Annotated in this window: 55 protein-coding genes, 2 tRNA genes and 2 pseudogenes (2 of these 59 running past the window's edge); 34 read left to right on the forward strand and 25 right to left on the reverse strand. The window is 62.4% G+C overall.

The features are described 5' to 3' along the window. The 8 genes from typA to MOK15_RS15290 all read left to right on the forward strand — a co-directional run. Positions 1–351: the 3' end of a translational GTPase TypA gene (typA, locus tag MOK15_RS15255; protein ID WP_242932387.1), read on the forward strand. It extends 1,482 nt beyond the left edge of the window; the window shows 351 of its 1,833 coding nt (coding positions 1,483–1,833); the start codon falls outside the window, past its left edge; it ends in the stop codon at positions 349–351. A gap of 374 nt (positions 352–725) precedes the next feature. Continuing rightward, positions 726–1,961, forward strand: a complete 1,236-nt coding sequence (locus MOK15_RS15260; RefSeq protein WP_242932388.1) for an MFS transporter — start codon at positions 726–728, stop codon at positions 1,959–1,961. 93 nt (positions 1,962–2,054) lie between these two features. Continuing rightward, complete coding sequence (locus MOK15_RS15265) at positions 2,055–2,969, forward strand: intradiol ring-cleavage dioxygenase (protein ID WP_242932389.1); 915 nt, start codon at positions 2,055–2,057, stop codon at positions 2,967–2,969. A 30-nt stretch (positions 2,970–2,999) separates the two neighbouring features. Then, entirely contained in the window at positions 3,000–3,785 is a 786-nt protein-coding gene (locus MOK15_RS15270) for a response regulator (RefSeq protein WP_242932390.1), read from the forward strand. Then, on the forward strand, positions 3,782–5,098 hold the full coding sequence (locus MOK15_RS15275; RefSeq protein WP_242932391.1) for an ATP-binding protein: 1,317 nt from the start codon (positions 3,782–3,784) through the stop codon (positions 5,096–5,098). Before MOK15_RS15270 ends, MOK15_RS15275 begins: the two co-directional genes overlap by 4 nt. Positions 5,099–5,200: 102 nt before the next feature. After that, on the forward strand, positions 5,201–6,520 hold the full coding sequence (locus MOK15_RS15280) for a NupC/NupG family nucleoside CNT transporter (protein WP_242932392.1): 1,320 nt from the start codon (positions 5,201–5,203) through the stop codon (positions 6,518–6,520). A gap of 87 nt (positions 6,521–6,607) precedes the next feature. Then, the gene (locus MOK15_RS15285) at positions 6,608–7,633 is read left to right on the forward strand and encodes a DUF1176 domain-containing protein (RefSeq protein WP_242932393.1); all 1,026 of its coding nucleotides are present in this window, start codon (positions 6,608–6,610) and stop codon (positions 7,631–7,633) included. Between the two features lie 116 nt (positions 7,634–7,749). Further along, a complete protein-coding gene (locus tag MOK15_RS15290) occupies positions 7,750–8,457 on the forward strand; it encodes an HAD family phosphatase (RefSeq protein WP_242932394.1) in 708 nt (235 codons plus the stop codon). Positions 8,458–8,522: 65 nt separating this feature from the next. Here MOK15_RS15290 and MOK15_RS15295 read toward each other — a convergent pair whose 3' ends face one another. The 7 genes from MOK15_RS15295 to gluQRS form a co-directional block, all read right to left on the reverse strand. After that, complete coding sequence (locus MOK15_RS15295; RefSeq protein WP_242932221.1) at positions 8,523–9,041, reverse strand: hypothetical protein; 519 nt, start codon at positions 9,039–9,041, stop codon at positions 8,523–8,525. 132 nt (positions 9,042–9,173) lie between these two features. Continuing rightward, positions 9,174–10,133, reverse strand: a complete 960-nt coding sequence (gene egtD, locus MOK15_RS15300; RefSeq protein ID WP_242932395.1) for an L-histidine N(alpha)-methyltransferase — start codon at positions 10,131–10,133, stop codon at positions 9,174–9,176. A gap of 4 nt (positions 10,134–10,137) precedes the next feature. After that, entirely contained in the window at positions 10,138–11,406 is a 1,269-nt protein-coding gene (gene egtB, locus MOK15_RS15305) for an ergothioneine biosynthesis protein EgtB (RefSeq protein ID WP_242932396.1), read from the reverse strand. A gap of 84 nt (positions 11,407–11,490) precedes the next feature. Beyond that, positions 11,491–12,273, reverse strand: a complete 783-nt coding sequence (locus MOK15_RS15310) for a GGDEF domain-containing protein (protein ID WP_242932397.1) — start codon at positions 12,271–12,273, stop codon at positions 11,491–11,493. Between the two features lie 128 nt (positions 12,274–12,401). Then, positions 12,402–12,971, reverse strand: coding sequence for a cob(I)yrinic acid a,c-diamide adenosyltransferase (locus MOK15_RS15315; RefSeq protein WP_242932398.1), 570 nt, complete (start codon positions 12,969–12,971; stop codon positions 12,402–12,404). Positions 12,972–12,977: 6 nt separating this feature from the next. Continuing rightward, a complete protein-coding gene (locus MOK15_RS15320) occupies positions 12,978–13,214 on the reverse strand; it encodes a twin transmembrane helix small protein (RefSeq protein WP_242932399.1) in 237 nt (78 codons plus the stop codon). A 10-nt stretch (positions 13,215–13,224) separates the two neighbouring features. Then, a complete protein-coding gene (gene gluQRS / locus MOK15_RS15325) occupies positions 13,225–14,175 on the reverse strand; it encodes a tRNA glutamyl-Q(34) synthetase GluQRS (RefSeq protein WP_242932400.1) in 951 nt (316 codons plus the stop codon). A 95-nt stretch (positions 14,176–14,270) separates the two neighbouring features. On the opposite strand from gluQRS, the gene MOK15_RS15330 reads away from it, so the two are divergent. The 3 genes from MOK15_RS15330 to MOK15_RS15340 all read left to right on the forward strand — a co-directional run bounded on the left by MOK15_RS15330 (position 14,271) and on the right by MOK15_RS15340 (position 17,717). Beyond that, positions 14,271–14,837, forward strand: coding sequence for an HNH endonuclease (locus MOK15_RS15330; protein WP_242932401.1), 567 nt, complete (start codon positions 14,271–14,273; stop codon positions 14,835–14,837). 77 nt (positions 14,838–14,914) lie between these two features. Then, positions 14,915–16,198, forward strand: a complete 1,284-nt coding sequence (murA, locus tag MOK15_RS15335; RefSeq protein ID WP_242932402.1) for a UDP-N-acetylglucosamine 1-carboxyvinyltransferase — start codon at positions 14,915–14,917, stop codon at positions 16,196–16,198. Beyond that, on the forward strand, positions 16,191–17,717 hold the full coding sequence (locus MOK15_RS15340) for a PAS domain-containing protein (protein WP_242932403.1): 1,527 nt from the start codon (positions 16,191–16,193) through the stop codon (positions 17,715–17,717). Before murA ends, MOK15_RS15340 begins: the two co-directional genes overlap by 8 nt. Here the strand turns inward: MOK15_RS15340 and MOK15_RS15345 are convergent. Both MOK15_RS15345 and MOK15_RS15350 read right to left on the reverse strand, forming a co-directional pair. Then, positions 17,665–18,099 (reverse strand): response regulator, encoded by a 435-nt coding sequence (locus MOK15_RS15345; protein ID WP_242932404.1) that lies wholly within the window; start codon positions 18,097–18,099, stop codon positions 17,665–17,667. The genes MOK15_RS15340 and MOK15_RS15345 overlap by 53 nt on opposite strands. A gap of 97 nt (positions 18,100–18,196) precedes the next feature. Further along, positions 18,197–18,415 carry a DUF2188 domain-containing protein gene (locus MOK15_RS15350; RefSeq protein WP_242932405.1) on the reverse strand — a complete coding sequence of 73 codons (219 nt, stop codon included), beginning with the start codon at positions 18,413–18,415 and terminating at the stop codon, positions 18,197–18,199. Positions 18,416–18,585: 170 nt separating this feature from the next. Between MOK15_RS15350 and MOK15_RS15355 the strand changes: the two genes are divergently transcribed. Further along, positions 18,586–19,512 (forward strand): helix-turn-helix domain-containing GNAT family N-acetyltransferase, encoded by a 927-nt coding sequence (locus tag MOK15_RS15355; protein ID WP_242932406.1) that lies wholly within the window; start codon positions 18,586–18,588, stop codon positions 19,510–19,512. Positions 19,513–19,571: 59 nt separating this feature from the next. Beyond that, positions 19,572–20,129 carry a hypothetical protein gene (locus MOK15_RS15360; protein ID WP_242932407.1) on the forward strand — a complete coding sequence of 186 codons (558 nt, stop codon included), beginning with the start codon at positions 19,572–19,574 and terminating at the stop codon, positions 20,127–20,129. Between the two features lie 21 nt (positions 20,130–20,150). On the opposite strand, the gene MOK15_RS15365 is transcribed toward MOK15_RS15360, so the two are convergent. The 3 genes from MOK15_RS15365 to MOK15_RS15375 are packed head-to-tail and all read right to left on the reverse strand — an operon-like array spanning position 20,151 to position 21,852. Next, positions 20,151–20,498 (reverse strand): hypothetical protein, encoded by a 348-nt coding sequence (locus MOK15_RS15365; protein ID WP_242932408.1) that lies wholly within the window; start codon positions 20,496–20,498, stop codon positions 20,151–20,153. Then, on the reverse strand, positions 20,495–21,166 hold the full coding sequence (locus tag MOK15_RS15370; protein ID WP_242932409.1) for a hypothetical protein: 672 nt from the start codon (positions 21,164–21,166) through the stop codon (positions 20,495–20,497). The genes MOK15_RS15365 and MOK15_RS15370 overlap by 4 nt, the downstream gene beginning before the upstream one ends. Positions 21,167–21,222: 56 nt before the next feature. Then, a complete protein-coding gene (locus tag MOK15_RS15375; RefSeq protein WP_242932410.1) occupies positions 21,223–21,852 on the reverse strand; it encodes a DNA-3-methyladenine glycosylase 2 family protein in 630 nt (209 codons plus the stop codon). A 77-nt stretch (positions 21,853–21,929) separates the two neighbouring features. Between MOK15_RS15375 and MOK15_RS15380 the strand changes: the two genes are divergently transcribed. Further along, positions 21,930–22,247, forward strand: coding sequence for a 2Fe-2S iron-sulfur cluster-binding protein (locus MOK15_RS15380; protein WP_242932411.1), 318 nt, complete (start codon positions 21,930–21,932; stop codon positions 22,245–22,247). Positions 22,248–22,326: 79 nt separating this feature from the next. On the opposite strand, the gene MOK15_RS15385 is transcribed toward MOK15_RS15380, so the two are convergent. Together MOK15_RS15385 and rlmB are read right to left on the reverse strand one after the other, a co-directional pair. Further along, positions 22,327–23,067, reverse strand: coding sequence for a hypothetical protein (locus MOK15_RS15385; protein WP_242932412.1), 741 nt, complete (start codon positions 23,065–23,067; stop codon positions 22,327–22,329). A gap of 26 nt (positions 23,068–23,093) precedes the next feature. Continuing rightward, the gene (rlmB, locus tag MOK15_RS15390) at positions 23,094–23,834 is read right to left on the reverse strand and encodes a 23S rRNA (guanosine(2251)-2'-O)-methyltransferase RlmB (RefSeq protein ID WP_242932413.1); all 741 of its coding nucleotides are present in this window, start codon (positions 23,832–23,834) and stop codon (positions 23,094–23,096) included. Between the two features lie 105 nt (positions 23,835–23,939). Here rlmB and MOK15_RS15395 point away from each other — a divergent pair. The 6 genes from MOK15_RS15395 (at position 23,940) to MOK15_RS15420 (ending at position 30,721) form a co-directional block, all read left to right on the forward strand. Continuing rightward, positions 23,940–24,026 (forward strand) — tRNA-Tyr (locus MOK15_RS15395). Positions 24,027–24,078: 52 nt separating this feature from the next. Further along, positions 24,079–24,154: transfer RNA gene (locus tag MOK15_RS15400), tRNA-Lys, on the forward strand. Positions 24,155–24,247: 93 nt separating this feature from the next. After that, positions 24,248–24,568, forward strand: coding sequence for a multidrug efflux SMR transporter (locus tag MOK15_RS15405; protein ID WP_242932414.1), 321 nt, complete (start codon positions 24,248–24,250; stop codon positions 24,566–24,568). Positions 24,569–24,673: 105 nt separating this feature from the next. Continuing rightward, positions 24,674–26,953, forward strand: a complete 2,280-nt coding sequence (locus tag MOK15_RS15410) for a glycoside hydrolase family 3 N-terminal domain-containing protein (RefSeq protein WP_242932415.1) — start codon at positions 24,674–24,676, stop codon at positions 26,951–26,953. 314 nt (positions 26,954–27,267) lie between these two features. Beyond that, entirely contained in the window at positions 27,268–28,320 is a 1,053-nt protein-coding gene (locus tag MOK15_RS15415) for a PAS domain-containing sensor histidine kinase (RefSeq protein WP_242932416.1), read from the forward strand. A 529-nt stretch (positions 28,321–28,849) separates the two neighbouring features. Further along, on the forward strand, positions 28,850–30,721 hold the full coding sequence (locus MOK15_RS15420; RefSeq protein WP_242932783.1) for an ABC-F family ATP-binding cassette domain-containing protein: 1,872 nt from the start codon (positions 28,850–28,852) through the stop codon (positions 30,719–30,721). A 214-nt stretch (positions 30,722–30,935) separates the two neighbouring features. Here the strand turns inward: MOK15_RS15420 and MOK15_RS15425 are convergent, their stop codons facing one another. Further along, the gene (locus MOK15_RS15425) at positions 30,936–31,562 is read right to left on the reverse strand and encodes a TetR/AcrR family transcriptional regulator (RefSeq protein ID WP_242932417.1); all 627 of its coding nucleotides are present in this window, start codon (positions 31,560–31,562) and stop codon (positions 30,936–30,938) included. 50 nt (positions 31,563–31,612) lie between these two features. On the opposite strand from MOK15_RS15425, the gene MOK15_RS15430 reads away from it, so the two are divergent. Next, positions 31,613–32,452 carry an oxidoreductase gene (locus tag MOK15_RS15430; protein ID WP_242932418.1) on the forward strand — a complete coding sequence of 280 codons (840 nt, stop codon included), beginning with the start codon at positions 31,613–31,615 and terminating at the stop codon, positions 32,450–32,452. Between the two features lie 227 nt (positions 32,453–32,679). Here MOK15_RS15430 and MOK15_RS15435 read toward each other — a convergent pair whose 3' ends face one another. Then, on the reverse strand, positions 32,680–33,807 hold the full coding sequence (locus tag MOK15_RS15435; RefSeq protein WP_347567210.1) for an aldo/keto reductase: 1,128 nt from the start codon (positions 33,805–33,807) through the stop codon (positions 32,680–32,682). Positions 33,808–33,831: 24 nt separating this feature from the next. Here MOK15_RS15435 and MOK15_RS15440 point away from each other — a divergent pair, with 24 nt between their 5' ends. Beyond that, positions 33,832–34,416, forward strand: a complete 585-nt coding sequence (locus MOK15_RS15440) for a TetR/AcrR family transcriptional regulator (protein WP_242932419.1) — start codon at positions 33,832–33,834, stop codon at positions 34,414–34,416. A gap of 312 nt (positions 34,417–34,728) precedes the next feature. Here MOK15_RS15440 and MOK15_RS15445 read toward each other — a convergent pair whose 3' ends face one another. The 3 genes and pseudogenes from MOK15_RS15445 to MOK15_RS15455 all read right to left on the reverse strand — a co-directional run. Continuing rightward, positions 34,729–34,944, reverse strand: coding sequence for an AlpA family transcriptional regulator (locus tag MOK15_RS15445; RefSeq protein ID WP_347567227.1), 216 nt, complete (start codon positions 34,942–34,944; stop codon positions 34,729–34,731). A gap of 133 nt (positions 34,945–35,077) precedes the next feature. Further along, the gene (locus tag MOK15_RS15450; RefSeq protein ID WP_242932420.1) at positions 35,078–35,758 is read right to left on the reverse strand and encodes a MerR family transcriptional regulator; all 681 of its coding nucleotides are present in this window, start codon (positions 35,756–35,758) and stop codon (positions 35,078–35,080) included. Between the two features lie 280 nt (positions 35,759–36,038). Beyond that, positions 36,039–36,362 (reverse strand): annotated as a pseudogene (locus MOK15_RS15455) (recombinase family protein); the annotation flags it as partial. A 429-nt stretch (positions 36,363–36,791) separates the two neighbouring features. Between MOK15_RS15455 and MOK15_RS15460 the strand changes: the two are divergent. After that, positions 36,792–37,988, forward strand: coding sequence for an IS256 family transposase (locus MOK15_RS15460; RefSeq protein ID WP_242932421.1), 1,197 nt, complete (start codon positions 36,792–36,794; stop codon positions 37,986–37,988). A gap of 114 nt (positions 37,989–38,102) precedes the next feature. On the opposite strand, the pseudogene MOK15_RS15465 reads toward MOK15_RS15460, so the two are convergent. The 4 genes and pseudogenes from MOK15_RS15465 to MOK15_RS15480 all read right to left on the reverse strand — a co-directional run. Beyond that, positions 38,103–38,222: pseudogene (locus tag MOK15_RS15465) on the reverse strand (IS630 family transposase); the annotation flags it as partial. 481 nt (positions 38,223–38,703) lie between these two features. After that, the gene (locus MOK15_RS15470) at positions 38,704–38,982 is read right to left on the reverse strand and encodes a hypothetical protein (protein WP_242932422.1); all 279 of its coding nucleotides are present in this window, start codon (positions 38,980–38,982) and stop codon (positions 38,704–38,706) included. Then, positions 38,979–42,347: an RHS repeat-associated core domain-containing protein gene (locus MOK15_RS15475; RefSeq protein WP_242932423.1), complete on the reverse strand. Its 3,369-nt coding sequence runs from the start codon at positions 42,345–42,347 to the stop codon at positions 38,979–38,981. The genes MOK15_RS15470 and MOK15_RS15475 overlap by 4 nt, the downstream gene beginning before the upstream one ends. 851 nt (positions 42,348–43,198) lie before the next feature. Then, positions 43,199–43,729, reverse strand: a complete 531-nt coding sequence (locus tag MOK15_RS15480; RefSeq protein WP_242932424.1) for a hypothetical protein — start codon at positions 43,727–43,729, stop codon at positions 43,199–43,201. A 574-nt stretch (positions 43,730–44,303) separates the two neighbouring features. On the opposite strand from MOK15_RS15480, the gene MOK15_RS15485 reads away from it, so the two are divergent. From MOK15_RS15485 to virB11, 9 genes are all read left to right on the forward strand, one after another. Further along, positions 44,304–44,897, forward strand: a complete 594-nt coding sequence (locus MOK15_RS15485) for a hypothetical protein (protein WP_242932425.1) — start codon at positions 44,304–44,306, stop codon at positions 44,895–44,897. A 93-nt stretch (positions 44,898–44,990) separates the two neighbouring features. Beyond that, positions 44,991–45,323, forward strand: a complete 333-nt coding sequence (locus MOK15_RS15490; protein WP_278254139.1) for a TrbC/VirB2 family protein — start codon at positions 44,991–44,993, stop codon at positions 45,321–45,323. A gap of 3 nt (positions 45,324–45,326) precedes the next feature. Next, positions 45,327–45,611: a type IV secretion system protein VirB3 gene (locus MOK15_RS15495; RefSeq protein ID WP_242932426.1), complete on the forward strand. Its 285-nt coding sequence runs from the start codon at positions 45,327–45,329 to the stop codon at positions 45,609–45,611. Further along, positions 45,584–47,971 (forward strand): VirB4 family type IV secretion/conjugal transfer ATPase, encoded by a 2,388-nt coding sequence (locus tag MOK15_RS15500; protein WP_242932427.1) that lies wholly within the window; start codon positions 45,584–45,586, stop codon positions 47,969–47,971. Before MOK15_RS15495 ends, MOK15_RS15500 begins: the two co-directional genes overlap by 28 nt. Next, positions 47,971–49,206: a type IV secretion system protein gene (locus tag MOK15_RS15505; RefSeq protein ID WP_242931449.1), complete on the forward strand. Its 1,236-nt coding sequence runs from the start codon at positions 47,971–47,973 to the stop codon at positions 49,204–49,206. Before MOK15_RS15500 ends, MOK15_RS15505 begins: the two co-directional genes overlap by 1 nt. After that, entirely contained in the window at positions 49,203–50,000 is a 798-nt protein-coding gene (locus MOK15_RS15510; protein ID WP_242931448.1) for a type IV secretion system protein, read from the forward strand. Before MOK15_RS15505 ends, MOK15_RS15510 begins: the two co-directional genes overlap by 4 nt. Before the next feature lie 5 nt (positions 50,001–50,005). Next, a complete protein-coding gene (locus MOK15_RS15515) occupies positions 50,006–50,686 on the forward strand; it encodes a TrbG/VirB9 family P-type conjugative transfer protein (protein ID WP_242931447.1) in 681 nt (226 codons plus the stop codon). Next, positions 50,683–51,762 (forward strand): TrbI/VirB10 family protein, encoded by a 1,080-nt coding sequence (locus MOK15_RS15520; protein WP_242931446.1) that lies wholly within the window; start codon positions 50,683–50,685, stop codon positions 51,760–51,762. The genes MOK15_RS15515 and MOK15_RS15520 overlap by 4 nt, the downstream gene beginning before the upstream one ends. Further along, positions 51,759–52,760 carry a P-type DNA transfer ATPase VirB11 gene (virB11, locus tag MOK15_RS15525; RefSeq protein WP_242931445.1) on the forward strand — a complete coding sequence of 334 codons (1,002 nt, stop codon included), beginning with the start codon at positions 51,759–51,761 and terminating at the stop codon, positions 52,758–52,760. The genes MOK15_RS15520 and virB11 overlap by 4 nt, the downstream gene beginning before the upstream one ends. 3 nt (positions 52,761–52,763) lie before the next feature. On the opposite strand, the gene MOK15_RS15530 is transcribed toward virB11, so the two are convergent. Next, positions 52,764–53,093 carry a TrbC/VirB2 family protein gene (locus MOK15_RS15530; RefSeq protein ID WP_242931444.1) on the reverse strand — a complete coding sequence of 110 codons (330 nt, stop codon included), beginning with the start codon at positions 53,091–53,093 and terminating at the stop codon, positions 52,764–52,766. Positions 53,094–53,270: 177 nt separating this feature from the next. On the opposite strand from MOK15_RS15530, the gene MOK15_RS15535 reads away from it, so the two are divergent. Beyond that, positions 53,271–53,888 carry a hypothetical protein gene (locus MOK15_RS15535; RefSeq protein ID WP_242931443.1) on the forward strand — a complete coding sequence of 206 codons (618 nt, stop codon included), beginning with the start codon at positions 53,271–53,273 and terminating at the stop codon, positions 53,886–53,888. Between the two features lie 140 nt (positions 53,889–54,028). Here MOK15_RS15535 and MOK15_RS15540 read toward each other — a convergent pair whose 3' ends face one another. Beyond that, positions 54,029–54,445, reverse strand: coding sequence for a hypothetical protein (locus MOK15_RS15540; RefSeq protein ID WP_242931442.1), 417 nt, complete (start codon positions 54,443–54,445; stop codon positions 54,029–54,031). A gap of 1,022 nt (positions 54,446–55,467) precedes the next feature. Between MOK15_RS15540 and MOK15_RS15545 the strand changes: the two genes are divergently transcribed. Then, positions 55,468–56,491, forward strand: the 5' end (the start) of a protein-coding gene (locus MOK15_RS15545) for an RHS repeat-associated core domain-containing protein (RefSeq protein WP_242932428.1). Its footprint extends 3,143 nt past the window's final position; 1,024 of the gene's 4,167 nt are visible here — the first part of the coding sequence; its start codon is at positions 55,468–55,470; its stop codon lies beyond the right edge, outside the window.

A 56,491-nucleotide genomic window follows, 5' to 3' on the forward strand; every position in this document is an offset into this window, starting at 1 on the left:
AACGGCGCGGGCGAAGCCAATGCCTATGCGCTGGGTCCGCTCGAAGAACGCGGCGTGCTGATGGTGGGCGTGGGCGAAGCGCTCTACGAAGGCATGATTATCGGCGAAAACGCCAAGACCGAGGATCTTGAAGTCAATCCGATGAAGTCGAAGGCGCTGACCAACTTCCGCGCGTCGGGCAAGGATGATGCCGTCCGCCTGACCCCGCCGTGGAAGATGACACTGGAGCAGGCTATCGCCTATATCGACGATGACGAACTGGTCGAAGTGACGCCCAAGACCATCCGTCTGCGCAAGCGCTATCTCGACCCGAATGAACGGAAGCGCATGAGCCGCGCCAAGGCGGCCTGATCGCTTCGAACGGACTTGAAAAAGGGACCGCTGTCGCAAGATAGCGGCCCCTTTTTCTTGGCGATTATGGTGCAAGGATGCGAATCCAAGGTGAATCTTCATTCTCTCCTGTAAGGGGAGGGGGACCGGCGCAGCCGGTGGAGGGGTGTCACCCTCTCGATAGGGTGACACCCCTCCGTCTGGCCTTCGGCCAGCCACCTCCCCTTACAGGGGAGGATTTTCTCATGGTTCGCTCCTGTCACCCACGTTTAGGAGACGGGTTCGCAAACGTCACAATCATCTTTTCCTTGCCCCGGCGATATAAGTGAGGCCTTCTCGCTTTTGTTGTCGCCGTCGCTACACTTGCCCGCCGGATCAGGATCGCGGAGGGGCGGATGACACAGGCGGGCATGATGACAGCCGGGGCGGAATGGCGGCGGGCGCCGCTGTTGCCGATCGCGGCGGGGCTGGGCTACGCCACCAGCGTGATCCATATCTACGGCCTGGGTCCCTATATCGAGCCGATCAGTCAGTCCTTCGGCTGGTCGCGCACCCAGACTACGATTGGTCTGACCTTGGCGACCCTGGTGCAGGCGGTCTTTTCGATTCCGATCGGATTGATGGTCGATCGTCTCGGCCCGCGCCTGTTCGGGTTGGTGGGCGTGCTGCTCACCACCGGCGCCTTCGCGCTGCTGGGCCTGGCGACGGGGGACCGGACCCAGTGGATTTTCCTCTGGGCGCTGCTCGCTTTCGCGACCCTGCCGGTGCAGGCGACGGTCTGGACCAGTGCGGTCGCGTCGCGCTTCGCGACTTCGCGCGGGCTGGCCTTCGCGGTGACTTTGTGCGGCGCGTCGCTCGCGGCGGCGCTCTTTCCCCTGCTGGGCAGTTGGCTGATTGCCCGCCATGGCTGGCAGGGCGCCGCGCCGATCCAGGCGGCGATCTGGGTGGTCATCGCCTTCCCGATAATCCTTCTCTTCTTCCGCGGCGCTCATGACCATCGGGGCAAGGCGGCGCCAGCGGATCTGCCCGATCAGCCGGGGGCGACCCTGGGGGAAGGGCTGCGGTCCACCATCTATCACCGGCTGCTGCTGGCCAGCCTGCTCTTCACCTTCACCATCATCGCACTGGTCGTGCATTTCGTACCGATCCTGACCGACCGGGGCGCGGATCGCATGGCGGCGGCCGGGACCGCCGCACTGGTCGGCCTTTTCTCCGTCATCGGCCGTCTCGCGACCGGCCTGTTGCTGGATCGGTTCCGGGGATCGATGGTGGGGGCGGTGGTCTTCCTGCTGCCGGCGATCGGCTGCCTTCTGTTGCTGTCGGGCGGGACCGGCTGGGCCGCGCAGGCCGCCGCCGCCGCGTTGATCGGGCTGACCCTGGGCGCGGAAGTGGACGTCATCGTCTATCTCACCACCCAGCATTTCGGCCTGCGCACCTTCGGCGGCCTCTATGGCGGCCTGTTGATGGCGCTGTCGATCGGCACCGCGACCGGGCCGCTCGGCGCGTCGGCGCTGTTCGATGCCACCGGCGGCTATTCCGTCTTCCTGTGGCTGACCGTCGCGCTGATGCTGGCCAGCAGCCTGACGCTCGTCAGCCTGCCCCGGCCGGTCTATGGTAAGAAAGCAGCCTAGCGCTACAAAGCCGCTACATTGCGCAATCGCGCGGAGACATGGAGTCCATAGATCCCATCCCTGGAGGGTCCGCAAGGACAGAAGGGACTGGGTATGACTGGAACGGCGGACGACGCGCATGACCATGGGTTGATGCACGATCTGGAACAGATGCGCGCGCTGGCGCGGGAGAATATCGGGCGGCGTCGTACCTTGCGGCTGCTCTTTTCGGCGAGCGGCGCGGCGCTGATCAGCGCTTGCGGTGGTGGCGACGACTCTTCCGGCAGCACCGATACGACGGCAACGCCGACTCCCACGCCAACCCCGACTCCCACGCCAACCCCGACTCCCACGCCCACACCGACCTCGTCAGATAGCTGCATTGCTGATCCAGAGGAAACCAACGGCCCCTATCCGGCGGACGGTTCCAACAGCAGCAACGGCAGCGTGGTCAATGTGCTGGACGACACCGGCATCGTGCGCACCGACATCCGCTCCAGCTTCGGTTCGTCCAGCGGCACGGCCGAAGGCGTCACCATGCAGCTCACCCTCACCGTGGTGAACGTCAACAGCGGCTGCGCGGCGCTGGCGGGCTATGCCGTCTATATCTGGCATTGCACTCGCGACGGCCTCTATTCGCTCTACACCGTGCCGGGCGAAAATTATCTGCGCGGCGTGGGCGTGACCGACGCCAATGGCCAGGTGACTTTCACCAGCATCTTCCCCGGCTGCTATGACGGGCGCTATCCGCATATCCATTTCGAAATCTATCCAAGCCTGGCGAGCGCCACCAGCTACGCCAACCGCGTGCTCACGTCTCAACTCGCCATGCCGACGGCGGCCTGCAACACGGTCTACGCCACCAGCGGCTATTCCAGCAGCAAGACCAACTTCGCAAAGATCACGACCAGCAGCGACAATGTGTTCGGCGACAACACATCGGCGCAGATCGCGGCGATGACCCCGACCATGACCGGCGACATCACCAACGGCTTCACCGGCACGGTGACGGTCGGTCTGGCGATCTGACAGGGCGCAATCTTGCAGGATGGGACGTGGATGACTTGGCAGTTGACCCCTTCACCCGATATGCTGGCCGTCACGATGGATGGTTCACGCATATTGGTGGTCGATGACGACGCGGACATCCGCGCGCTTCTGTCCGATTTCCTGGAACAGCACGGCTTTGTCGTGACGGCGGTGGCCGATGGCACGGACATGGATCGCGCCATCGCCATCCAGGATTTTGACATTGCCGTGCTCGACGTGATGATGCCGGGCGAGGATGGGCTGTCGATCCTGCGGCGCCTGTCGGCGCGCGGCGGATTGCCGGTCATCATGCTGTCCGCCATCGGCAGCGATGTCGACCGGATCGTCGGGCTGGAAATGGGGGCGGAGGATTATCTGCCCAAGCCCTGCAACCCGCGCGAACTGCTCGCCCGCATCCGCACCGTATTGCGCCGTCATCGCCGCCAGGCGATGGACGCGCCGGCTGCGGGCGGGCAAAGGCTGCGCTTCGCCGGATGGCAGATCGACATGGGCGCGCGTCTGCTGACCGATCCCGACAATGTCGTGGTGACGCTCACCGACGGCGAATTCCGCCTGCTGCGCGCCTTCATCGAACATCCGCGCCGGGTGCTGAGCCGCGACCAGTTGCTCGATTATTCGGCGGGCAACGAGAATGAAAGCTATGACCGCGCGATCGACGTGCAGGTCAGCCGCCTGCGCCGCAAGCTGGAGCGCGGCGCGAGGGGGGGCAATCCGAAGACAGAGGGCACGGACGAGCTGGTCCGCACCATCCGCAACGAAGGATATATGTTCACGGCCGAGGTGCGCCCGGTGTGATCGCGCGCCGCCTTTCCTTCAATCCGTCCATTCTGGTCCGCATTGTGGCGTTGGTGGTGGCGACCCTGCTGCTGGCGCTGGTCGCAATGATGCTGGTCACTTTTCGCGGGCCGCCGCCCCATGCCCGGCCGATGTTCCTGCCCGAAGCGGCGCAGTTGCTGCGCGGCGGCACGGGGCCGTCCGGCACCGCCTGGAGCATCACCCGCTATCGTTCCGATCGGGCGCCGGTCCCCGACGCCGGGCAGGAGATTGATCCACCCGCCGCCGCGCAGATCGCCACGCTGCTGGGCGTGCCGACCCCAAATATCCGGCTGCTCCGCGAACGCCCGCCCCCCCCGATCCGCGATGCGCCGATGCTCCGGCCGGACTGGGCGCGAAACGCCTTGTTCCGCGCCTTCATCATCGCCCAGCGAACTGGCGATGGCTGGACCGTGATCCAGGCCCGGCAGGGCGCGAACCGGCGCTGGTACGCGATCACCCTGTCCCTGATGGCGGGTATCTTCATCCTGCTGCTGTTGCCTGCTTATTGGGTGGCACGGCATATCGCCCGGCCGATCCGCCGCCTGGCGGAGCGCGCCGCGGCCGAGCGGCCCGAACGCGCCGAACCGATGCCGCTCACCGGCCCGCCGGAGGTGCGCGCGGTCGGGGCGGCATACAACCACATGCGCGCACGCATCGCCGACTATCTCAACGAACGGACCGCCATGCTGGTGGCGATCGCGCACGATCTGCGCACGCCGATGACGCGCCTCTCCTTCCGGCTGGAGCAACTGCCCGAAGGCCCCCGCGCCAAGGCCCAGGCGGATGTCGAGGAGATGCGCGCCATGGTCACGAACCTGCTCGATTTCATGCGCGGGGGATCGGATGGGGCGCAGAAGGTCCGCATCGACCTGTCCGCCATTGTCGAGACGCTGGCCGACGACCTTGCCGACATGGGGCAGGATGTCGCGGTGAAGCAGAGCGCGCGCGCCGTCGTGCGTGGCGACGCGGTCGGCCTGCGCCGTTGTATCGCCAATCTGGTGGAAAATGCCGTCCGCTATGGGGGATCGGCCCGCGTCGCCATGATCGTTGCCGATGGCTGCGTCACCGTGGCGGTCGAGGATGACGGGCCGGGCGTGCCGCCGGAGACGATCGAGCGATTATGCGAGCCATTCTATCGCGGCGATGCCTCCCGCAACCGGGAAACCGGCGGCGTGGGCCTTGGCCTAGCGATTGCGCGGTCGATCGCGGAAAGCCATGACGGAACGATCGGCTTCGCCAACCGGGCGGAAGGCGGCCTGCGCGCCACCCTGATGCTGCCGCTGGATCGGTAAGGCGGTCTCCCTCACCGCCAAGCCTTGGTCCCAAAACACTGGTCATAGCCCTGTGCCGCCCATATAGTCGCGCGGTTTATCATTCTCCCGCGAAAGCGCTTCATGCATCTTCTCATCGGCCTTGCCGGCATTCTCCTGATCCTTGCCATCGCCTTCGCCCTGTCCTCCGACCGTCGCGCCATCCGCCCTAGGGTCGTGGGCGCGGCCTTCCTGTTGCAGGCGGGGATCGCGATGCTGGTTCTCTATGTCCCGGCCGGGCGCGCCATCATCGCCGGCATGTCGCATGGCGTCGCGAATCTGCTCGGCTATGCGCAGGCGGGCACCGACTTCATCTTCGGTCCGCTAGCGAAGCCTGAAATCGGCGGGGCCAGCTTCGCCATCGCGGCGCTGCCGGTCATCATCTTCTTCGCCAGTCTGGTGTCGATCCTCTATTATCTGGGCATCATGCAGTTCATCGTCCGCTGGGTCGGCGGCGCGATCGAGAAGGTGACGGGCGTGTCCAAGGTGGAGAGCCTGTGCGCCGCCGCCAATATCTTCGTGGGGCAGAGCGAAAGCCCGCTCGTCATCCGCCCCTATCTGGCGGGCCTCAACGGACCGCAGCTTTTCGCGGTGATGACCAGCGGCATGGCGGGCGTCGCGGGCACCATCCTCGCCGCCTACGCCTCTATGGGGATCAAGATCGACTATCTGCTGGCGGCCAGCTTCATGTCTGCGCCCGGCGGCCTGCTGATGGCCAAGATCATGATGCCCGACCAGCCGGAATGCGAACCGGAACTGCCGCTGGGCGATCATCCCGACGTTCATCTCCCCGAAACCCGTATCAGCGGCGCCGGCCCCGCTGCGCTGCTGCCCGAAGGGACGCCGGGCGAACCCATGCCGGTCGCCACCCATGATGAGGAAAAGCCGGCCAACCTCATCATGGCCGCAGCCCAGGGCGCGCAGACCGGCGTCAAGCTCGCTGTCGCGGTCGGCGCCATGGTGCTCGCCTTCGTCGCGCTGGTCGCGCTGGCGAACGGCATCCTCGGCGGCATCGGCGCCTGGTTCGGCTATCCCGATCTCAGCTTCCAGATGCTGCTCGGCTATGTCTTCTCGCCGGTCATGTATCTGCTCAACATCCCCTGGAACGAGGCGCAGGTGGCAGGCGGCCTGTTCGGCACCAAGGTCGTGCTCAACGAATTTGTCGCCTATATCAATCTGGGCCAGGTGCAGGGCGCGCTGTCCCCCGCGACCATCGCCGTCATCACCTTTGCATTGTGCGGTTTCGCCAATTTCAGCTCGATCGCGATCCAGATGGCGGTGACAGGCAATCTTGCCCCCAACCAGCGGCCCATGATCGCCCGGCTGGGCCTCAAGGCGCTGGTGGCGGGCAGCCTCGCCAACCTGATGAGCGCGGCGCTCGCCGGGCTGATGTTCAGTCTTTGATCCAAATCGGGACGATATCGTAACGAATCTCTACCGCCCGCAATAGTTATCGGTTATGGTTAACGGATGGGGGCAAAATCTTTTGTCATGGTCGCTGCAGCGGCCCTGAGTTGGTCGGGTATCGGCGCCGCGCAGGCGCCCAAGCCCGGCGCGTTGGAAACTTACAAGGATTGGACGATCGGCTGCGACAATCGCAACCGATGCGAAGCCGTGTCGTTACTGCCCGAAGGCGGCGTGTGGCCCGATAATCCTGTGATGGTCGGTGTGGTGCGCGATGCCGGGCCGGATGCAGCGGCTGAAGTCTGGGTCAGCCGCGACGCCAAGGGCGGCGGAGATGTCAGCTTCCATATCGACGGACGCAAGGTGGCGAGCGCCCCAAGCAAGGATGGCGACGCGACTCTGCGTGGGCCGCTGGCCGCCGCGCTCGCCATCGCCATGGCGCGCGGCGGCGTGCTGGAAGTGCGCGCGGGCAACCGCCTGCTCGGCAAGCCCTCGCTCGCCGGATCGGGCGCAGCGCTCCGCTATATGGACGCGCGGCAGGGGCGGGCGGGCACCAGCACGGCCCTGGTCGCGACCGGAACGCTGGGACCGCTGGCCGTGCGCGCCGCACCGGTTGCGCCGGTGATCCGCCGCGCCGTCGTACCCATCGACCCAGCGCCCGCCGCGCTCTGGCGGGAGGAGTTGACCGCGCTCGGCAAGATGTCCGGCTGCGCTGACGAGATGAAGGATGCCGAGCCGCTCCAACTCCATCGCCTGTCGAAAAATGAAGCGTTGATCCTCGTTCCCTGCGGCAACGGGGCCTATAATTTTTCCTCTGTCCCGGTGATCGCCACCGGCATTCCCGGTCGCCGCACCTTCCATCTGGCGAGCTTCGATTATAAGCCCGGCTGGAGCGAGGAGGGGGGCAGGCCCATGCTGGTCAACGCCGGCTGGGTTGCGGAAAAGTCACTGCTCCAGAGCTTCGCCAAGGGGCGCGGCATCGGTGATTGCGGCGGCAGCGAAACCTATGTCTGGGACGGCGTCCGCTTCCGCCTGACCGAAGCGACCAGCATGGGTGAATGCCGTGGCGCCTGGCACTGGATCACCACCTGGTCGGCGCGGGTGACGGAGTAAAAGCCCATCCACCTCCATTCGTGTCGAGCGAACGGAGACGGATCATTCCGCCCCGTGCAACCAACCCTCCGCGCTTTGCAATGGAAACGGCAACAATGTCCGCCCATATTGCGGCCATGGCTTCATCACCCCGCCAATCCGCCCCTTCGCTTCCCGCCTCGACCCTGCCGGACCCGATCCGCGCCGTCATCTTCGACATGGACGGCACGCTGATCGATACCGAGGCCGCGCATCGCCGCGCCTTTGCCGAAACGGGACTGGCGCTGGGCTGGCCGATGTCGGACGAACTGCTCCTGTCCATGGTCGGCATCCATCGGGACGAGAATCAGCGGATGCTGGCCGTGCATATGGGACCGGATTTTCCGTTGGCGCGCTTCTACGCCGACAGCGACGCCCTGTTCGAAGCCGCCGCTGATGTGGGCATTCCGCTGCGTCCCGGCGCCGAACTGATCCTGGAACATCTGGCGCAGGCTGGCATCCCCATGGCGCTCGCCACCTCGACCGAAGCCCCTTTCGCGCAACAGCGGCTGGAGAAGAGCGGTCTGCTCCCTTATTTCGACGTGATCGTGACCCGCAGCGATGTGGAGCGGCCCAAGCCGCATCCCGAACCCTATCTGCTGGCAGCGCAGCGCCTGGGCGTCGATCCCACACATTGCGTTGCGGTCGAGGACAGCTATGCCGGCGTCCGTTCGGCGACGGCGGCGGGCATCGCGACGGTCATGGTCCCCGACCTGCTGCTGCCGACCGAGGAACTGATCCTCGCCTGCGCCCAAGTGCTGCCCAGCCTCACCGACCTGCGCGACCTGTTGCTGGCGACGGATTAGGGTGGTTTGCGGACTGTCCAATCCTGAGCAAATGGCGACAAAAGCGGACATCGAATCCACAGAACTCAATCTACTACATACGGGGTAGGATTTACGGTGTCCTCGCAAGTTTCCCATTTTCCAGCCTGATTCCGATATCGCCGAACCCTTAGAATGGTTGCCATGCTTTCCAGCCGGCTCTGGATATCGAAAATCGCAATCTGACATATCCCAGATGTAGCCAATTGATTAACGGCGCGACGTAGCGTTTCTAATCCTCCGCCATCGGGAAGGCGCATAGGAAAGAAAGAACCTAAGCTGCCTCGTTCAATACGCTGCGGGTCTGGGTCCATCAGGTATCGGCGGACGTCCTTGACTTCTCGATTGCCGATCATCCAGCGATCTCGCAATCGATCGAATGTAGGCAGCTGTTGCAGCGCAGTGGTCGATGATACGTGCTGCGCTCCTATGGTAAAATCGGCTTCGACAGTCACCAAAGGAGGTCGGATCCAATATGCCACCAACAGGCCATCGACCAGCACTGTCAATCCGAAAATCCCAACTAACACCCTTCTCCTCGGTATCCATTTCAACAATGATATCATGAGGTGACCTTATTGGGGTATTTCACATCTGGCATTCGGCGAGAATCGTGTCTGCTTTCAGGCGGGGACGCAAGAGTAGAAAGGGGCCCAAAATGGTCGCCTTTCCCCTATCACCTCCACGCCAGTTCTATCTTATCTCGCCTCCGCCAGCACCAGCGAGAACAGCCCCTCGGCATCGGTCCATTCCCCGACCGGTTCCCACCCGCCCGCGCGCAGCAGCAGCCGTTCGTCGCGCGCGCCATATTTATGGCTGCTCTCGGTATGGATGGTCTCGCCCGCCGCCATGCGGAAACATTGGCCCGCGACGTGAAAATGGAGCGGCCGCACCGCCTCCAGATGCATCTCGATCCGCGCCTTGTCGTCATTCCAGATCGCGCGATGGGCAAAGCCGTCGATCGGCAGATCGCCCTCCAGCTCGCGATTGATCCGCGCGATCAGGTTGAGGTTGAACGCCGCCGTCACGCCCGCCGCATCGTCATAGGCTGCGACCAGCCGGTCGCGATCCTTGATCCGGTCCATCCCGATCAGCAGCATCGCGTCCCGGCCCAACAGCCGACGCATCGCCCGCAACAGATCGACCGCTGCGCCCGGTTCCATATTGCCGATGGTGGAACCGGGGAAGAAGCCCAGCCGCGGCAGACCATCGACCGCCTTGGGCAGGTCCAGTGGCCCGTTGAAGTCGCCTACCACCGGCACCACCGGCAGGCCGGGAAAGCCGCGCGCCAGCTCCGCGCTGCTCGCCTGCAGAAACGCGCCGCTGATGTCGATCGGCACATAAGCGGCGGGCGCGATCGCGCGCAGCAGGTGCGGCGTCTTGCGCGCGCTGCCCGCGCCGAACTCCACCACCGCGCGTCCTTTCCCCACTGCCGCCGCGAAATCCGCGCCATGGGTCTTGAGCAAAGCCGTCTCGGTGCGGGTCGGATAATATTCGGGCAGGTTGGTGATCGCCTCGAACAATTCCGACCCCCGCTGGTCGTAAAACCAGATGGGCGGCGTCGCCTTGGGGCTGCGGGACAGGCCGTCCAGGATATCGCGGCGGAATGCGGGATCGATGGCGCGCGTCAGGGCCGGCGCTTCGTCGGTCAGCAGCATAGGTCTAAAGATCCTTGGCCAGCCGCAGTCCGGTGAACTGCCAGCGTTGGTGGGGATAGAAGAAATTGCGATAGCTCGCCCGCACATGGCCGCGCGGGGTGGCGCAACTGCCGCCCTTCAGCACGAACTGGCCGGACATGAACTTGCCATTATATTCGCCGACCGTGCCCTGCGCCGCGCGAAAGCCGGGGTGCGGGCGATAGGCGCTGCCGGTCCATTCCCACACATCGCCGAACATCTGCGTCAGGGCGGTGCTTCCCTCCACCGGATGGGCGCGGGGGCAGGCCGCACCGTCCATCTGGTTGCCACGCATCGCCGCGACATTCTGCGCCGCGCTTTCCCATTCCGCCTCCGTCGGCAATCGTGCGCCCGCCCAACTGGCATAGGCGTCCGCTTCGTAGAGGCTGATATGCGTCACCGGCGCGGCGGGGTTGACCGGCTGACGCCCGTCGAGGCCGAAGCGGGTCCAGCCCTGCTTGCCGCGCTTCCAGTAGAGCGGCGCCTCGATCCGCTCCGCCTGTACCCACGCCCAGCCGTCCGACAGCCAGTGCGACGCGGTGCGATAGCCGCCATCCTCGATGAAGGCGATCCATTCGTCATTGCTGATGGGACGGTGCGCCAGCGCATGGGGGTGAAGCAGCGCCTTGTGCCGTGGCCCCTCGCAGTCGAAGGCAAAGCCGGTGCGCCCGTCCTCGCCGATCTCGACCAGCCCCTGACGCCCCTCGATCCAGTGGAGCGGGCCGGGCAGGGCCACCGGCGCGGCGCTTGGCGCGCTGAACAGCGCCGGCTCCAGCGGATTGAGTGAAAAGAGATGGAGCAGATCGGTCAGCAGCAATTCCTGATGTTGCTGCTCATGCTGCAAGCCCAGCGTCACCAGCGCGCGCGCCGCCTGCGGCATCATGCCCAGCGCGCCCAGCAGCGCCGCGTCGACATGGGCGCGATAGGCGCGGATTTCGTCCAGTGTCGGGCGGGTCAACATGCCCCGGAGCGGCCGGGCATGGCGCGCGCCCTCCGCCTCATAATAGCTGTTGAACAGGAAAGCGTAGCGCGGATCGAACGGCCGATATCCATCGACATGATCGCGCAGCACGAAAGTCTCGAAGAACCAGCTCATATGCGCCAGATGCCATTTGGCCGGAGAGGCGTCGGGCATCGACTGCACCGTGGCGTCGGCGTCGGACAGGGGAGCTGCCAGCGCCTCGCTAAGCGCCCGTATCGCGTGGTAGCGCTCCTCCAGATCATCCTGTCGGGCGTCCGTCCAGCTTCTGGCCATGCTTGCTCTTTCCGATACGGTTGCGCCGTTCTCTTGAGGGAAGAAGCGCATGAAAGGGCCGGGGGTTCCGGCCTGTCGGTAAGCTTACATGTCCTGCAACGAGGATTTGGCGCGGTAGATGCGATCGCGGCCCGCCTGCTTCGCTTCGTAGAGCGCCTCGTCCGCGCGGCGCAGCGCGTCTTCCAGTTCGTCGCCCTTCCAGCGGCAAAGGCCGGCGGAAAAGCTGATCGGCCGGCCATTCACCAGGGCGATCGGGTCGCTGCGCATCTGGCTGGCGACCCGCGCCAGCGACCAGCTTACCTCATCCTCGATACAGTCCTGGAAGAAGAGGGCAAACATCTCGCCGCCCCAGCGTGCGACGATGTCGATGCGGCGCAACTGGGCGCACAGCCGCGCGGCGAAGGCGGCCAGCACCCGGTCGCCCTCATCATGACCCAACTGGTCGTTGATCCGCTTGAAATAGTCGATGTCGATCAGCACCACGCAGCCCTTGCGCCGGCCGATCGGCAGCATCGCGACCTGCGCCAGGAAACCGCGCCGGTTGGCGACGCCGGTCAGCCTGTCCTCATGCGTGGCATGGTGCAGTTCGTCGGTTCGCGCCGCCGCTTCCGCCTCGCGGGGATGCGGCGTTTCGGCCAGCGCCTGGACGGGGCCAAGCAGCGCGCCGATGCCGAACAGGGCGATCGCGGCCCCCGCGATCGTCGCCAGCGCCAGCAGGATGCATTCGGCCGGCGCGATCCGACCGGTCGAAAAGCCCCGGAGCAGATAGGTCAGCAGCGGCATATGCGTCGCGAGGATGCAGAGCGCGAAGAGGCGCAGGCGCAGCGCGCGCGGAAAGAGGAAGGATGTGGCGAGGTAGAATTGCACGGCATTCCCCCGTTCGTTGCGACCGCGAACGGCTTTTCCGGGCGCGTGCCTAAATGGGGATGAAGAAACAGGGTTAACCGGAACGGAGGGGCGGATCGGGCGGATCGCGGGGCAATCCATGCGCCGGTTCAGCGTGACGCGCCCGGCACCCATTTGACGTCGGCCGCGCCATTGTCGTTCAGCCGTCGCGCCAGCACGAACAGCAGGTCCGACAGGCGGTTGAGATAAGCGAGGGCCTGTCCATTGAGCGTAACCTCCGCAGCGGCGGCCACGGCGCTGCGTTCGGCCCGGCGGGTGATCGCGCGGGCGAGGTGGACGGCGGCGGCGGCCGACGATCCGCCCGGCAGGACGAAGCTGTCGAGCGGTGCCAGTTCCGCGTTCATCGCGTCGATCTCGTCCTCCAGCCTTTCCACCTGGCTGGCGACGATGCGCAGCGCCCAGGGTTCGTCCCCGCCCGGCGGGATCGGCGTCGCCAGATCCGCGCCCAGGTCGAACAGATCGTTCTGGATCGTGGTCAGCCATCGCGTTTCCGGCCGCGCGCCCATGGCGACGATGGCCAGGCCAATGGCGCTGTTCGCCTCATCCACATCGCCCACTGCCTGCATTCGCGGCGCATATTTGGGCAGGCGCGATCCATCGACCAGCCCGGTCGTGCCCGCGTCGCCGGTGCGGGTGTAGATCTTGTTCAGCTTGACCATGAACGGTCAGCCATGCCCCTTGGCCATGAGCAGTATGGCGACGATGATGATTGCCGCCGCCTGGAACAGGATGCGGTTCATCATCATCCTGTTCTGCTTCAGCCGCGCCGGGCTGGGGCCGCTGCCTTCGGGCGCGTTCAGATCTTCCTTCGTGGTCTGGAGGAAGGCGATGACGCCCCGGACCAGCGCGACCAGCGTCGCCACCATGGCCAGGATCAGGGCGATGACCAGGATCGTTTGCATGGGTCCGATGCTAGGCGCTTGCGATCGCGATGCCAACCGGAAAGCGTCTCGCGCGCAGCGCATCGGTCAGGCGCTGCGGGTCGATCCCCTGCGCGCGCAGGTCGGCCAGCGCGATCGATCCGCTCCGTTTGGCCAGCCGTTTGCCGTCCGCCCCTACCAGCAAGGGATGATGGATATAGGCGGGGGAGGGCAGGTCCAGCAGGGCCTGGAGCAACCGGTGGATATCGGTCGCCCCGCGCAGATCGTCGCCGCGCAGCACATGTGTCACGCCCATCGCCGCATCGTCCAGCGTGCAGGACAGATGGTAGCTGGCCGGCGCATCCTTGCGCGCCAGCACCACGTCGCCATGGGAGAGGGGATGGGCGGATTGCAGCACGCTTCCTTTTACACCGTCATCCCCGCGAAGGCGGGGGTCCATCTCCTGCCCCATCATCTTGACGTGAGGTTGGGAGAGCGCTTCCCATTCCAATTCTCCCACCCGCGCCACTGCCGCACCCATGTCGATCCGCCAGGCATGGGCTTCCCCTGCCGCGATCCGCCGCGTCCGTTCGGTCTCGCTCAGCCCCCGGCACGTCCCCGGATAGGCCGGACCCTCCGGCCCGTGCGGCGCGGTCAGGCTCGCCTGGATGTCGGCGCGGGTGCAGAAACATGGGTAGAGCAGCCCTTGGGTCCGCAGTCGGTCCAACGCCGCGTCATATCGGTCGAGCCGCTGCGACTGGAAGACGATCTCGCCGTCCCATTCCATCCCCAGCCAGCGCAGATCCTCGACGATCCCCGCGACATGTTCGGGCCGGCTGCGCGTGCCGTCGATATCCTCGATCCGCAGGCGGAACTGCCCGCCTGCCGCGCGCGCCATGTCCATCGCCAGCAGCGCCGACCAGGCGTGGCCGATATGCAGTCGCCCGGTGGGGCTTGGCGCAAAGCGGGTCACTATATGCTGTGGTGCGACGGACTGAGTCATACAGGCTCTTGACGGATGATATTCGTTAATGCTGTCATGCTGGTGTCACGTTGCTGGAGGATCAGCAGCGTCGGCTAGGGGGAAGTAAGGTTCCTATGTACCATCCCGACCTCATACGACATCCGGAAAACTGTCCGGCACTTGTTCTGAATGCGGATTATACGCCGCTCAGCTATTATCCCTTGAGCCTTTGGCCCTGGCAAACCGCCATCAAGGCGGTTTTTTTGGATCGGGTGGACATCGTCTCCTCCTATGAGCGGGAGGTGCATAGCCCCAGCCTGCAGATGAAGATCCCCTCGGTCATCGCGCTCAAACAATATGTGAAGCCGTCCGAACATCCCGCCTTCACCCGCTTCAACCTGTTCCTGCGCGACAAGTTCGCCTGCCAATATTGCGGGACGGCCCATGATCTCACCTTCGATCATGTCGTGCCGCGCCGCGCGGGCGGTCGGACGACATGGGAGAATGTCGCCACCGCCTGCTCGCCCTGCAACCTCAAGAAGGGCGGGCGTACGCCGAGGGAGGCGGGGATGAAGCTCCATGTCCAGCCCATCCGGCCGACGAGCTGGCAGTTGCAGGAGCATGGCCGCGCCTTCCCGCCCGGCTATCTGCATGAAAGCTGGCATGACTGGCTCTATTGGGATGTCGAGCTGCTCGCGTGATCGCGTGCGCCGCCGCGCGACAAATCGCGTTCCGGTCGCCTTGCGCGACGCGCATTTGCCGTTATTAAACCTCTCCAATGGACCGCATTGATATTCGCGGCGGCAAAGCGTTGAGCGGCCGCCTTCCCATTTCCGGCGCTAAGAATGCGGCGTTGACGTTGCTACCCTGCGCGTTGCTGACCGATGAGCCGGTGACGCTCCGTAACCTGCCGCGCCTCGCCGACGTCGACAGTTTCGGCCATCTGCTGAACCAGTTGGGCGTGTCGACCATGATCGAGGGCGCCCGGCCGGAGGATTTCGGCCGGGTCATGACCATGCGCGCGGGCCGTGTCACCTCGACCGAGGCGCCCTATGACATCGTGCGCAAGATGCGCGCGTCGATCCTGGTGCTCGGCCCGCTGCTCGCCCGTGCAGGCGAAGCACGGGTGTCGCTGCCGGGCGGCTGCGCCATCGGCAACCGCCCGATCGACCTGCATCTGAAGGCGCTGGAAGCCTTTGGCGCGAAGATCGAGCTAACCGCCGGCTATGTCCGCGCCAGCGCGCCCGACGGCGGCCTGCCGGGCGGCATCTACACGTTCCCGGTGGTGTCGGTCGGCGCGACCGAAAATGCGCTGATGGCCGCCGTGCTCGCCAAGGGCACCTGCACGCTGGAAAATGCCGCACGCGAACCGGAAATCGTCGATCTCTGCAAGCTGCTGGTTGCCATGGGCGCGGACATAGAAGGCATCGGCAGCGACAAGCTGGTGATCCACGGCCGCGACCGGCTGCACGGCGCGACCTACAGCGTCATGCCCGACCGGATCGAGGCGGGCAGCTATGCCTGCGCCGCCGCCATCACCGGCGGCTCGCTCGATCTGATCGGCGCCAATGCCGACGATATGCACGCCATCCTCGCCGCGTTGCGCGACGCTGGTGTCCAGGTCGATGTCCACCGCGACGGTATCCGCGTCTCGTCGGACGGTAAGCTGAGGCCTCTGACCCTGTCGACCGCGCCTTTCCCGGCCTTTCCCACCGACATGCAGGCGCAGTTCATGGCGATGCTGACGCTGGCCGACGGCGCGTCGGTGCTGACCGAAACGATCTTCGAGAACCGCTACATGCATGTTCCCGAACTGGCGCGCATGGGCGCGGACATCGCCGTCAACGGCCGCACTGCGGTCGTGCGCGGCGTATCGGGCCTGGTCGGCGCGCCGGTGATGGCTACCGATCTGCGCGCGTCGATGAGCCTCATCCTCGCGGGCCTCGCGGCCGAAGGCGAAACCCAGGTCAACCGCGTCTATCATCTCGACCGCGGCTATGAACGGCTGGAGGAGAAACTCTCCGCCGTTGGCGCCGACATCGAACGGGTCGGGGATGGCTGAGGGGCGAGGCCTGGCGACAGATCGGGATGCGCTGTTGGCGCTTTACGATCTCGATGCTGGTGGCTTTCGTACCCTGGATGAGATCGCGGCCTTCGCGGCGAAGCTCTGCGATGCGCCGATTGCTCTGGTCAGTATTGTGGAGGATGTGCGTCAGCGCTTCCTCGCCCGTACCGGCCTTGATGCGGAAGAAACCCCGCGTGACGTATCCTTCTGCGCCCTTGCCATGCTGGGCAACGATATTTTCATTGTGCCCGATGCGCCACGCGATTCTCGCTTCATCGATAATGCGCTGGTTACTGGCCCGCCGTATATCCGCTTCTATGCCGGCGCGCCGCTGGTGGGCGCCGATGGCGAGCCGCTGGGCGCGCTCTGCGTCATCGATACGGTTCCACGCGCCGATCTGACGCTGCTCCAGCGCCAGGGCCTCACCCTGCTGGCCCGGCAGGTGATGGTGGAACTGGAAGGCCGTCGTCGCGACCGCGACATGATCGTGCGGCAGCGACTGGATGCGGACGCGGTGGCGTCCAGCGATCGCATGTTCCGCACCCTTGCCGACACCATGCCGCAAATGGTCTGGTCGTCGCTGCCCGATGGCTACAATGATTATTTCAATGCCCGCTGGTATGACTTTACCGGAATGCCGCTGGGGTCGACCGATGGCGACGGCTGGAGCAACATGCTCCATGCCGATGACCAGCCGGCCGCCTGGGAACAGTGGCAGCACAGCCTGGCGACGGGTGCGCCCTATGACATAGAATATCGGCTTCGCCATCGCAGCGGCGATTATCGCTGGACGCTGGGGCGCGCGCTGCCGATCCGCGACGCGGACGGGAACATCACGCGCTGGATCGGCACCTGCACCGACATACACGAACAAAAGCTGATGATGGAAGAGCGCGAGATGATTGCGCATGAACTGTCGCATCGCATCAAGAATATCTTCTCGGTGATCGCGGGCCTCATTGGCCTGTCCGCGCGACAGCATCCCGAAATCGGCGCGGTGGCGGAAGATTTGCGGGACCGGATACTCTCGCTCGGCCGCGCGCATGATTTCGTGCGTCCGCACGGCGCCGATTCTGCCGCGCAGATCGAGGCGGGGCTAGGCCGCCTCCGGGGCATACTCGACCAGATTTTCGCCCCCTATCGGGTCGGGCAGACGACCCGCATCCTGTTGTCGGGGGATGATCCGCGTATCGATGATCGTTCGGCGACGCCGCTGGGGCTGCTGTTCCACGAACTGGCGACCAATGCCGCCAAATATGGCGCACTGTCCGTTGCCGACGGACGGGTCCATCTGCATGTGTCGGTGGAAGGGGAGAATGTCCGTATCGACTGGCGCGAGGAAGGCGGGCCGGCGGTGGCCCTGGCCGATACGGAAGGTTTCGGCAGCCGATTGATGACGCTCAGCGTCGAACGGCAACTGGGTGGACGGATGACGCGCAACTGGCGGGCCGACGGGCTGGAGATCAGCTTCTGGATTCCATCACGCTCCATGAGCCGCGCTGCCGGAACGGTGTGAAGCCCGCAATTTCGGCCTCTTCCAGATCAGGTTCGTCCGCAGCCGCCAATCGCAGCGCGGCGGAAATGCTGTGCGCGCGAAAGGGCTTGGTGATGACGCCCAGCGCCGTCACCGACGCCTCGCCAATCTGCTTGGGGTTGGCGGTCACATAGATGACGCGAATGCCGTAGCGCTCCGCTAGTTCGACGCCGATTTGGGGGCCGGTCGGCCCGTCGCGCAGGTTGAGGTCGACCAGGGCGATGTCGCACGTCGCTGCCGCTGCAAGCGCGGCGACGCGATCAGCGGCGATAGCGCCGACGATGAATCCGGCGTCCTCGACAATCTGTTCGATTTCCAGTGCGACGAAAATCTCGTCTTCGACGATCAGAATCTTTTTGCCCATGTCCCTGCCTGCAACCCTGGAGGAACTAAAATCCGTTGGGGGCCTTGGGTTCCGCGATCATGAAAAAAAGATGACAGGCCATGTCATTTTGATCCGCTCATGCCTCGGCGCTGGTCCAGAGCATTTCGAAATTCGTGCCTTTCATCAGCAGCACGGAGGCGGGATAGCCTGCTTCGGTGGCTTTCTCCGCAGTGCCGGTCGCATTGGCCACCGCTGCGGCCTGGGTCGGGAAAGGGCCGTAATATTTATTGTCCAGATTGATCTTCCAGACGCCTTCATGCTCAAGGATGATGTAGCGGGCGTGGGGCAGGGTCATGTCGAAGGCTCTCGCTGTTGCAGGGAGAATGTAGCGACAGCGCGTCCGGAAAAGAAAGCGCTTTCGGCGAAAGCGGCCTGCTGCGCGCCCGTTATCGCTTGCTTCCGCCATTGTTGATTCCATCATCATCCCATAATGATGATTCAGTCAACATTATGGGATGACCCTGCATGACGGTTCAGCATGAAAAAGACATAGCGGCCCTGCGTGCCTTCAATCGCGTCTATACCAGCCGGTTGGGCCTGCTCGCCGCCCGGCTGGACAAAAGCCCCTTCACGCTCAGCGAGGCGCGGATTCTCTACGAGTTGGCGAACCGGACCGATCCGACCGGCGCGGAGATCGCCCGCGCCTTGCGTCTCGATCCGGCCCAGATCAGCCGGACGCTCAAGCGCTTCGCCGATCGCGGCCTGGTGGAGGCGCGCGAAGACCCGGCCCATGGCCGTTATCAACGCCTGACGCTCACCGATGAGGGCCGGGCCAGGTTCGCGGCGGCGGAGGGCAATACCCGCACCGCGATCGGCGGGCTGCTGGATGGGCTGTCCGCTTTCCAGCGCGCGCGCCTGTTGTCGGCCGCCGAAACCATCACCCGCCTGTTCGAAGAGGAAGGCGCGGCGCGCCAACCCGTGTTGCGCGGCCTGCGGCCGGGCGACCTGGGGCTTGTCATCGCCCGCCAGACGATTGTCTATGTGGAGCAATATGGCTGGAATGGCGACTATGAAGCCTTGGCGGCGGGCATCCTCGCCGATTTTCATCGCACGTTCGATCCCGCGCGAGAGGCGGCGTGGATTGCGGAGATGGACGGGCGGATGGTCGGTTCGGTCTTCCTCGTCAGCACGGATTCGCCGGACGTCGGCAAGCTGCGCCTGCTCTATGTTGAACCCGATGCGCAGGGCGCGGGCGTGGGCAAGATGCTCGTCGCCGCCTGCATCGCACGCGCGCGGGCCGTGGGGTATAAGCGGCTCGATCTCTGGACGAACAGCGTGCTCGCCGCCGCCCGCAGCATCTACGAACGCGCCGGTTTCGTGCTGGTGGACGAAGCGCCGCATCATAGCTTCGGGCATGATCTTGTCGGCCAGACATGGTCCTTGACCCTGTGACGACGGGATGCCGCCACGCCGCTTGATCGGGGAGGGGGCATCGGGCACATCCTGTCGCCATGTCGATTCGCTTCTCCCCCCTGCACCTCCTGTCCAGCGTCCTGCTGGTCGCCTCCACCACAGCCGCTTGGGCGGAAGAGGATGTGCCCCCGTCGGCCTTCTTCGACGCCGCGCTTTGCCAGCCGCCTTATTCGATCGATCATGCGACGGCGCTGTACGAAGCCGCCGAAAAGCTCGCCAAGCCCGACCAGTCTTCGCTGGGCGCGGCCATCTATCATCTGCCCGCGCCGATCGAGCGGGACGGCTTCACCACCCAGGATGTCCTGTTCGGCAACATGACCATCGGCGTGCTGGTGGACGGGGACGTCGCGGGTCGGCTTGCCAAACGTTATGAACTGACGCCCGAAACCAGCCATTTGCTGGGAAGCTCGACCAAGGGATTTGCCCGCCTGCTCCCCGACGCCGAACAGGGATTGAAGGAGATGGGTCTGATTTCCGTCGTCGCGCGCGAAGGCGCGGGCCTTAACGGCAAGACATTGCTGGCCTGCGAATTTGTCGATGAAGCCGATCGCCAGGCGATGGAAGTCATGGAAAAGGAAGCCGCCGAGCAGAAATAGCACGGCTTTCCCGCAGCGCCGCTATTGCCCGGATTCGCAAATGGGTTCGGCGGCGTTCCTCCACTGCTCCCCCAACGCGCCGCCGATATTCCACAATAGTCCCACGGACAGCAGCGCGCAGAGGATGGCAGCGACCAGAAAGCGGCGCCGCCGCCATCGGCGCAGGAATATCGCACTGGCCGCGCCATAGACGATCAGGGCCGGCACCGCGAAGATCAGCACGGAAATCGGGCCATCGCAATCGACGGCGTCGATGCCCATGGCCCGATATTCGTTCGGCGTTCCCGACAGGCCAAGCATGGCGATAGGCGCCATGGCGAGCAGGACGGCATAGCGGAACAGTCTTACAGTGCTCGTCCTTAGGCTCATTGGTGCGGCAGCGCGTCGAGAGCGGCCTGATATTGTGCGATCAACGCAGGATCGGCATCCCCCCGGTGCTTGTCGAGAAATGCTGTCAGGGCATTGCGATATTCCGCGATGAAATCGGGATTGGCCGGGCTGGTCGCAAGCTGGTTGGCGGCTTTCTCCACCGGTCCGCGATCCTCGCCGATCACCTGCCTGATCCCATAGGGCGACAGGTTGCGCATGATGACGAAGTTGCGCGGAAAGCCGGGGATATATTTGATGACGAACCGCTCGCCCTCCGGCGGGATGTAGATGGTATTGGTGATCGGATAGATGCTGGCCGACATGGTGTCGAATTCTGTCACCACATCCTGTCCGTCCGCAGTCTTGAGCGCCGCGCTATAGGCCCAGATATTCTGGTCGTTCAGGGTGGAGTTGGTGACTTCCGAATGGGTGATGACGCCCGTTCCAATGACGCCGAAGGCCTTGAGGAACAGCGCATTGAAGATATGGGCGATGAAGATATTGAGCTGGCCATAGATGAAGAACGCCAGGATCAGGCCATACCAGCCGCCCTTGCCGCTCCACTTCGCCAGCAAATGGCCCAATATCGCACCCAGGATCAGTATCACCGGCCATGACAGGAAAGGATGCTGCGTCAGGAAGAAGGAGATGGCTGACAGGATGACCATGAGAGAGACTGTCCGTTCTGGTAATTGCGATACTGCCAGATATCAAAGCCATAATATCAAGTCTTCAGCATGTCGGTGCCGCTGTTATAATGGTGCCAGGCCATGATCGCGGCGGCGCTGCGATGCGGGCGCCAGGCTTCGGCCAGGTTGCGGGTCAGCTTCTCGCTCGGCCGTTCGGGGAGGCCCAATATGCGGCCGATCTCGATCTGCACGGCCAGGTCGCCGGCCGGCCAGATATCGGGCCGCCCCTCGGCGAAGAGCAGGTATATTTCCGCCGACCAGCGGCCGATCCCCTTGATCCGCACCAGTTCAGCGATGGCTTCCTCGTCATCCTGGGGCAGGGCGAGCAGGTCGAGCGCGCCCGACACCACCAGTTCGGCCAGGCTGCGGGCATAGCCCTGCTTCTGGCGGGACAGGCCACAGGCGCGCAAACTGTCGAAATCGCGCTCCAGCAGCGCTTGCGGCGCGCAGCCAGTGCCCAGCTCCGCTTCCAGCTTGCGCCATACCGCAGCCGCAGCCGCCACGCTCACCTGCTGCCCCACGATGGTGCGCAGCAATGTCTCATAACCCGGTTCGCGCACCCGTGGCGGGGGATAGCCCACCCGTCCGATCGCCGCGACGAAGCCCGGCTCCTGCGCGGCGATGACGTCCAGGCTGGTGCGTAATTGATTTGCGGTCGTGACCATATGTGTTTCCGTCCAGCCCTTGATTTCCCGGCGCCTGTCGGTCAGAGCGGCGGAGAAAATTCGATGGGATGGGATAGATGGCGAAACTGATAGTGGTCAACCGTGCGGGTGAGGAACAGGCTGTCGATGGCGGCAATGGCCTGTCGGTGATGGAAGTCATCCGCGACAATGGTTTCGACGAACTTCTGGCTCTGTGCGGCGGTTGCTGTTCCTGCGCGACCTGCCATGTCTATGTCGATCCCGCCTTCGCCGACATCCTGCCCGCGATGAGCGAGGATGAGAATGACCTGCTCGACAGTTCGGATCATCGCAACGATGCCAGCCGCCTGTCCTGTCAGCTCGTCATCAACGACGCGCTCGACGGCCTGCGCGTCACCATCGCGCCGGAAGATTGAGGGGTTTTTGAAGGGGGGCGGGACCACCTCCCGGCTCGCAATGACGATTCACCGTGACGCCCGCTCTGGCTGAGCCGGATCAGTTCTTCACCCGCAACGTGGCGGCGGGTGCGTCGCTGGTCAGCGGCGTGATGGTCCAGACGATCCGTTTGCCCTGGGGCGTCGACACCGCACCCTCTTCCTGATTCTGGCTGACGATCTCTGCGTCGGTGGTCAGGGTGAAGGTGCCGCTCATCGCCTTCGCCGCCGCATCGCTCGCGCCACCCAGGCCGCCCGTCCCCTGGCTCTTGTCGCTACTGTTGGCGAAGCCCGGCGCTTTCACCCGCACCCGGTCCTCGCCCCGCAATTCCGCCGCGACGAAGGGGATCAGGATCTGCGCGTCGATGTTGAAGGGGAAGAGGAAGGTGTGGTCCAGCGTGCCGCTGATCGCATAGTCGATCTCGAACTTGTGGTTGCCGGCATAGCGGGCGGAGCGGAACCCCTTCTCCTTGGTCAGTGCCGTCGCGATCGCCTGCATCTCCGTGTCGCCGCCGGTCGCATCCTTGTCGCTGAAATCCTCGTCCCGCGCCGCGATCTGCAACATGGTGGGGCCGGCTTCCGGTTCGCCCTCCTTGGGCGTGTCGTCATCCCCGTCGGAGGGAAGGCCGCTCAACGCATCCTTGTTCAGGTCCAGCGCCAATATCTCGCCCTTATAGGCGAAGGTGAAGTGCCGGTCGGCGCGGATGTCCAGGCTGGATTCGAACTTGCCCGGCGTCACCAGGCAGGCGGACAGGGCCAGCAGGCCGGCCAGCGCCCCCAGGCTGCGATACAGGCGATTCATCGGCGAAACTCTCCTTGCCCCGGCCGTCACCGGTTGGTCGCGGCGTAGAGGGCGATGGCCGCGGCGTTGGAGACGTTCAGGCTCTCCATGCGCGGACTGATCGGCAGCTTAGCGATAATGTCGCAATGCGCCATGCTGTTGTGGCGCAATCCCTCGCCTTCGGCCCCCAGGACCAAGGCCACCCGCGATTCGCCGATCGCCTCGCCCAGATGGGTGTCGGCGTCGCCGTCCAGGCCGATGCGCCAATAGCCTGCTTCCGCGATCTCATCGAGCGCACGGGCCAGGTTCACGACCCGCACCCAGGGCATGATTTCCAGCGCGCCCGACGCCGCGCGCGCCAGCACGCCCGATTCGGGTGGCGCGTGCCGGTCCTGCGTCACGATGCACAGCGCGTCGAACGCGGCGGCGGAGCGCAGGATAGCGCCGACATTATGCGGGTCCGTCACCTGGTCCAGCACCAGGATCGGCCGCTTGTCGTCCTGTCCTTCCTCCAGAATCTCGCCCAGCCAGACATCGTCCAGCGGTTCGACTTCGGCGACGATGCCCTGGTGCGGCGCGTCGGACGGGACCATCCGGCCCATGTCCGCCACGTCGGCATAGACGATCGGCAGCACCGGCGGCAGGTCGAGTGCGGCCAGCGCTTCGCGCGTGCCCCATATCTTGCGCACGACGCGGTTGGGGTTGGCGAGCGCCGCGGTGACGGCGTGACGCCCGTAGAAGCGCGGGAAGGCGCCCTTGGGCTTGGCGGAGCGATGACCTTTTTTCATGTTTGCGCTCTTTTCACATCACCCCATTGACAGGCAAGCCTCCTTTCGCCATTGAGCCGCCTCCAACGTGTCGGGGAATGCAAATTTCCCGTCGCGTAGGGCACTGGACAGGTGGCCGAGTGGTTAAAGGCAGCAGACTGTAAATCTGCCGGGGTTTCCCCTACGTTGGTTCGAACCCAACCCTGTCCACCATCGCATCTGGTCCGATGCGCCCTGTCCCGACGGGATAGGCACAGGCCGGTGTGGACGCATAGCTCAGTTGGTAGAGCAGCTGACTCTTAATCAGCGGGTCCTAGGTTCGAGCCCTAGTGCGTCCACCATCGCCCCCCCCTCGACGCGCCGCCTCTTTTCGGGTTTCCGGCTTACGTGTCGTCCCTTTCCGAGCCCGTTGAGAGACGAAAGGGAGCGCTGTCATGGCGTGGCTTATCCTTGGCATTGCCATATTCACTGAAATCTGCTGGGCGTTAAGCCTCAAATGGGCGGCGACCCTGGGTAGCTGGCAGGCGTCGGTTGTGCCGATTGCCCTGAGCTTCCTCAATATGGCTCTGCTGGCGCTGGCGATGCGGGATATTCCAGCGGGCACCGCCTATGCGATCTGGACGGGCCTGGGCGCTGTCGGCGTCATCATCGGCGGCATGATCCTGTTCGGCGACCGGGTGAATCCGGTGCAGGCCGGCTTCATGGCGATGATCGTGATCGGCGTCGCGGGCACGAAGCTGTTTGCGCAGGCCTGACAGGGCAGGGCGCCGGCCGTATCCCGGCGTATCGCAACCAAATGGATGGGCGCGCGTTGACCGGACACGTTCCGTTCACCCCTTCCAGGCTATCCCTTCCCCTGCATGACCCTTGACCGTCGCGACCTCCTGATCCGCACGCTGGGCGGCGTTCTGGCGCTGAACCTGCCGCGCGTCGCGCTGGCGCAGGCCGATGTGGCGCGCGTCGACGCCCTGATCGCGAAGATGACGATCGAGGAGAAGGCCGGGCAGATGACCTGCCTCGCCGACAGTTTCCGTCCCTTCAACCCGCCCAATCCACAGGTCGGCATCCAGGATGAAAAGCGCCTGTCCGACGAAGTGCGCAAGGGCCGGGTCGGCTGCCTGTTCAACGGCATCGGCGTCGCGGGCGGCCGCCGCGCACAGGAAATCGCGGTCAAGGACAGCCGCCTCGGCATCCCGCTCCTCTTCGCCGGAGACGTCATCCACGGCCTCAAGACCATCTTCCCCGTGCCGCTGGGCGAAGCCTCCTGCTTCGATCCCGCCCTGGTGGAGCGCACCGCGCGGGCGCAAGCCATCGAAGCCACCGCCGCCGGCCTGCACCTCACCTTCGCGCCGATGGTCGATGTCGCGCGCGACCAGCGCTGGGGCCGCGTGGTCGAAGGGGCGGGGGAGGATGTCGTCCTCACCAGCCTGCTCTCCGCCGCCCGCGTGCGCGGCTTTCAGGGCCGCGACCTGCGCCGCGACGATGCCCTGCTCGCCTGCCCCAAGCATTTCGCCGCCTATGGCGCGGTCGCCGCGGGCCTCGAATATGGCAATGTCGACATCAGCGAGGAGACGCTGCGCGAAACCCATCTGCCCCCCTTCGGCGCGGCCTTCGCCGCCGGCGCGCTCACCACCATGGCGGCCTTCAACGAGATTAACGGCGTCCCCGCCACCGCCGACCGCGACCTGCTGACCGACCTGCTGCGCGGCGAGATGCATTTTCGCGGCTTCGTCTTTTCCGACTACACCGCCGATGAGGAACTGGTCGCCCACGGCTTTGCCGAGGATGATCGCGACGCCGCCCGCCTCGCCATACTCGCCGGGGTCGACATGTCGATGCAGAGCGGCCTCTATATCCGCTACCTGCCCGATCTGGTGAAGAGTGGCGCGGTGCCGATGGCGACGGTCGACGTCGCGGTTCGCCGCATCCTCTATGTGAAGGCGGCGATCGGCCTGTTCGACAACCCGTACCGTTCCCTCAGCGAGGAAGCGGAAAAGACCCGCATCTTCACCCCCGCCCACCGCGCCCTCGCCCGTGAAGCCGCCACCCGATCGATGGTGCTGCTCAAGAATGACGGCGTCCTGCCGATCGACCCGGCCAAGGGCCAGAAGATCGCCCTCATCGGTCCCTTCGCCGAGGATACGCGCAATCTCTACGGCCCCTGGGCCTTTTACGGCGACCCGGACAAGGGCGTCGACATCGCCACCGGCCTGCGCGCCGCGCTGCCCGACGCGACAAAGCTCAGCATCACGCGCGGCAGCGACATCAGCGGCCCCATCGACGGCGGCATCGCGCAAGCCGTGGCGGCGGCCAGGGCCGCGGATATCGTCCTGCTCGCCATCGGCGAATCGCAGGCCATGTCGGGCGAAGCGCAATCGCGCACCGTCATCGAAATCCCCGCCGCGCAGCAGGCGCTGGCCGACGCCGTGGTCGCCACCGGAAAGCCCGTCGCCGTCCTCCTGCGCCACGGTCGCGCGCTCGCCTTGCATGACGGCGTCGCCAATGCCGGCGCGGTCCTCGCCACCTGGTTCCTGGGGAGCGAGGCGGGCCACGCCATCGCCGACATCGTGCTGGGCCGGGCCGACCCGTCCGGCAAATTGCCCGTCAGCTTCCCCTGGGAAAGCGGGCAGGAGCCTTTCTATTATGACCGCAAGTCGACCGGTCGTCCGGTGCTGGACAGCGGCAGCACCGAATATAAGGCGCGCTACGCCACCACCGACAATAGTGCAAGGTTCCCCTTCGGCCATGGCCTCGGCTACACCGATTTCGCGCTCGACCAGTTGAAATTGTCCGACACCGCCATGCGCTGGGACGCGGCGATCGTGGTGTCGGCGCGCGTCACCAACAAGGGCCGCCGCAGGGGCAGCGAAGTCGTCCAGCTCTACACGCGGGACAGGGTAGCCAGCCGCACCCGCCCGATCCGGGAACTCAAGCGCATGGCGCGCGTCACGCTGGAACCGGGCGAAAGCAAAACCGTCCGCTTCTCCCTGTCGCGCGTGGACCTGGAGTTCGTCGGCTCCCGCAACCAGCGCATCGCCGAACCGGGCTTGTTTGACCTCTGGGTCGGGCAGTCAAGCGTGGGCGGGCTGCACGGGCAGTTCACGCTCTACGCGGAGGTGAAGGCGAAGGGCACGCCCTAAAAGTCCCTCCCCTTCAGGGGAGGGGTTGGGGTGGGGGCTGTCGGGATGCGCCAATTGTCGCCATTTAGCAGTCAGGCAATTGCGTTCGACACCTGACATTCGTTCACCCAGGGGAGCTTGCTCGATCCGTTCCCCTCAGCGGGCGCTCCGAACCGAAATATCCGCCCTTGATCGAATAGACGCCGGGTCTCGGCGTTATCCATGCTACGGAGCGGATGCGAGTCCATGTTCCCGACCGGGGAGCAGTATGTCGCCGCTACCCGGACCGGCTTTCATCCCCGCAAGCTCCCGGCTTCCCCGGAAGGGGGCATATCGTGAACCGAACGAGCCATACCGACATTGCGCACAATCTGGCGCTGGCTATCCTTGCTTCCTCCACCGCGCCCGCGCTGCTGCTTGATGGTGATCTGTCCGTGATCGCCGCCAGCACGTCCTTCTACCGCACTTTCGCCCTCGATCCGCAGAATGTGGCCGGACGGCCGCTATTCCAGCTAAGAGCGCGCGAGTGGGATGTGCCGCAGCTTCGATCCTTGCTCGCGGCAACCCTCTCCGGTCATGCAAAGATCGAAGCCTATGAGATGGAACTCAGGGGCGATGCCGTACCGCGCCGCCTCGTCCTCAACGCACAGAAGCTTGAATATGGCGATGCCGAACAGGTCCGCCTGCTCCTGACCATTTCCGACGTCACCCAGGCACGGATCAGCGAAAAGCTAAAGGATGACCTGCTGCGCGAAAAGGCGATACTGCTCCAGGAAATCCAGCATCGCGTCGCCAACAGCCTGCAAATCATTGCCAGCGTGCTCATGCAGAGCGCGCGGCGGGTGCAATCGGAAGAGACCCGCGGCCATCTCCATGATGCGCACCACCGGGTCATGTCTATCGCCACCCTCCAGCAGCAGCTTGCGGCATCGCGATTGGGCGATGTGGAACTGCGCACCTATTTCACCCAGCTTTGTCAGAGCCTGGGCGCATCGATGATCCGCGATCATGATCAACTGTCGCTTGAAGTGACTGCCGACGACAGTAGCGTGAACGCGGACATTTCGGTCAGTCTGGGACTGATCGTCACCGAGCTTGTGATCAATGCGCTCAAACACGCCTTCCCCGGCGATCGCAGCGGCAAGATCCTGGTCGATTATCATTCGCGCGGGCAGGACTGGAAACTATCGATCAGTGACGATGGCGTTGGCACCCCCAAGTCGCTGGCCGACGCGAAACCGGGTCTGGGCACCAGTATCGTCGAGGCACTGGCCAATCAGATGGATGCTACCGTCGAGACCCAGGGGGGTCATCCCGGCACCATAGTCTCGATAGTCCACACCGCAGCCACGGATACTGGCGGCGTTGACCGGAGGAAGGTGGCATAACGCCTGGCGCCGCTGCTCTCCCCCCTGCGGAAGGCCTTCCGCAGAATCCGTGCCATGTTCCCCGCGTTGCGTACCGACAATTTGCTGCGAAAGTCCGCTTCCTGAAGTTGTAGCTTCAGAAGCAGGCTGGCGGGAAACGGCCATTTTCAGCCATTTTTCTCTCGTCACCCCGGACTTGATCCGGGGTCCAGCTTTTTGCTTGAGAAAGAAGCGGGATGCCGGGTCAAGCCCGGCTTGACGTGGGGGGAATGGCAATAATCGGCCACTCCCCCCTGTCCTACACCCCCACTCCCATGCCATAATCCCCTCGGTTCTTTCCCACCGTCCGCCCTTCGCGTCCCGCGCCATGTCACACCCCGGCGCGCGCCATTTCGCAAAAATTCTCCTATTGCGAAATCCACGCCACCCGTCTGTCCCCACGCTTTTGCGTCGGCCACGACACTGTGTACTTTGCAACGCCGCGCCACGTTTGCAAAACGCTGTCTTGAGCGTCTTCACCACCCCGCGCACCTCTGCTACAGGCGCGCCCATGCTTAACCTGAACGGTATCACCGTGCGCCTGGGCGGCCGCACCATCCTTGATCGCGCCGCTGCCGCGCTGCCGCCGCGCAGCCGTGTGGGCCTTATCGGCCGCAACGGCGCGGGCAAGTCCACGCTGATGAAGGTGATGATCGGCCAGCTCGACCCGGATGAGGGGTCGTGCGACATGCCCCGCGACACGCGCCTGGGCTATATCGCGCAGGAAGCGCCCTCCGGCACCGCGACCCCCTTCGACACCGTGCTCGCCGCCGACAAGGAACGCGCCGAACTCATGGCGGAGGCGGAGCATACCCATGACCCCGATCGCCTCGGCCATATCTATGAGCGGCTGACGACGATCGACGCCTATACCGCCCCGGCCCGCGCCGCCCGCATCCTCGTCGGCCTCGGCTTTGACGAGGAAATGCAGGGCCGCCCGCTCGACAGCTATTCGGGCGGCTGGAAGATGCGCGTGGCGCTCGCCGCGCTGCTCTTTTCCAATCCCGACCTGCTGCTGCTCGACGAACCGTCGAACCATCTCGACCTCGAAGCGACGCTCTGGCTGGAAAATTTCCTGAAAGCCTATCGCGGCACCGTGGTCGTCATCAGCCATGAGCGCGACCTGCTCAACAATGTGGTCGACTATATCCTCCATCTGGAGGGCGGGAAGGTGACGCTCTATCCCGGCGGCTATGACGCGTTCGAGCGGCAGCGCGCCGAACGGCTCGCCCAGCTCGAATCCGCCCGCGCCAAGCAGCAGGCGGAGCGGGAGAAGTTGCAGGACTATGTCGCCCGCAACAGCGCCCGCGCTTCGACCGCGAAGCAGGCCCAGTCCCGTGCCAAGGCGCTGGCCCGGATGCAGCCCATCGCCGCCGCCATCGAAGACCCGACGCTGCATTTCGGCTTCCCCAGTCCGGCCGAACTGCGCCCGCCGCTCATCACCATGGACATGGCGGCGGTCGGCTACACCGACACGCCGATCCTGCGCCGCGTCAATCTGCGCATCGATCCCGACGACCGGCTGGCGCTGCTCGGCCGCAACGGCAATGGCAAGACGACGCTGGCCCGCCTGATCGCCGCGCAACTCGCCCCGATGGAGGGCGCGGTGCAAAGCTCGGCCAAGATGAATGTCGGCTATTTCACCCAATATCAGGTGGAGGAACTGGACGTCACCGACACGCCTCTGGAGCATATGACCCGCGTCATGAAGGGCGCGACCCCCGGCGCGGTGCGCGCCCAGCTCGGCCGTTTCGGCTTCTCCGGCGAGCGCGCCACGCAGAAGGTCGGCTCCATGTCGGGCGGCGAGCGCGCCCGTCTGGCGCTGGCGCTCATCACCCGCGACGCGCCGCACATGTTGATCCTGGACGAACCGACCAACCATCTCGACGTCGACAGCCGCGAGGCGCTGGTCCAGGCGCTCAACGACTATAGCGGCGCGGTGGTGATCGTCTCCCACGACCGCCACATGATCGAACTGGTCGCCGATCGTCTGGTGCTGGTCGACAACGGCACCGCCCAGCCGTTCGACGGCAGCCTGGACGATTATACCGACATCATCCTGCGCAAGGCGGACGGTAACGGCAATGGCGGCGGCGATGCGCCCAAGGTCGACCGCAAGGCCGACAAGCGCGCCGCGGCCGAATGGCGCGAAAAGCAGAAGACGCTCAAGAACGCGCTCAACAAGGCGGAGCGCGAAATGACCGCCCTGTCCACCGAGCGCAGCCGCATCGACAAGGCGCTGTTCGATCCCAAGACCGCGACCGGCGCGGAAGCGAAGATGACGACCAGCGAACTCATGGTGAAGCGCGCCGAGCTGGAGAAGATGCTGGAAACGGCCGAAGAAGTCTGGATGGAAGCCAGCGCCGCGCTGGAGGAAGGGTGAGGAGGCACGGCAGGGATGCCGTCCGTCTGATGTAAGCGATACGTTTTACGTCAGCAGGTAGGGGATGTGAAAATGGCGGGCCGAGAGCGACGAAACGGAGAACTACGTCTACGCTATAGCCCTCCATAACCCTCCTGAATAAAGCTACGAACAAATGGCTCAAACGGAGTCGACACCTGACTGGCAGCAACAGGGTGGATTCCCGAACGGCGGCTTAGGAGGCGGAATCGCAGAATAGCGGCCGTTCAGCAAATCCGAAGAGCAACGTCTTCGCAATCTCTCGCGCATTCGAGGCAAGCGCCTCATCCGGCAGTTCGCCGGCGGTCCAGAACGACAGAACCCCACGAAAGGCAAAGGCGAGCTGTTCCGGCAAACAGCGCAGCGCCTTCTGCCTGCCTGCCGCGATCAAGCCATCGCCGGCTCCCAGGGCCAGCGACCATAAGGTCGTGGAGTGCGTCAGGACCTTTCCGGGGGACGGACCGGCCGTGCCGATCCACCCCATCACGGCTCGGTTTATTTCCGGCTCCTCCAGCATCACCTCGACCGCCGTGTCGATCGCCAACAGCACCCTGCCGGCGGCATCGGCAGGCGGAGACATCTCGGCAAAGCGCTTGGCCATCGTATCGATCCGCCGCCCCGAAAGGGCATGCATGATCGCAGCCTTGCTCCCGAACTGATTGAACGGCGTCGCGAAACTGACCCCGGCTTCGGTGGCAAGGTCGCGCATCGAGAAATCGGCCTTGCCCCGGCGGAGCAGCCGTTCCGCCGCGTCCATCACGCGCTGGCGGAGCGGCTCCCCCCTCGCGGCGGTCGGATCTGCCTGGGTCTTGTTTCGTGTCATGTCTCTATCTATATCATGATATAGTTTTAATCATAGCCCGGAGTTGTACCATGGCTTCCACCCCCAAAACATTCCTCGTCACCGGCGTCAGTTCCGGCCTCGGACGAGCATTTGCCTCAGGCGCGCTCGAAGCGGGCCACCATGTGATCGGCACCGTGCGGCGGGAGGGCGACGCCGAGACCTTCGCCGCGCTCGCTCCCGATCGCGCTCACCCGGTCACGCTGGACGTGACCGATTTCGAAGCGATCCCGGCGGCTATCGCCGAAGCCGAACGGCAGGGCGGTCCGATCGACGTGCTGGTGAATAATGCGGGTTATGGCCATGAGGGCGTGCTGGAGGAATCGTCGATGGACGATCTTCAGCGCCAGTTCGCTGCCAACGTCTTCGGGCCCGTCGCGATGATCAAGGCGGTGCTGCCAGGCATGCGCGAGCGGCGGCGGGGCCATATCGTCAACGTCACGTCCATGGGCGGCTTCATCACCATGCCCGGCATCACCTTCTATTGCGGAAGCAAATTCGCGCTCGAAGGCATCTCCGAAGCGCTCGGCAAGGAAGTGGCGAGCTTTGGAATTCGGGTGACGGCGCTCGCTCCCGGCCAATTCCGCACGGACTGGGCCGGACGCTCGATGAATCGCACACCGCGCAGCATTGCCGACTATGACGCGGTCATGGACCCGATCCGCGCCGCACGACAGGCCAAGAGCGGCAACCAACCAGGCGATCCAGCTAAGGCTGCGCAGGCGTTGCTCGCGCTGGTCGATGCCGAAAATCCGCCGGTGCGGCTGTTCCTGGGCGATGATGCACTTGGACTTGTCGAGCAGAAACTCGACGGGATGCGGGTCGAAATCGGCGCGTGGGAGGAGCTTTCGCGTTCAACCAGCTTCGGATGATGAGCGCTTGAATCTGCGGCAACTTATGAAGGCACTCCGCGCGTCTTCATAAGCCGCAATGGGGTCGGAAGCTGCCGTCGCGGCTCTCGGCTCTCAAGATATATCGGGCTGTAGCGTAGAATCGGCGGCAATGGGATGGATAGCGGAAGGCCGGCTTCAGGCGGTGCAATGCAGAAAGCAGACCAGCACTCGAAGATGGACATGTAGGTGGCCAGAACGAGCGAGGTTCATGTCGCCTTGCTCGGTTCACGGACCGGGAGACGGCTGATGCTGTGTCCTGTGGCTGTTTCAGCCGCGCGACGCAGCATGGCCGGGTCCGACATGCCCTGATGGTCGAGCCGCGGCGTATAGGGTGCCTCCAGCCTTGCTGCCTCCTCGTCGGTAAGGCTGATCGACAGGGAGGCCACAGCGTCGTCAATATGCTCAGCTTTCAGCGCACCCACGATCGGAGCTGCCATTACGGGATTGCGACGCAACCAGGCCAGCGCAATCATTGACCGGCAGACGCCCCGTTCTTCCGCAATGGCTCCCACCGCATCGACAATCAGCTTGTCGCTGTCGGCAGTGGCTGCCCCCAGCTTGTAGACCGCTTCGGTTTCCGCCCTTGCAGTGATCGCTCCCCACGGTCGGGCCAGCCGGCCACGGTTGAGAGGGCTATAGAGAATGGTCTGCACGCCTTCATCGATGCAAAGGGCATGCATCTCGCGCTCTTCCTCGCGGTCCAGCAGATTGTAAGTATCCTGCATCGACACGAACCGAGCCCAGCCGTTGGATGTCTGCAGGTGGAGCGCTTTGCCGAATTCCCAGGCCATCATGGACGATGCGCCGAGATATCGGACCTTGCCGGCCTTGACGATATCGTTCAGGGCCTCCAGCGTTTCTTCCCAGGGGGTCGTCCGATCGCGACGATGGATTTGGTAGAGGTCGATATAGTCCGTGCCCAGGCGCCTGAGGCTCATATCGACTTCGGTCATGATTGCCTTGCGCGATAGCCCTATACTATTCGGTCCGTCGCGCATTGGTGCGCTGAGTTTGGTGGCGATCACAACGTTTTCGCGATACGCAAAGTCCTTCAGTGCCCGCCCGAGGATATCCTCGCTGGAACCATTTGAGTATAAATTGGCGGTGTCGAAGAAATTGATTCCCGCCTCAAGTGCGTGGCGAATGAGGCGTCGACTTGCTTCCTCGTCGAGCGACCAAGAAGGGTAGCCTCGCAACGGGTCCCCGAACCCCATGCAGCCAACACAGATCGGCGAAATATCAAGGCCCGTCCGGCCGAGCTTAGCATATTGCATGTCCATCTCCGCACGCGCTATATTCGGACAACTGTCCGCTTGCCATTGCGTATCGGACAATTGTCCGTTTAGTCAAGAGGCGATATGGCTGTAGAAGAGGATGGATTGCGAGCAGACGCCCGCGTCAATCGTGATCGCATACTTGCGGTGGCGCGGGAGGCGCTAACCGCCGATCCCGAAACGCCGCTCAGCGCTATCAGCAGGGCAGCCGGAGTTGGGCAAGGCACGCTCTATCGCCACTTCCCAACGCGGGAGGCGTTGGCCTTGGCCATTTATCGCAAGGAGATCAGCGCCGTTGCGGCTCTCGCATCGACGCTTCTGCAAGAGCATCCTCCGCTTGAGGCGTTCCGTCTATGGTGTGCCCAGCTAGCCGATTCCAGTGCGATGAAGCGCGGAGTGGCAAAACTTCTGCAAGGGGCCACCTCGGAGGATGATGCGCGCGAGGCCTATCAGCAGATGGTGTCGGCGGTGCGTTCACTCATAGCTGCATGTCAGGCCGCGGGTGCAATTGATCGCGGTGCAAATGCCGACGATGTTTTGCTGCTTCTTGGAGTGCTTTGGCAAATTCCATCCCACTCGGGGAGTGATGCTCAGGCGGCGAGGATAATAGCACTCATCTTCAGGGGGTTGGGAGCCAAAGACCAGCCAGGCAGCCCTGCTGAACCATAAAGCTCGTTCTGTGTTGGAGCGCGTGTCGGAAGTGACTAGTTCGTCGGGGTCTGCACGTACCGCGAGCGCATAGTTGCGGTGGAGGCCCGTAAGGCCTACTTTCACGCCTTGGCTTTTAGGCAGCTAACGCCAGAAATGGGGTCGTAAGCTGCTGTCGCCTTTCTCAAGGTATCGGGCTGTAGCGTAGTATAGCGTGTAATCGGCGGCCAATGGCGGAGCGGGAGGGAATTTACAAATTGTAGGCAACATACTGTATTACATACATATTGTTTATAGCCGTTAGCATGGATGCCCCCGTTAATGCCCCCGATTTCAGCGGTCATTGAGGCCTCGCGCGATGCAGTTGGCGATCCATGCGTTGATGTCGGATTCGAGCCAGCCAACCGCCCGCTGGCTTAGTTGGTGGGGTTTAGGAAATTCGCAGGCTTGCATTTTGCGGTAGATGGTAGCGCGGCTGAGGCCAGTGCGCGCCCGAACCGCCGGCAGGCGAAGAATGGCCATCGGCGCGCGGCCACCAAAGACATACATTTCCTGTACGGGCTGTCGTGATGCATCTGGTATGATATGGGGTGTTTCAGCCATGAATAGTCCTTCCAGGTAGATTGTGGTCAGGGTCGGGGGATGTTGGCGCATCCACCCGGCCCGCATTTACTTGCGTCGCTCAGAGCATCCAGATCGGCCTGATGATCCGCGACAGGTTGACGGTGAGGTAGCTCGGCAATTTCTCTGCATCGAGAGATTCCCCCTGCATATCTTCGGGAATGGCAACAAGCTCACCATCGGCATGGGTGAAAATCCACCGCGTATGGAAATCCTTGAAAATCTTATCGGTGAAGAGGTCGTGGTAGAGAGCGAAGGCAATGTCCGCCGCCTCCTCAAACCAGGGTTCGATTTCGAATGCCTTCTCGCTGATATTGGGATGCGCTTCGAGCCAGTCTTCAAAATTGTCATAATCCCGACCCGCAAATATTTCGTCCGCACGGACGGACATACGAGCGGGATAATTTGCGCGCGCGCGTCGGAGCGCCGATGCGTCCGCACGGACTTTTTCGGTAATATCCGGATGCTGGGAGCAGAAATCGACAATGCGCCAGAGAAGTTCAGCTACGGCCTTTAGGCCAGCTGTCTGAACGCCATAGCGCATCAGCTCCTTCATCACAGCGGCGATGTGAATTGCTTGAAATCCAAAAAGGCGCGGATTGCCTCGTCCAGCCCCTCCGCTCTCCACAAGGAGAAGACCCTCCTTGACCCAATAGGTAAGGAGTTCGCTGTCGAGGCCGACAGCCTCGCAGACTTGCTGGCGCGTAAATCGGCTTTGAAATGGGGAGACTGGCAAGGGCATGGCAATCGCTTAGAAGGCCATAGCTCACAATGAAAGGATTATTTCCTTCTGAGATGATATGGATCAGCAAAAAACCAGGCGCCTGCCGATGCTCAAGCCAATCGTGTACATCCCACTCTGGTCGAACAATCAAGGGCATTGCCCCATAACCGCCGGCAGTGGCTGATTTTGACAGCAGGCATTGAACGACCAGCTCATGCAGGAATTTTAGGCGCTTATGCCCTTCGGTATCGGGCCGCGCCACGCCCGCGCGCGGGCGTTCCAGCATGATTGCCCGCTCGAACTCGGCGACTGCCGCGAACATGGTCAGCAGCATCCGACCCGTGGGACTGCGCGTGTCCATCTCCGTTCCGCCAAAGTCCAGGATGCGCAGGCCCACCTGCTTGGCCTCCAGCGCCGCGACAATGCCCAGCAGGTCCGCCGTGGACCGGGCAAGGCGATCAAGCCGGGATATGACCAGCGTGTCGCCCTCGCGCACGAAGTCCAGCACCGCAGCTAGGCCGTCGCGCTGCCCGACCGATGACGCCTGCTCCTTCACGATCTTGCTGCACCCGGTTGCACGAAGCGCCGCTTCCTGCGCCTCCAGACCCGCAACCTGATCCACCGTCGAGGTCCGAGCATATCCGATAAGAATCTGATATTACTACATTATTACCATAGGAAGAATGCCATCAGCCCACACCCAAGTCACACCGTAAGCGCGCCCGTTGACAAAAAATCTCGACTCCGTTGCGTCTCGCTAGACCCCAGAACCTGTGAGCCATTGTCTCACTCGCCGCAGCGGCGGTTCAATGCGACACGCCTGCCCAGCAAGGGCCGGGACAGGCGCAGGATCTGATGGCCAAGACCGTATGAGCCGATTGCCAGATCACTCCACGCTGTCGAACTTACGAGTTGCAGCCCGCGATTTGCATCATACTGCAAATTGTGGTCGTGTCCCACGGGGTGGTGTAGGAAGGTTTCCCTGAGAGGGTGGCCACCGTCGATCTTCTGTTAGGGTTCGGATGCGAACTCGAACCTGGAGAAGAAGACGATGACCGACGACAGAATGGCCCTTGCCGAGCTGATTGAGCAAGGGGCTGATAGCGATTTGGTGCGTGAGATGCTGGCTTTCGCCGCAGAGCGCATGATGGATCTGGAGATCGAGGCGAGAACGGGCGTGCCTTGCGGATCACGCAGCCCGGAGCGGCTGAACCACCGCAACGGCTACCGCGAGCGGGGTTGGGATACGCGAGCTGGCCGGATTGATCTGGCGATCCCGAAGCTGCGCAAAGGCAGTTACTTCCCAAGCTTCCTGGAGCCACGCCGCACTGCCGAGAAGGCCTTGGCGGCAGTGATCCAGGAAGCCTACGTCCACGGCGTTTCGACCCGTTCGGTCGACGATCTGGTCAAGGCGATGGGCGCCAGCGGTGTTTCAAAGAGCCAGGTCAGCCGTTTGGTTGCCGAGATCGACGAGCGGGTGAACGCTTTCCTCACGCGACCCATTGAAGGCGAGTGGCCATATCTATGGATCGACGCCACCTACCTCAAAGTGCGCGAGGGCGGACGGATTGTCTCGACGGCGGCGATAATCGCGGTGGGCGTCAACACCGATGGCCGACGCGAGGTTCTAGGCGTGGCCACCGGCCCGTCAGAAGCCGAACCTTTCTGGAAAGCCTTCCTGCGCTCTCTGGCCGATCGAGGCTTGCGCGGTGTGAAGTTGGTCATCGCCGACGATCACAAAGGGCTGCGCGCTGCCGCCAGCAAGGTATTTTCCGCGACCCAGCAGCGCTGCCGGGTGCACTGGATGCGAGGCGCGTTCGCCCATGCCGCGCCGAAACAACGACCCGCTGTCATTGCCATGATCAAGACCATCTTCGCGCAGGAAACCGGCGAGGCGGCGCACCAGCAGTGGGAGCAGGTTGCCGATGCCCTGCGCGAGAAGTTTCCAAAGCTGGCCGACATGATGGACGCATCACGCGAAGACGTGCTCGCCTACATGGCCTTCCCCAAGGATCACTGGGCGCAGATCGCGTCCACCAACCCGCTGGAAAGGGTCAACAAGGAGATCAAGCGAAGGTCCGACGTGATCGGTATCTTTCCAAATGATGCCGCTGTGGTTCGTCTCGTCGGAGCGCTTATGCTGGAGCAAAATGATGAGTGGGCCGTATCGCGCCGATACATGACGCTGGAAACGCTCGGCTCGGTGAGCCATAATCCTATTGTCAGCTTGCCAGCACTGGCCGCCTGACCTGAACCCGATCCTGCCGTAGATCGACCTTCCTACACCACCCCATGGGACACGACCCTTGTCGCCGCCCTGGGGCTTCGCCCGTGTCGATCCGGTCTCTCGCCATTCGCGAACCCAGCGAACCGCGCTCGCCGCCGCAACTCCAAAACGCTCGGCTGCCGCGCGCCGTGACAAACCGCCATCGACCGCCGAAATCACCCGCGAACGCAAATCCTCTGAGATGGACTTCGTCATGCCAGGCTGGCCTCCTCGTCCAGCTGACATGATGAATCAGATTTTCCAGTCTAAGGAAAGACCCTCGATTCAATTAGATCGGATTATGCTCTAGCGTTGAAGGACCAGCCAAGTTGCGTAGAGCCGTAGTTCCAATAACCCTGACCAGCCCCTCCTCGATAGAAGTTGTTGCCAAAGCGGCTACTTGTGACCCCGAATGTTCGGCTGAGAGCCATCCTTTCTGCAAGGGATGGCAAAGCCCCTACGCCAGTAGCAGCCAATGCCGCCGTGACCTCGGCGGACACATAATTCTCCAGGTTCAGCCACGCCGCAGGATCAACGTAGTTGGGATTAAAGTTTTATCGGTCATCGCCCAAGTAATATTTCTTGTCGGGGCATGTTCCACGGCAATCCGCCGTGACCACAATGCACTGCCCACTTTGCGACATTTCACCGCCATGTGAAGCGAAATCATGGCAAGAAGTTAAACATTGCATGGGCATTACAATATCTGCTGGCCACGATCGAATACAGCATCAAAGTCAACGGATGTCATATCATTAGACAATTCATCAAACTGGAAAGTTACATTGTCAAATAAGCCGTAACTACCAAATCTTCCCTTTCCAGGAAAAATATATAAAATGTCCCCTGACACGCCGATACCGACTTCTCTATTCACGACCCCTGTATCCGAAACTTCGACGATTATAGACGATAATCCGATATTGCCGAGGCCCTTTATATCGGACGCAGCCAGCTTTACATATTTCTTGCTCATGGCTTTATGATCGGAGTGTTTTTGAACCAAATCCATGGCTTATACCAATTCCATGACCCGACGTGATATTTCCATCCGAATGGGCCACCACCCCCTTTTATACCCCATCGCACTCCAGCGCCGACAGCGCCAGGCCCCTCCAGCAACTGATTTGAAACGACGGTTGGCCCAGTCCTTATAATGTCAGACAAGGCAACGCCTTCCAGCGAACCTACCGCCATTCCACCGCCAGTAGCAGTTAATGCCGCCGTGACCTCAATGGATACATAGTTTTCTAGGTTCAGCCATGGCGCTGGATCAACATAGTTGAAGTTGCGGGTGTATACGCCATCGCCAAGGATATACTTCTGATCCGGGCACGTTCCACGACAACTGGCCGTGACGGTTATGTCACTTTGCGGCAACGGCCCCGTTTGCTGCGCACCCTTATTATCATCTGCTGGACCATCTTTAAACTCAGACAAGTAATCTTTCATGAACCCTAAGTCAAATTGAGTAAGCTTACCGGTGACAAAAATCCAGCCGCTATACTGCATGGCAAATCCATCAGTAGATGCACCTTCTAATCCACTAGGGTCACGCGCGTTAACCGGATCCCCCCCGACATAATTATACCAGTTGATGCCGTCCTGGTATCCGATGGGATCGGTCTGGAGGAACCGGCCGAGGGTAGGCGAGTAGATGCGGCTCTTGTAGTTGTACATGCCCAGTTCGGGTATCCAGGCTTGGCCGGTATATTGGAACATGCCCATGTTGCCGCTGGCCGGGATGCCGAACTCGTCATAGCTGTTGATCTTCATGACCCCACCGCTGCTGTTGGTCACCGCCACAATCGAACCGCGCTCGTCGGCCGACAGGAACTTCTTGACCAGGCTGCCTGATGCGTAGTCGTACCACACCAGCGGTTGGTCGTCATCCGGTCCGAAGACGTAGCGATGCTGGATCGCCTGGTCGCTCGATCGGCGCTCGCTCACGACATGCGGGCCGTCATATTCGAATGCCCGCCAGGTCGTGCCGTTGCCCACCAGCTTCATCCGGCCCACGGGGTCCTGATAGAGTTGCGTGCCGTTGCTCGACGTCACCAGCGCATTGTTGACATTATAGGCGAAGGTGTCGCCGCCCGCCTTGCTCAGATTGCCCTTGACGTCATAGCTGGGCGTGATCGACCCGACCTGGCTATATTGGTTGAGCGCGTTGGTCTGATAGACGCGCGTCGTGTTGACTGCCCCATTCCAGGCATAGCTGTCGTTGGAACTGATCCGCGTCGTGATCTGTCCGGCCGCATTATATTGAAGATCGATCTTCTGATCGTAGCTCGTGTTCGTGCTGGAGGGGTAGATATTGAAATCCGTCAGGTTCGGGCCGGTATAACCATAGTTGGTCCTGGCGCCATTGCCGAGCGTGATCGAGGTACGCTGGCCCCAGTCGCCGTAACCAAATGTGGCCAAGGCTGCACTGCCATTCTCGCGTATATATCTCAGCGCGCCAGTGAGATCATATTCATAGGTCACATAGAAGCCGTCGTTCCACGTCAGCCGCGTGCGCCGTCCCGCAGCATCATATTGCATGGTGAGGGACTGGGCCTGGTCGCCCTGGCTCGTCACCCGACCCAGCGCATCATAGCTGTAGGAGACATAATGGGTGTTGGCGTCCAGCGCCCGGGTCATCCGTCCGAAATTGTCGTAGCTGTAGCTCACATCCTGATCGAAGAAGCCGTCGCCCGGATAATTGGTGTTGGTGACCCGACCCAGCGCATCATAGCTATATTCGGTATAGACCGCTTCCGAATGCCCGCGCAGCCCCTTGCGGATGATCCGCCCGGTGTCATTGCCGCTCGTGCCATAGGTGTAGAGGAACTTGTCCGCTGCCCCGCTGTTGCAGGTCGTCGCGTTGAAGCAGGTCCGCAGCAGCCGGTCGTGACCGTCATATTCATAGGAGGTCACATTGCCCTTGCCGTCCACCGCACGGATCACAGAGCCGTTCAGGTTGCGCTGATAATGCGCGTCGTCCCGCTGTGCTGGCGTGCCATAGCCGCTGATCGTCCGATCGAGCGCGCCGGCCCATTCCCATATATATTTGGTGATCCGGTCCTGGCCATTGCTGCCCGCACTGCTGTGCGTGCAGGCCGAGGCGGGAGAGCCTGATCCATATTGCGCACCATAATTGGCAGGGTTCATGCGCTGTGCAACGCAATCCACGCGGCCCAGCGCATCGTAGCTGGTTTGGGTCAGCGCATAATCAACATTGTTCGCGTGAATGCGATCGTAAATCTTCCGGCCATAGCCGTCATAATAGGGGAAATAATATTGCAACGCGGCGAAATTAGTACCGTTGTAATCAACCGTACCGAACGTGACAGAATCCGGCAAGCCATAGGCGCCATAGTGGATCAACTCGATCCGCGGGCGCCTCGAGCCCGCTCCATCCGGATCGGGCGTCCAGCGGCTCTCGATCTGGCGGGCCTTGTTGTAGCGCATCTGCATGGCGTTGCCGAGGCCGTCGGTCTGGCTCGTGACGTTTCCGATATCGTCATAACCGAAATTGACCGTCTGAAGTTGGCCGGGATCATTATTGCCGGATCGGACCTTACGCCAAACCACCAGCATGTTGGCCCCTGTGGTTGGCCCGCCTTGATAGGCATATTCGACGACCGTTTCGGCGGCCGTACCCACACATGACGGCGCGCTGCCGGTTGCGCAGGTCGAGATGGTCAGGGGATAACGCGTCACGGCCGATCCTGGCACCAGCGCGCCCGAGGCATCCTTCACCCAGGCCTGCAAGTTGACGAAGGTCGTGCGGCTCTCAGGACGCGCTTGACCAGCCGCAGGCGCGGGCGCGGTGACCTTGCTCACCATGCCCGAGCTGTCGTCATATTCGTAATTTGAGACCTGTCCTGCCTGATCCGTGGTGGTTGTCGGCTGGTTGCAGGTCTTCTGGTTGCTACAGCTCGAAGGAAAGGTCGCCTGATAGGCCGCGAAGGCCGGATTGCCCGAACCGGATTTGGGCGTCAGCACCGTCTTCGTGACATTGCCGCGCGTATCATATTCATAGCTGGCCGAATTGCTCTCCGGCATCGTCACCTTCTTGAGAAGGTTGATCCGGCAGGTCGCGTCATCGACCGTGCAATATTCGAAGTTGGTCGTATAGCCATTCTCGTTCGTCTCGGATGTCTTCAACAAGCTGCTCGCATTGAAGCTAATCGAGCGCACATGGCTCAGCGGATCCGTGACTGTCGTGCTGCCCGTCCCATAGCTGTAACTCCACGTCTGGCCCGCCTGCTTCACCGTCGCCACCTTACTGGTAGTGCCATTATAGGTGATCTCAACGGTATTGGCAGAGGCGTTTGGGATTTTGATCGCTGACAATCTTCGATTCGCATAGGAATAGGACGTCACCCGCCCTTCCGGGTCAGTCGCCGACGAAATCAAGCCAATGCTATTGCCGTAATCTGCGTGTGGCCACGGATTGGATAATGTGCAGCTTCCAGCAGAAGGGGCGCAATACTCCACGGCATTGTTGATCGCCGTCACCTTTGCGACAGCAGCCCAAAATGGCGCATCGCTCTCGTGTGAGATAATGTCACGATGATGTCCGAACTTGAATTGATAGCCGGTCGATGTCGTAATGGAGGACAATCGCGCTACATCGACGTCTTCGGCGTCGGTGATCAAGCGGTAGGTCTCTTCCTGATAATGAAAATTCCTCACCGTTCCATCAGGGAAGGTAACCGATGTTGCCCTCCCTAAGTTGGATGCCATATCGTACAACCCCCCCACGCTCGTGAAAGCGACTACAACGCCATATCCGGTTGTGAATATTTGCCGATCGCTGCTCAGAGAGGAGCCGTCCACGTCGTCCGCGACATAGGACGACGATGTGCTGCTCCACGTAAAGCTATATGCGCGCCCGTTAAAGGTAACGATCGGAGAATTTGTGCTGCCACTTATCACCGGAATGATCGCCTGCCGCCACTGCGAGGATACCCATTGGCGAACATATTGTAGCCCATGATGATCGTTCGGGCCGATCGAGATATCGGTGACGCTGGTCACCAGCGTTCCGGTGGCAAGGTCGACCGATTTATCGTCGATGCTCGGTCGTGTCGGCGGCGGGGGCGCGCCATCCTGCGCATAAGCGGCGACCGAACCTGCCATGACGAAGGTCGCCAGGATAATGACCCAAAGCCGGACCAGCATGTTTTTCCCCCCGATCCTGCTCATTGTGCTTCCGACCCTTTGTCCTCAGCCACTACATCAACCACCCGCGATTCCTCCGGCGGCAAGGCTTGCCGAAGCGCCTCGTCGGCGATCATCGCCACGATCGACAGTCTCGCGCTCGCGGACGCCCGCGCCTCGCCCCCCTTATCCGTAGCGGCAACCGCGATGAGCCCCTCGTCGGCGAAACGCGACAGGTCGATTGCAAGCCCGGCCAGCCCCGCTTGCGCAGAGCGTCCGCCTTTCTTGGCGAGGTCGCCGGTCACATCCTCCAGAAAGGCACGACCATCAGCGCCTGGGCGAACGACAAGAACCCGCTGCTCGCCATCCTTCTCGATCATCGCCACGGCAACCCCGGTCCCGACATGCGCCATCGTCTCGTAGCGGGTGGCGACCCCCAACCTCACAGCTCTTTTGCCGCAGACGCCGAACAGCAACGATTCTTCCGCCTGTTTCTCGCTGATGATCTTGCATGGAATGGGCGCAGGAGCGGTCGCCACCGCCTGAGCGGCCATCAACAACAGGCCTAACATGTCAGAGTCCCCCGATAGGCGATTCCCAACGCGTGTCGGGACATTTCCTTGCAACGATGCCAGTCGATATTTTCGTGCGCAACAGGAAATATTTCTTCGTTGGCAGCATAGGAGCGATTCTGCCATCTAATAAGAAAATAAAAAATGATCTTTTTGATAAAAATGTTCAATTTTATCAATATATTCTTGGTTAAATCGCACGATTCTTCGGATTTATCCTCAATGGTGTGATTTAACGCTTTATGCCTTCTGGCATATCGCATGGATATGGAAAGCGTTGGGAATGATTCTTGCAATAAAAATGTCATATTTTTGCAATATTCATCCATCCCATTTCAACTTAGTCGACACATAAAAAGACATTTATTTGGGTAGATGACCGATATCATGCCTATACCGCGAAGCAGGACAGAAAATGGCTTTTTGTCTTCCACTTCTTTTGCTAAGTTCATGAGCATTTCTAATTATATATACCAAGATGCCTTCCAGATTTTAGAAAACCATTGACATGGACGGGGATAGTCGAGAAATTGGGCTGATTAGTCTTGCAGACCAGTCAAGACTCCGGGGGTTTATGCGTCATTTTCTTGCATCGGTTGCGGCATTGGCTGCTCTATCGCTCTGCGCGAGTGTCGCGCGCGCCGAAACTCTCACCTATGGCTACGACGAGCTGGGCCGGCTGGTAGGCGCGGTGTCGGATAGAGGGCCTGCAGCAACCACCACCACCATTTATCTCTATGACAAGGCGGACAACCGTTCTGTTGTATTTGTAGCGAAGGCTGATGCAACAAAGCGGCCGGTTTTTACCTTTTTCGAGCCAAGCCGCGGCCATTTTTATACGCTCGGCTTTTTGGAGGGGCATAATGCCGGCATGGATGCAGCCGGTCCTACCTTCTATCTTTATACTTCGGGGGGTTCAGGGCGCTACGCCCTCTATCGCTGCTACGATGCGGCTGGGGGCAATCATTTTGTCACCGCCTCCAGCAACTGCGAAGGACAGACGGTGGAGGGCATTCTCGGCTATTCGGCCGCCTCGAACGCAGCGGGTCTGACCGAACTGCATCGCTGCTTCCGGGCAAGCGATACAGATCATCTGGTTACCGCCAACATGGCGGAATGCACAAATTATGGCTATGCCTATGTCCAGTCCTTGGGCTTTGTCCCTTGAGGCATCCCGTCAGTCCACGAGTGTTGATATTATTTGCAGCCGGGCCGCGTTGCGGACATAGCGGTTTGCAAGGTAGGAATCGGGGGTTTTTGCATGTTTCGCGCATTCTATGGGGTTGGCGCATCTGTTCGCTTATGGCTCTCCCTGATGTCCCTGGCTCCCACGTCCCTGTTTGCCCAGACCGGCTATGGCGATCCTGCCGGTTCCGGCCCGATCGTTGGTGCTTTGCAATGGCTGCAGGGTACGTTGCTGGGCACGGTTGCGACCGTGGCGGCCGTTATCGCGGTGGCTGCTGTCGGCTTCATGATGCTGACCGGCCGGATGAACTGGCGTTATGGCGCGGTGGTGATCCTGGGCTGCTTCATCCTGTTCGGCGCGGCGAGCATCGTTGGCGGGATCCAGTCCACCGCTTCGGCCGGCTACTGAGCGGTGAGCCAGCTCGACCGCGACACGCTGTTCGTGGCCCTGGCAAGGCCGCAGATGTTCGCCGGCGTCACCTACAGCTTCTTCGTCATCAACGCGATCGTCACCACCGAACTGTTCCTGGTTCTCAAATCGGTCTGGGTGCTGCTTGCCGCAGTCGTCATCCATGTCATCGGCTATCTCGCCTGCTTGCGTGAACCCAACATATTCGACCTGTGGCTGGTCAAGGCCGCCCGTTGCCCCCGCATTCCCAACTATCGGCTATGGCGCTGCAATTCCTATCAACCTTGAGCGCGACCGAGAAAGCGGCGAGGCGTGAGCGATCGGTCGGCAGCAGGCTGCCCTATGCCGCGCAGATCGACGATCATACGCTGCTGACCCGCGATGGCCTGATGATGCAGGTCATCCATCTGGGCGGTTTCCTGTTCGAGACCGCCGACACCGACGAACTCAACTATCGTAAGGGGCTGCGTGACGCGATGCTCCAGGCGATCGGCTCCTCGCGCTTCGCCATCTATCACCATATCGTCCGCCGCCGCGTCGATACGTCGCTTGAGGCTGATTATCCAGACAGCTTCAGCGCGCGGCTGGACGAAGCCTGGCGTGCACGGTTGGGCACACGCCGCCTCTACGTCAACGATCTCTTCCTCACCATCGTCCGCCGCCCCTTGCAAGGGCGCAGCGGCATTGCCGACCGCCTGTCGCGCAGGCTGACCGGTGCGAGTTCCTCGGCGGCAGACCGCGCCGCCGACAAGCGCGCGCTCGAAACCGCAACCGAGCAGATCGTCGCGGCGCTCGGCCATTATCGCCCGCGCGTGCTCAGCAGCTATGAGAGCGAGCACGGCCTCTATTCCGAACCGCTCGAGTTTCTCTCGATGATCCTCAATGGCGAGATGCGGCCCGTGCGCCTGCCAGAAGGCGATGTCGGCGAGTATCTGCCCTATCGCCGGATCAGCTTCGGTCAGGACATGGTGGAGCTTGGCGCTGCGGAAGACCTTCCCCGCGAGTATCAGGCCATCCTTTCGATCAAGGATTATCCGGGGAACACCACGCCCGGTATGCTCGACGATCTGCTGCGGCTGCCGGTCGAGATGGTGGTGAGCCAGAGCTTCGGCTTCGTCGATCGTCAGGCGGGCCTTGGCCGGATGAACCTGGCGCTGCGCCGTATGCGCGCATCGGACGACGAGGCGCTCAGCCTGCGGGGCGAACTGGGCAGCGCCAAGGATGATCTCGCTGCCGGCCGCGCCGCCTTTGGCGAACATCATCTGACCATCGCCGTGCGCGGGGGCGAGATGGGCCTGGTCGACGCACAGGTCGCCGAAGTCCAGTCGGCCTTGACCGACCTTGGCCTCATCGCGGTGCGCGAGGAGATAGGCCTGGAAGCTGCCTGGTGGGCGCAGTTCCCGGGTAACTTCCCCTATATCGCGCGCCGCGCGCTCATCTCGTCGCGCAATTTTGCGAGCCTGGCGAGCTATCATAATTTCCCCAGCGGCCGGGCGACGGACAATCATTGGGGCGATGCCGTCACCATCCTGGAATCCACAGCCGCCGGTCCCTATCATTTCAACTTCCATCAAGGGGATTTGGGGAACTTCACCATCATCGGCCCGTCAGGCTCGGGCAAGACCGTGGTGCTCAATTTCCTGCTCGCCCAGGCGCGCAAGTTCGCGCCACGGATCATCTTCTTCGACAAGGACCGGGGCGCTGAACTCTTCATCCGCGCGATTGGCGGCGTCTACGACATATTGCGGCCTGGCATGTCGGCAGCGCTCAACCCGCTCCAGATCGACGACAGCCCTGAGAACCGCCGCTTCCTGATCGACTGGCTTGGCCGTCTGGTGGCGCTGCCGGGCGAACCGCTGACGCCCCAGGAACTGCTCCACATCCAGGAAGCGGTCGATGCGAGCTATGGCGTTCCCAAATCCCATCGCCGCCTGCGCTACGTCGCCCAACTGTTCCGTGGCAGCGAGCGTCCACATGCCAATGATCTCTGGTCGCGCCTGCGCCCCTGGTGGGGCGAAGGCGAACATGCCTGGCTGTTCGACCATGCGGAGGATCGGATCGACATCGACGCCCTGACCGTCGGTTTCGACATGACCCGCATCCTCGATACGCCAACCTTGCGCACGCCGGCCATGATGTATCTCTTCCACCGGGTCGAAGAGCGGCTCGACGGCACACCGGCGATCATCGTGATCGACGAGGGCTGGAAGGCGCTCGACGACGATATCTTCGTCCACAAGATCAAGGATTGGGAAAAGACGATCCGCAAGCGCAACGGCATCGTCGGCTTCGCCACGCAAAGCGCGGAGGACGCCCTGTCGAGCAAGATCGCCAGCGCCATCGTCGAGCAGGCGGCAACCCAGATCTTCATGGCCAATGCCAAGGCGCGGCGCGAGGATTATTGCGATGGCTTTGGCCTCACGCCCCATGAATATGATCTTGTCCGTAGCCTCGCTGACAATGCGCATTGCTTCCTCATCAAGCATGGCAATGACAGCGTGGTGGCGCGCCTGAACCTGAGCGGCGAGGCGGACATATTGACGATCCTGTCGGGACGCGAACGCACGGTGCGCCTGCTCGACGAAATACGCGACCGGGTGGGCGACGACCCGCAGGCCTGGCTTCCCGAACTGCTGAGCGTCGCCTGATGGAAGGCTGTGCGCCTTTCGACGCGGCCCAGGGCTATGCCATGGCGCTCACCCGCTATGTCGATTGCCAGGCCGCGCTTCTGGGCGAAGGCGGCTATGCCGCGCTGTCTGCCGGCAACTCTCCCGTCATCCTCGGGCTGGGCGGTCTGCTCACCATCCTGATCGCCTTCCAGGGCTACCGGCTGCTGTTGGGAGATCAGTTGCAGATCCGCGACGGCATCCTGCTCGTAGCCAAGATCGGCCTGGTCCTTGCCTTTGCCACCCAGTGGTCCGCCTACAGGTCGGTCGTCTACAATCTCGCGATCGAGGCTCCGCGCGAGGTGCTCGCCTTGCTACCTGGCGCGGGCGGCGGGACCGGACGCAGTTTCCCGGCGCGGCTGCAAGGCAGCTATCAGTCGATCGCCGAACTCACCCGGCCATCTACTGCCGTACCGCCGGTCAACCCATCGCCTTCGCCCGATGGCGCCCCGGCGGCGCCTCCTCCTCCCCAAGCCCCGCTCTTATCGCTCGCCGGCAATCCGCTGCTCACCGTAGCGGGCATCCTGCTGCTGGTGTCGGGCCTTGCAGTCCTCATGTCCGTGCGACTGATCGCGGGCTTGCTGCTTGCGCTCGGGCCGTTATTCTTTGCCTGCCTGCTCTTCGACACGACGCGCGGCCTGTTCGAAGGTTGGGTCCGGGCATTGATCGGGACTGCTGTCGCCAGCGTCGCCACCGGCGTGCTGCTGGGGATCGAGATGGCGATCATCGAGCCACAGCTGGCCGCCCTGATCCAGGCCATGATGGCTGGAACCTTGCCGGTGCTCGCGCCCGGCGAAATCCTCGCCACCATCGTCATCTTCACGCTGGCGCTGCTGATCGCGCTCTTCGTCTCACTGCGCATGGGGGCCGGCTTCCGCTTCGTGGAGCGTGGTCTTGCCCTTGGTTCCAGTATCTCCGAGCGCTGGCGAAGCGCCGCGCCTGTGCAACAGGGACAGGAGCGCCCGTCAGGCGCCGCGCAACCGCAGGAGGAGGGCCGATCCCGCGCAGCGATGATCTCCGATTCGATCAGGATCAGCGATCAATGGGAGACAAGGCCTCTTCTCACTGTAACAGGGCCGGATGCGACGCGGCGGATTGCGCTTTCCGAAAGAAACAGCCCAGGCGACCCCAGACCCACGCCGCTCGGACAAAGTTACCGGCGCACGGGGCATCAGCGCAAAACGAAGAGCATCAGCCAGCGGAACGGCCGGATATGAGTGACAAGACCCACAAAAGCACCAAACCCGCTTCCGACCGCGAAGCCTATTATGCGCGCGCCACCAGTTGGGCGCAGGACGGCCAGGAAAAGCTGCGCCAGTCGCGGCGTATAGCGTGGCTCGTTGCCGGCATCGCCTGCAGCGTCGCGCTGTTCGCGGTGATCGCGATCGCGCTGATGATGCCGCTCAAGACGGTGGTGCCCTATACGCTGCTGGTCGATCGCACGACCGGCTATGTCCAGTTGCTCAAGGGCGATGGCCGGCAGACGCTTGCGCCCGACGAAGCGCTGACAAAGTCGCTGCTCGCCCAATATGTGATCGCGCGTGAAGAGGTGGACGTGACCAGCGTCCAGGCCAATTATCGCAAGGTGGGCCTCTGGTCGGCCGACCGCGCGCGCAGCGACTATATCGCCATGATGGCGCCCACCAATCCGGCCAGCCCCTTCCAGCGCCTGCCCCGTACGACCGTGCTCTCGGTTCGTATCAAGAGCGTCTCGCCGATGGGGCCAGGCGCGGCCCAGATACGCTTCGAGACCGAGCGGCGGGACCAGGGCCAGAGTGAGGGGCCAAAGGAAGCCTGGGTCGCCATCATCCGCTACCGCTTTGTCGACGCGGCCATGTCGATGGATGACCGGCTGATCAATCCGCTGGGGTTCCAGGTCTTGCGCTATCGCCGCGACCAGGAATCGCCCGAGCCTGTTGTGGCGGTGAGCACGCCAGTGCCGCAAGTCCAGGCCGCGCCTGTGGGCGGGCTGCCGGTCCAGGCAAACATAGCCAGAGTCTCCCAGCCGTGATCCGCATGGCTGCGCCTCTACTGCTCGCCCTGCTTGCGGCGCCAGCGGCAGCGGAAGTGATCCCGCAGCCCTCGCCGGGCGATCCGCGCATCCAGACGGTCGACTATGATGGCGATCAGGTCGTGCGTCTTGGCCTTCAGACCGGCTTTACCGTGGCGATCGAGTTCGCGGCCGATGAGCGGATCGAGAATGTGGCGATAGGCGAGGCGACGGGCTGGCAGGTGACGCCCAACAAGCGGGCCGATCATCTCTTCATCAAGCCCACCGATGGCGCGATAGACACCAATCTCATCGTGTTGACCGACGCGCGGCGTTACAGCTTCCTGCTTTCGTCCGGGTCGGTCATGGGCATCAGTCCCTATATCGTGCGCTTCCGCTATGCCGGTATCGATATGGCGCCGCCGACGGTCGTGCATGACAGCCAGGCCTCCTATCGCGTCAAGGGCGCGAAAGAACTGATCCCGCAAGGCATGGCTGACGATGGCCTGGCGACCACGATCCGCTGGCCGGCGCAGGTCGCCATTCCCGCCGTCTATGCGGTAGACGAGCAGGGGGATGAGACGCTGATCAATGGCGCCATGCGCGAGGGCGCGTTCGTGGTCGATGCCATCGCGCCCCGCTTCATATTCCGCTCGGGCAAGCGCAAGGCGGTCGCCACCCGTCAGGTCGCGAAGGTCCAGCCATGAGCCAGGAGCAGGACGATCCCCGCTCGGCGCTGGACGATCGCACCATCCATCCGAAGGTTCGGATGCCATCATCCGGCCTTTCGGGCGCGGCCATTGCCGGCATATGCGCTGTCCTGGCCATCGGCCTGTTCCTGATCCTCGACGCCAACCGGCGCGGGAATGAACAAGCCGGCGCCAGGGCCGCGCCCGCCAACGCGACCATCGCCTCGCCGCAGCCACTGTCTCTGCCATTACCGCCACCAGCGCCGATCCAGTCTGGTGCCCCAATACCTGTGGCCACAACAAGTTCAGCGCCGCCAGCCCCGCCAATGGCGGAGAACCGCTTCCCTGCGCCGATGGCGCCGGCCTACATGCCGCCGATGCCATCACCGCTCGCTCCTGCGCCGACAGCTCCCCGCACCAAGGGTGAAGGAGGGGATTCCCCGCTCATCATCGATCTGGCTTCGGCCGATGGGCTGGGTAATGCCTCGGCTGCCGCTGGCGGTGCCGGTGACGACCAGGCGGTGCGGGCGAGCGTCATTCGCAATCGCTCCAGCCTGGTGCCGCAGGGATCGATGATCCGCGCCGTGCTCGAGACGCCGATCGACAGCCGGCGTCCGGGTCTGGTCCGTGCCGTCGTGTCGCGCGATGCGCGCGGGTTCGATGGCACCCGCGTCCTGATCCCGCGCGGCAGCCGGTTGATCGGCGAGGCATCGGGTGACGCGAAGGAAGGGCAGAAGCGCGTGCTGGTCACCTGGACGCGGCTCATCCGGCCCGATGGCGTGGCGATCCGCATCGGCTCGCCTGCCGCCGATGTGCTGGGCGGGGCCGGCATTCGTGGCAAGGTCAACAATCATTTCATCGAGCGGTTCGGCAATGCCGTGCTGCAGTCGGCGCTGACCATCGGCGTCAATGTCGCCTCGCGGCCAAGAAGCAACTCGGTGATCGTCGGCTTGCCCGGGCAGATTGGCGCTGCGGGGCAAAGTTTCCTTCCCAATGTCGATCCGGCGCCGACGATCAAGGTTGCATCGGGGGCCGAGATATCGGTGTTCGTGGCGCGGGACCTGGACTTCAGCGGCACGGGACTGCGGCGATGAACAAGGCACGCGCATCGAGCAAGGATGCGACAGAGCCTGTGCTCTCCGACTTTCCCTTTCTCGACGCCTATCTCGCTCCCATCTCCAGCGTGTTGGTTCAGCCCGATGTGACTGACATCTATATCAACCATCCTGGCGAGATCTGGATCGAGCGTCTGGGCGGCGGGATCGAGCGCGAGCATGTGCCGGCATTGACGGAAGCCAGCCTGTGGCGGCTGGCGCGGCAGATTGCCAGCCTCTCCCATCAGGGCATCAACCGCGAGCATCCGCTTCTCTCCGCGCGGTTGCCTGATGGCTCGCGCGTCCAGATCGTCGCGCCGCCCGCGACGCGCGGTCCGCTGGCCATGGCCATCCGCCGTCATGTCTCGGCCAATCTGACGCTTGAGGATTATGCCGCAAGCGGCGCGTTCGACGAGCCAGAGGCAGAGGCAAGAGAGACATCGCCCATTGGCCGCGACGATCGGGTGTCGATGCTCGCCGATGCGGTGCGGCAGCGCAAGACCATCCTGATCTCGGGCGGCACCTCAACGGGCAAGACGACGTTCCTCAACGCCCTCATTCGCGAGATACCGCGCGAAGAACGCCTGATCCTGATCGAGGACACGCCTGAATTGCAGGTCGATCATGCCAATATGGTGGGCCTGGTAGCGGTCAAGGGCGAGCTGGGGGAAGCCAAGGTCCACGCCGACGATCTGCTCCAGGCTTCGCTGCGTATGCGCCCGGATCGGATCATCCTGGGCGAACTGCGGGGAAGCGAGGCCTATACGTTCCTGCGCGCCATCAACACTGGCCATCCCGGTTCCATGACCACCATCCACGCTGACACGCCCGCCAAGGCGATCGAGCAACTGGCGCTGATCATCCTGCAATCGGGCACACAGCTCAACCGCAACGATATTGCCCATTATATCCGCAGCACCGTCGATCTGTTCGTCCAGCTGGAACGGCGCGGCGGAAAGCGCATCATCCGCACGATTGCCGACAGGGACGGCCTGTGACGATCACCAGCCTTGCGGCAGCGCTGCCCCTGCATAAGGGTCATAGTGTTCCGGCGGTCGCGGCGGCGGTGGGGGGATTTCGGTCTCTGCGGCAATTTCCCTGGGGACGGCTGTCCGCGAGGCCGGGGCAAGCAAGCCCGCCGCTATGACCGGTGCGCCGAAGATCAGGAAACAGCCGATAAGCGTCCGCACGCCGCGCCGCCAATCCAGCCGCCCCTCCAACAGCAGGAAGCCCACGATCGCAACTGCAAGGGTGGCGGCTATGGTCGCGGTAGAGCCAAGGAGCAGTGTCTCGATCCAGCCTATCGCTGCTAATAGTCCGGTCGATTGCATGAAGAACGTTCCTGCAAAAATGATCAGGCTCGGTCAGATGAACCAACCCATCGGCATTTGCTGGTGCCGATCAATCTCATCTGGCATCCGCGAAGCCAGGGTGCAATGGCTCGATTCATGCGTTCGCAATTTTAGACGATGTTCAACTACCTATACAGATTGGGGGTAAATTGGGGGATGAAGATCATGGCTTATTCAATCAAGGTCCTGGCAGCCATCGCAGCGGTTGCCGTTTGCACGCAGACGGCATCCGCCCAGCCATCTACTGACCAGTTCGAATATGACGCCCTTGGTCGCCTGGTTCGTGTTCAGAGGGGCGAAGGTGCGCTTAGCAAGTACAACTACGACAAAGCCGACAATCGATCGCAAGCCCAGGTTCAGCGGCAATTTGATACAAGTTGGCTGGCCACGTCCCTCAACCATCAAATAGGCTATGCCGATGCTTCGGGAGGGTGGGCTGCCGAAACTACCTCTCCCGTTTCGTTTCTGACATATGGCCCCTACACGACATCCGTTCCCGTCGGCGAGAGAGTGGCGGTTTGGCGGATCATGGTCGACGTCACCAACATTCAGACGGAAGATGAGGTCGTCACCCTGGACGTTTACGACGCGACGGCCAATGAAATATTGACATCCAGGACGGTCAAGCGAAAAGAGTTCATGGCCCCATTTTCATACCAGATTATGGAGGTTCCCTTTTCCTTCTCCTCGGCGCGCGCAGGGCACGCGATGGAGTTTCGTACATATTTTAGAGCTACATCCTATGTGAAAGTCGAACGCATCGGATATTATTGAAACGCAATGATCGGGCGGCGCAGGCTCATGCCTATGCCGCCCGATCATTGCGTTACTCCGATAGCGTCCATCGCAGGGACCAAACCCAATATGCCGGCGGAGGTGTGCTGGCTATTGAGGCCTATGCCAGATGCAGACCGTTAATGTCCGCCCGTACCCGTATGCCAAAGCGGCACGCCATAGAGCGAATAAATGACCAGATTGCCGTCGTCTTGCAAATATAGCTCGGCACCCGGCGAATTGACGCCTGCGGCCCATAGCGGTCCAGATGGGCCGTAAACCACGAAGTTCCCATCATTCTGGAAATAGGCTTGGTTGCCGGCGCCATAGGTGCCCGGCGCCACCCAAAGGGCCTGTGATCCAAAGTAAAGAACGAGGTTTCCATCGCCTTGCATCGCCAGTTTGAAGCGGCCATCGGGAGACAGGATGAATTGATTGACCTGAAGGTTTTTGATCACATTCCGGCCAGAAAAATTCTGCCGATTGTCCGCTGCGTCATATTGATAGGTGTTGAGGTTGCCCGCATTCGGCCCCGTCTCGCGATAGGATTTGGTCAACCGGCCCAAAGCATCATAGGCATAATGCTGCTTTTCCTGGGCCACCGCCGGTGCCGCCAGCATCGCGACAAGCGACAAAGTTATTAAATGCGCATGATCCCCCCAAATCGACTAGTCGCCTGATATTTTCGAAAATCCTCCATCAAAGCAAGATGCGGTTCCTGATCATCGGTGATTTTGCGAAACCGATGCAGGCCGATCGACGGGAATCTGGAAAAAGATACTCAGGCCGGTGGAGCTGAGGATCAGTGTCTCGATCCAGCCTATCGCTGCTAATAGTCCGGTCGATTGCATGAAGGGCGTTCCTGCGAAAATGATCGAGACCGGTCAGACAAATCGGTCAACCCTGGCTGGTACCGGTGCCAGCCAATCTCACTTGGCATCCGCGAAGCCCGGGTGCAATGGCTCTGACGACCATCCAAAAACGATGTGTGGACTTACCTTATAGCGCCGCGCCCATAGGGCGTGGCGCCGACGCCAACGCAGGCTTGAGTACCAGCCACAATGCCGGGCGAAGCGATCTGGTCACCATGGTTGACATTCCTTTCTTGGGCAGCACCGCCAGCGAGTCGGCCACAACCAAGGTACAATCTTGGGTTCAGATCAACCTGCCCATATGCATCCGCCCAGAGGAACTCGCTCCCACACCATTGTGCGCATTGGGAATTTCAGAAACTTATAGAAACCATCAAGAAACATATTGTCATTTTTCGATTTACATGGTGGTAGTGTCGGTCGTGTAGAAGCGGCAATAAGTGGGGCATATGCGCAAGGTGCAGCCTATTATATTTGCGTTTGGCCTGTTCTGGGTCGGAAGCGCGATCGCATCTGAAACGGTCACCTACCAATATGACGCGAAGGGGCGATTGGTGAAGCTTGTCCGAACCGGCACGGTCAATAATGGCGTGACGACCGAATATACCCACGACAAAGCGGATAACCGCATCAACGCGAAGACGACGGGCGCGCCCTGATCCTGAGGCGCCCCGCTTCACTTCATTCTCTTATGGCGGAACAGATATATGACGACCTCCCGTCAGGTTGCGCGTTATCGCGCGCGCCGCACGCTTCTTGGACTTGGTACCATTCTTTGCTCGGGGCTGGTTTCGCCTGTTTGGGGGCAAGTCGCCTCTACTCCTCCCGTCCGTACCTCCATTGATGGCAACGGCGTCGATCTGTTCCTGGGCACGATGAATGTAGACGGTCCTGTGCTGACCGCCGGAGGAAACGGAACCCAAGGACTGATCTGGCGAAAATTCAACCATGGCGGCGGCTGGGGCGATAATCTCGTTGCAACGCTGAACGTCAGTGGAAACACCGCTTATGTCAGCTTTGGCGCCACATCGGATCGCTTCACCATTTCAGGATCGACCTATACCCCGACCGAAGGCAATGGCGCATCGCTCTCGCTGAGCGGCTCGGTTTATACTTATACCATGAACGACGGCACGGTCGTTCATTTTAGTACGACCCGAGTCGGAGCCTATCCCTATGCGACGAATGCCGCTGTCGTATCGGACGTTACTCGCCCTTCGGGAGAAACGATTACTTATGCTTATACAGGTGTGCAATATTGCACCTCAGTAAAGCCAAGTTCATCAGGCACGATCTGTCTCGTTAAGAAAACTGCCTACAAGATAAGTTCCGTTACCAATAACTCCGGCTATATCGTGGCTTTTGGTTATCCTGCCATCGATCCGCCAGAGATGGACCAGGTTACTCCTGCATCCTATTTCGACGCTTGGGGAACGATCACCAGCGCCGTGATGTCGAATACCAAAATCTCTGGCAGCAGCGCGCGTTCCCAGTCTTTTAGTTCCACTACGAGTGGCGGCAACAGCTATTACAATATCACCGATGCCATGAGCCGGACGACCAGTTATCGCATGACTGGTACAAACGTAACGGGAATCACGCGGCCTGGTAGTGGCAGCGAAGATATCACAGTGACTTATGACGGATCGAACCGGGTATCGAGCGTCAAGACAGCGGCGGGCACGACCAGCTATGGATATGCCGACGCCGGCAGCAGCCGGACGACGACCG

It is taken from the genome of Sphingobium sp. BYY-5, assembly GCF_022758885.1.
In the GTDB taxonomy this organism is placed as follows: Bacteria; Pseudomonadota; Alphaproteobacteria; order Sphingomonadales; family Sphingomonadaceae; genus Sphingobium.

Coding starts and splice junctions, on each gene's coding strand:
- MOK15_RS15265 (WP_242932389.1), top strand. CDS start 2,055: ATGACTGGAACGGCGGACGACGCGCATGACCATGGGTTGATGCACGAT.
- MOK15_RS15445 (WP_347567227.1), bottom strand. CDS start 34,944: ATGTATGTCTTTGGTGGCCGCGCGCCGATGGCCATTCTTCGCCTGCCG.
- MOK15_RS15535 (WP_242931443.1), top strand. CDS start 53,271: ATGAAGATCATGGCTTATTCAATCAAGGTCCTGGCAGCCATCGCAGCG.
- MOK15_RS15510 (WP_242931448.1), top strand. CDS start 49,203: ATGAGTGACAAGACCCACAAAAGCACCAAACCCGCTTCCGACCGCGAA.
- egtD (WP_242932395.1), bottom strand. CDS start 10,133: ATGCTGCTGACCGACGAAGCGCCGGCCCTGACGCGCGCCATCGATCCC.
- MOK15_RS15320 (WP_242932399.1), bottom strand. CDS start 13,214: ATGCAAACGATCCTGGTCATCGCCCTGATCCTGGCCATGGTGGCGACG.
- MOK15_RS15385 (WP_242932412.1), bottom strand. CDS start 23,067: ATGAATCGCCTGTATCGCAGCCTGGGGGCGCTGGCCGGCCTGCTGGCC.
- MOK15_RS15405 (WP_242932414.1), top strand. CDS start 24,248: ATGGCGTGGCTTATCCTTGGCATTGCCATATTCACTGAAATCTGCTGG.
- MOK15_RS15350 (WP_242932405.1), bottom strand. CDS start 18,415: ATGACCCTGCCCCACGCCCGCTACATCATCCTTGAGCATGAAGGCGTC.
- MOK15_RS15490 (WP_278254139.1), top strand. CDS start 44,991: ATGTTTCGCGCATTCTATGGGGTTGGCGCATCTGTTCGCTTATGGCTC.
- MOK15_RS15410 (WP_242932415.1), top strand. CDS start 24,674: ATGACCCTTGACCGTCGCGACCTCCTGATCCGCACGCTGGGCGGCGTT.
- MOK15_RS15520 (WP_242931446.1), top strand. CDS start 50,683: ATGAGCCAGGAGCAGGACGATCCCCGCTCGGCGCTGGACGATCGCACC.
- gluQRS (WP_242932400.1), bottom strand. CDS start 14,175: ATGACTCAGTCCGTCGCACCACAGCATATAGTGACCCGCTTTGCGCCA.
- MOK15_RS15485 (WP_242932425.1), top strand. CDS start 44,304: ATGCGTCATTTTCTTGCATCGGTTGCGGCATTGGCTGCTCTATCGCTC.
- MOK15_RS15260 (WP_242932388.1), top strand. CDS start 726: ATGACACAGGCGGGCATGATGACAGCCGGGGCGGAATGGCGGCGGGCG.
- MOK15_RS15280 (WP_242932392.1), top strand. CDS start 5,201: ATGCATCTTCTCATCGGCCTTGCCGGCATTCTCCTGATCCTTGCCATC.
- MOK15_RS15425 (WP_242932417.1), bottom strand. CDS start 31,562: ATGACACGAAACAAGACCCAGGCAGATCCGACCGCCGCGAGGGGGGAG.
- MOK15_RS15515 (WP_242931447.1), top strand. CDS start 50,006: ATGGCTGCGCCTCTACTGCTCGCCCTGCTTGCGGCGCCAGCGGCAGCG.
- MOK15_RS15380 (WP_242932411.1), top strand. CDS start 21,930: ATGGCGAAACTGATAGTGGTCAACCGTGCGGGTGAGGAACAGGCTGTC.
- MOK15_RS15315 (WP_242932398.1), bottom strand. CDS start 12,971: ATGGTCAAGCTGAACAAGATCTACACCCGCACCGGCGACGCGGGCACG.
- MOK15_RS15360 (WP_242932407.1), top strand. CDS start 19,572: ATGTCGATTCGCTTCTCCCCCCTGCACCTCCTGTCCAGCGTCCTGCTG.
- MOK15_RS15365 (WP_242932408.1), bottom strand. CDS start 20,498: ATGAGCCTAAGGACGAGCACTGTAAGACTGTTCCGCTATGCCGTCCTG.
- MOK15_RS15500 (WP_242932427.1), top strand. CDS start 45,584: ATGGCGCTGCAATTCCTATCAACCTTGAGCGCGACCGAGAAAGCGGCG.
- MOK15_RS15420 (WP_242932783.1), top strand. CDS start 28,850: ATGCTTAACCTGAACGGTATCACCGTGCGCCTGGGCGGCCGCACCATC.
- MOK15_RS15440 (WP_242932419.1), top strand. CDS start 33,832: ATGGCTGTAGAAGAGGATGGATTGCGAGCAGACGCCCGCGTCAATCGT.
- egtB (WP_242932396.1), bottom strand. CDS start 11,406: ATGGCCAGAAGCTGGACGGACGCCCGACAGGATGATCTGGAGGAGCGC.
- MOK15_RS15470 (WP_242932422.1), bottom strand. CDS start 38,982: ATGAGCAAGAAATATGTAAAGCTGGCTGCGTCCGATATAAAGGGCCTC.
- murA (WP_242932402.1), top strand. CDS start 14,915: ATGGACCGCATTGATATTCGCGGCGGCAAAGCGTTGAGCGGCCGCCTT.
- MOK15_RS15355 (WP_242932406.1), top strand. CDS start 18,586: ATGACGGTTCAGCATGAAAAAGACATAGCGGCCCTGCGTGCCTTCAAT.
- MOK15_RS15375 (WP_242932410.1), bottom strand. CDS start 21,852: ATGGTCACGACCGCAAATCAATTACGCACCAGCCTGGACGTCATCGCC.
- MOK15_RS15480 (WP_242932424.1), bottom strand. CDS start 43,729: ATGTTAGGCCTGTTGTTGATGGCCGCTCAGGCGGTGGCGACCGCTCCT.
- MOK15_RS15330 (WP_242932401.1), top strand. CDS start 14,271: ATGTACCATCCCGACCTCATACGACATCCGGAAAACTGTCCGGCACTT.
- MOK15_RS15295 (WP_242932221.1), bottom strand. CDS start 9,041: ATGATATCATTGTTGAAATGGATACCGAGGAGAAGGGTGTTAGTTGGG.
- MOK15_RS15530 (WP_242931444.1), bottom strand. CDS start 53,093: ATGCAATCGACCGGACTATTAGCAGCGATAGGCTGGATCGAGACACTG.
- MOK15_RS15370 (WP_242932409.1), bottom strand. CDS start 21,166: ATGGTCATCCTGTCAGCCATCTCCTTCTTCCTGACGCAGCATCCTTTC.
- MOK15_RS15270 (WP_242932390.1), top strand. CDS start 3,000: ATGACTTGGCAGTTGACCCCTTCACCCGATATGCTGGCCGTCACGATG.
- virB11 (WP_242931445.1), top strand. CDS start 51,759: ATGAACAAGGCACGCGCATCGAGCAAGGATGCGACAGAGCCTGTGCTC.
- MOK15_RS15460 (WP_242932421.1), top strand. CDS start 36,792: ATGACCGACGACAGAATGGCCCTTGCCGAGCTGATTGAGCAAGGGGCT.
- MOK15_RS15290 (WP_242932394.1), top strand. CDS start 7,750: ATGGCTTCATCACCCCGCCAATCCGCCCCTTCGCTTCCCGCCTCGACC.
- MOK15_RS15340 (WP_242932403.1), top strand. CDS start 16,191: ATGGCTGAGGGGCGAGGCCTGGCGACAGATCGGGATGCGCTGTTGGCG.
- MOK15_RS15450 (WP_242932420.1), bottom strand. CDS start 35,758: ATGCCCTTGCCAGTCTCCCCATTTCAAAGCCGATTTACGCGCCAGCAA.
- MOK15_RS15345 (WP_242932404.1), bottom strand. CDS start 18,099: ATGGGCAAAAAGATTCTGATCGTCGAAGACGAGATTTTCGTCGCACTG.
- rlmB (WP_242932413.1), bottom strand. CDS start 23,834: ATGAAAAAAGGTCATCGCTCCGCCAAGCCCAAGGGCGCCTTCCCGCGC.
- MOK15_RS15285 (WP_242932393.1), top strand. CDS start 6,608: ATGGTCGCTGCAGCGGCCCTGAGTTGGTCGGGTATCGGCGCCGCGCAG.
- MOK15_RS15430 (WP_242932418.1), top strand. CDS start 31,613: ATGGCTTCCACCCCCAAAACATTCCTCGTCACCGGCGTCAGTTCCGGC.
- MOK15_RS15505 (WP_242931449.1), top strand. CDS start 47,971: ATGGAAGGCTGTGCGCCTTTCGACGCGGCCCAGGGCTATGCCATGGCG.